We start from the raw sequence: 55,596 nt of genomic DNA, 5'->3' as shown, positions 1-55,596 counted from the left end.
TTCGCGCCGCACCGGATGATCCCCTTCCATTACGAGCGCTACGGCCGCCGGGAACGGGTCGCGCTGTGAATTTTTCCGAGCGGCCGGCGCGCATGGTCGAGGGGCGCGAGGGCCGCGGGATCGGGGCGGAGCCCGTGGCGGCGATCGCGGCGGCCATCGCCTGCGTGGCGGTGGTCGGGATCGGCCTCAGCCTGTCGATCCCGCTGCTGTCGATCGAGATGGAGCGACGCGGGGCGTCGAGCACGCTGATCGGTCTGAACACCGCGATCGCCGGCATCGCCAGCATCTGCACGGTGCCGTTCGTGCCGCGGCTCGCGGCGCGGATCGGCGTCGCGCCGCTGCTCTGCCTCGCGCTGGCCGTCGGCGCGCTGAGCCTCGGGACCTTCCCGCTGCTGCCGGGGATCGCCTTGTGGTTCCCGCTGCGCTTCGTCTTCTCGGCCACGCTGGGCGCCCTGTTCGTCCTCTCCGAGTATTGGATCAACGCCGCAGCCCCGCCGGAGCGCCGCGGCCTCGTGATGGGCATCTACGCCACCGTGCTGGCGGCCGGCTTCGCGGTCGGCCCGATGCTGCTGGCGCTGGTCGGGACGGAGGGGCTGCCCCCCTACCTGACCGGTGCGGCCCTGATGCTGGCCGGCGGCCTGCCGATCGTCCTCGCGCGCGGGCTGTCGCCGTCGATCGAATCGGGCTCCGGGCGCGGCATCGTCGGCTACCTGCGCCTCGCCCCCGGCGCGCTGCTGGCCGCCCTCGCCTACGGGGCGGTTGAGACCGGCATCTTCGCGATCCTGCCGCTCTACGGCCTGCGCATCGGCTACGACGCCCAAGGTGCGGCCGGCCTCGTCAGCCTGATCGCCCTCGGCAACGTGCTGTTCCAGATCCCGTTCGGCTGGCTCGCCGACCGCCTCGACCGGCGCGCGGTGCTGCTCGGCGCGAGCCTCGGGGGGGCGGCAGGCTCGGCCCTGATCCCGCTGGCCTCCGGCTCGCCGCTGGCGTTCGGCCTGCTCCTGCTGGTCTGGGGCGGCCTCGCCGGCACGCTCTACACCGTCGGCCTGGCGACCCTGGGCGACCGGGTCGCCGCCTCCGATCTCGCGGGGGCGAACGCCGCCTTCGTGGTGCTCTACAATGTCGGCCTGATGCTGGGGCCGCCGATCATCGGCGGCGGCCTCGACCTCGTGCCGCCGCAGGGCTTCGCGCTGGCGCTGCTCGGGCTGTTCCTGGCCTTCGCCCTGTGCCTCGCCATGACGGAGCGATCCGGATCCCGACCTTGACCTGACGGGCCCGATCGGGCATTGAGCGGCCCGTATTCGGCCGGGCTCTCCCGGCCATTTGCGTTTCGCTCACGCGGAATGCCGCACCCTGCAGGAGCGCCGCGCCATGGCCAAGGCCGTCACCGTCAAGATCAAGCTCGTCTCCACCGCCGACACGGGCTATTTCTACGTCACCAAGAAGAACTCCCGCACGCAGACCGAGAAGCTGACGATGCGCAAGTACGATCCGGTCGCGCGCAAGCACGTCGACTTCAAGGAAACCAAGATCAAGTAAGACCTCGGGGCCACCACCTGGCTCCATCCGACGAGAAAAGCCGCTCCGGTGACGGGGCGGCTTTTCTCGTCGTGCGCGCAAATTCCCGGACAAACCCATCGCCGCCAGGGCGGCCCCGGCCAATCACCGCAGCCTGCGTGTCGCCGCGTTCCCGGCTCTGCCCGTCTCCCCTCGACGCGCGGCGGGGAGCCGCGTGCGCCGCTCAGGGGCCCGGCTCCGCTCCGGTTGTACCCGACAGGTCCGGGTCGAGGGTCCGCGCCAGGGTCCTGGCGATGGCGACGAGGGCGGTCACCATCGGGGTCGAGGGTTCGCGCCGCGGGGCGACGAGGCCGATCGTGTGCTCCAGGTCCGGCGCGGTGATCGGGATCGCGCGCACGCCCTCCATCGGCCCCAGCGCGTCGACCAGGATCTCCGGCATGATCGAGGCCCAGCGCAGGGTGCGCACATGGGTCAGCAGCACGATCATCGAGTTCGACTCGAGGGTCGCGGCCGGGTCCGCGCCGGATTCCCGGATCTGCTGATCGATGATGCGTCGGTTCTGCATGTTCGGGGTCAGCAGGCAAAGCGGCAGCCTGCCGGTCTCGGCCCAGGTCACGCTGGCGCGGCCGTCGAACGGACCGCCGAGCGCGGTGACCAGGCGGTAGCGCTCCCGGTAGAGCGGCACGGACACGACCCGGCCAAGAGGCTCGTTGTCGAGATAGGTCAGCCCGGCATCCGCCTCCAGATTCTCGATCAGTGAGAAGATGTCGGCCGACGTGGCGGACTCCACGGTGAGTCGGACGTCCGGATGGCGCTCGCGATAGGGCGTCGTCAGGTTCACGATCATCGGCAGTGCGGTGGGGATCGCGGCAATGCGCAGGTGCCCGGTCAGGCCGCGGCGCAGGCCCGTGACCTCCTCGTGCATCGCCCGGGCATCGGCCACGATCCGCCGCGCCCATTCGAGGACGCGCTCACCCTCGGGTGTGAAGCCCTGGAAGCGCGAGCCTCGCAGCACGAGCTGCACGCCGAAGCGGTTCTCCAGCTGCTTCACGCCCGCCGAGAGGGTCTGCTGCGTCACGCCGCAGGCCTCGGCCGCGTGGCCGAAATGCTGCTCGCGGGCGAGGGCCAACAGGAAGTCCAGCTTGTCGATCACGGAGGCATTCCGAGCGGCGCACGCCCCGCGGGGAGGGATGCCGGAACCTAGAGCCGATCCCGATCGCGTAGCAATCAGGAACGGCGCTCGGGTCTCGGTTTGGCGCGCTCAGCGGAACAGGATGAACGCCTTCGACAGGGTGATCCCGATGCCCCAGAGGATCGGGATGCCGACCACGGCCCAGGCCAGGGCGGCCCCGAGGCTGAACCCGCCGCGGCCGATGCCGAACGAGCCCGACGACCGGACCGACGAGGCGCCCACCCGGGCATCGAGCGCTGCGCGCTCGGCTTCGGGCATGAACCAGCTGGCGGCCAGGGGCCGGATCAGCAGGTTGCAAAGGAACCCGACGGCCAGGAAGGTCGCGAGCACATACATCGTCCGCCCGTAGAGGTCTGCGCCCTGCACGCCCGTGGCCGCCTGCGCCTCGCGGATCTTGGTGACCACGAAGGGTCCGACGATGCCGGCCGTCGACCACGCCGTGAGCAGGCGCCCGTGGATGGCGCCCACGAACTGGGTGCCGAACACATCGGCGAGATAGGCGGGGATCGTCGCGAAGCCGCCGCCATACATGGACAGGATCACGCAAAAGATGGCGACGAACAGGGCCTGGGAGCCGATCCCGGCCGCCCAGGGCGCGGCCGCGTAGAGCACGCCGCCGAGCACGAAGAAGGTCGCGTAGGTGAACTTGCGACCGATCCGGTCCGACATCGAAGCCCAGAAGAACCGGCCGAGGATGTTGAACAGCGACAGCAGGCCGACGAAGCCGGCCGCGATGGCGGCGACCTGCGCCTTCTGTCCGGTGTCGAGGGCGGAGAAGCCGGTGCCCGGCAGCCCGATCAGCGAACCACCGAAGATCTCCTGGAGCATGGGCGAGGCCAGGGCCAGCACGCCGATGCCGGCCGAGACGTTGAGGCAGAGCACGAGCCAGATCATCCAGAACTGGAAGGTCTTGTGCGCGTCCCGGAGATGGACGTGGCCAGAGGCGATCATGGCGCTCTTGGAAGCGGAGGGGGCCCACCCGTCCGGGCGCCACCCGGCCGGCGGCACCCGGTAGCCGAAGGCGCCGCCCAGCATGAACACGATGTAGCCGAGGCCCATCACGGCGAGCGTCTGCCAGACGCCGACGGAATCGGCGCTCCGGAAGGACTTGATCAGGCCGTCGGCAAGCGGTGAGCCGATCATCGCCCCGCCGCCGAAGCCCATGATCGCCATGCCGGTCGCCATCCCGCGGCGGTCGGGGAACCATTTGATCAGCGTCGAAACCGGGGAGATGTATCCCAGGCCGAGGCCGATGCCGCCGATCAGCCCCATCCCGAGCCAGACCAGCCAGAGCTGGTGGATGTAGACGCCGAGCGCACCGATCAGGAAGCCGCCGCCCCAGCACAAGGCGGCCGCGATGCCAGCCTTGCGCGGACCGGCCCGCTCCAGCCAGCCCCCGAACAGGGCGGCCGAGAGGCCGAGCACGACGATCCCGATGGAGAAGACGGTGACGAGGTCGCTGACCCGCCAATCGCAGGTGGTGGTGAACAGAGCCGTCATCACGCCCATGTCGGGGCAGGAGGCGGGAGCCGGCTGGCCGACGGAGAGCGCCCGGCTCAGCGGCAGCCAGAACACCGAGAGCCCGTAGGCCATGCCGATGCAGAGGTGGATTGCGAGGGCAGCAGGCGGAACGAGCCAGCGGTTGAAGCCCGGTTTCGCGACGATCCGCTCACGGGACAGCCAATTGTAATCGCTCCCGGGCGCGACCGCGCCCGCCAATTCTGCACGCATACGATGATTCCTCCGAGCATGACTTCATTGTTCGAGTCATACCTCGGTGAAAGCCTAGCCGTTCCGCGTGCCGGTTTCCAGCACACGTTACGATTGAAAACGGACCCTGATCCAAGGATCCGCGGTGGAGAGTGCGGATCAGCCTGCGTCGCTTGCGCCCTCGCCGAGCTTCTGCGGGTCGCGGGTCGCGGGTCGGACTGGGCTCTCGGCCCGCGGCTCCGCGCCGCACATCGCCCGCTGCACCAGGATATCGGCCCGGTCGCCCATCTCCGGCAGGGCAGCTTCGAGCTTCGAGACCATGCGGGGCGTCCAGAACGCCGTGATGTGCTTGTGCACCCCGGCGACCGCCTCGTCCTCCGGGTAGGACCGGAAGAACGAGGCGATCTGGTTTGCCATCCGAAGGAGCTTGTCCTCCTGCGTCAGCGCGCTCATCGGCTCACTCCGCCGCATCCAGGGCTGTGTCCTGGGAATTGGCGATGCGCGTCAGCGAGAAATCCTCCTCGTAGAACTTCGCCTGCCAGTCCGAGGGCCGGTTGGTCCGCCGGACCTGCACCGCCGTGACCTTGTACTCGGGACAATTGGTCGCCCAATCCGAGTAGTCGGTGGTGATCACGTTGGCGCCGGTCTTGGCGTGGTGGAACGTGGTGTAGACCACGCCCGGCTGCATCCGCTCCGAGACCTTGGCCTTGAGCGCGATGTCTCCCGAGCGGCTCTCCAGCGAGACGAGGTCGCCGTCGACGATGCCGCGCAGCTCCGCGTCGAACGGGTGGATCTCCAGCACGTCCTCCTCGTGCCAGCGCGAGTTCTCGGTGCGGCGGGTCTGGGCGCCGACATTGTACTGCGACAGGATCCGGCCCGTGGTGAGGATCAGCGGGAACTTCGCCCCCGTGCGCTCCTCGGTGGCCAGGAACTCGGTGATCATGAACCGGCCCTTGCCGCGGACGAAGCGGTCCACGTGCATCATCGGCGTGCCGAGCGGCGCCTTCTCGTTGCAGGGCCACTGCACCGAGCCCAGCTCGTCGAGCTTGGCGTAGGACACGCCGGTGAAGCTCGGGGTCAGGCTGGCGATCTCGTCCATGATCTCGGACGGGTGGCTGTAGGCCATCGGGTAGCCGAGCGCGTTCGAGAGCAGCACCGTGCCCTCCCAGTCGCCGTAGCCGCCCATCGGGGGCATCACCTTGCGCACGCGGGAGATGCGGCGCTCGGCGTTGGTGAAGGTCCCGTCCTTTTCCAGGAACGAGGCGCCCGGCAGGAAGACGTGGGCGTATTTCGCGGTCTCGTTCAGGAACAGGTCCTGGATGACGATGCACTCCATCGCCCTGAGCCCCGAGGTGACGTGGTGCGTGTCGGGATCAGACTGCGCGATGTCCTCGCCCTGGATGTACATGCCCTTGAAGGTGCCCTCGACAGCCTCGTCGAGCATGTTGGTGATGCGCAGGCCCGGCGTGCCGTCGAGCTTGGCACCCCAAAGGGCCTCGAAGCTCTCGCGGGTGGCGTCGTCCGAGACGTGGCGGTAGCCGGTGAACTCGTGCGGGAACGAGCCCATGTCGCAGGAGCCCTGGACGTTGTTCTGGCCGCGCAGCGGATTCACGCCTGCGCCGAGCTTGCCAATGTTGCCGGTGGCCATGGCGATGTTGGCCATGCCCATCACCATGGTCGAGCCCTGGCTGTGCTCGGTGACGCCGAGGCCGTAATAGATCGCCGCCGCGCCGCCCTTGGCGTAGAGCCGGGCCGCGGCGCGCACGTCCGCCGGGTCGAGGCCGGTGAACTGGGCCTGGTTCTCGGGCGAATGGCGCTCCTCGGCGATGAAGCGGGCCCAGGACTCGAACTCGGCGAGGTCGCAGCGTTCGCGGACATAGGCCTCGTCGATCAGCCCCTCGGTGACGATGACGTGCGCCATCGCGTTGATGAAGGCGACGTTGGAGCCGGGCTTCAGCGGCAGGTGATAGTCGGCCTTGATGTGGGGCGACTTCACGAGGTCGATCCGGCGGGGATCGGCCACGATCAGCTTGGCCCCCTGGCGCAGGCGCTTCTTCATGCGCGAGCCGAAGACAGGGTGGCCGTCCGTCGGGTTCGCGCCGATCACCAGGATCACGTCGGACTGCTCCACCGACTTGAAGTCCTGGGTACCGGCCGAGGTGCCGAGCGTCGACATCAGGCCGTAGCCGGTCGGCGAGTGGCAGACCCGGGCGCAGGTATCGACGTTGTTGTTGCCGAAGGCGGCGCGCACGAGCTTCTGGACGAGGTAGGCCTCCTCGTTGGTGCAGCGCGACGAGGTGATGCCGCCGACCGAATCCTTGCCGTATTGCGCCTGGATCCGCTTGAACTCGGAGGCCGCGTGGTTGATCGCCTCCTCCCAGGACACCTCGCGCCAGGGATCCGTGATCTTCTCCCGGATCATCGGCTTGGTGATGCGGTCCTTGTGGGTGGCGTAGCCGTAGGCGAAGCGGCCCTTGACGCAGCTATGGCCCTCGTTGGCCTTGCCGGCCTTGTAGGGCACCATGCGCACGACCCGCGTGCCCTGCATCTCGGCCTTGAACGAGCACCCCACGCCGCAATACGCGCAGGTCGTCACCTCCGCGTGCTCGGGCTGGCCGAACTCGTGGATCGACTTCTCCTGGAGGGTCGCGGTCGGGCAGGCCTGCACGCAGGCGCCGCAGGACACGCACTCGGATTCGAAGAAGTTCGTCGGGCCAGCGGCCACGCGCGAGTCGAAGCCGCGGCCCGCGATGGTCAGCGCGAAGGTGCCCTGCACCTCCTCGCAGGCGCGGACGCAGCGGTTGCAGACGATGCACTTCGACGGGTCGTAGGTGAAGTACGGGTTGGACTCGTCCTTCGGCAGGTACTTCTCGGCACTCGGCTTGACGTGGTTGTCGCCGTCGTAGCCGTAGCGCACGTCGCGCAGGCCCACGACGCCCGCCTGGGTCTGCAATTCGCAATCGCCGTTGGCTGCGCAGGTCAGGCAGTCGAGGGGGTGATCGGAGATGTAGAGCTCCATCACGCCCTTGCGGAGCTTGGCGAGCTTGTCCGACTGCGTGCGCACCACCATGCCGTTCTCGGCCGGGGTCGTGCAGGAGGCCGGCGTGCCGCGCCGGCCCTCGATCTCCACGAGGCACAGCCGACAGGAACCGAAGGGCTCCAGCGAGTCGGTGGCGCAGAGCTTCGGGATCTGCGTGCCGGCATGCATCGCCGCCGCCATCACCGAGGTGCCGGCCGGCACCGTGATCTCCATCCCGTCGATCGTCAGGGTGACGGTCTGCTCCGCCACGCGGATCGGCGTGCCGTAGTCGATCTCCTTGATCAGGCCCATCGACGCCTCCTCACTCGGCCGCAGCCGGCAGATCGCCGGCGCGCCTGAAATCCTCGGGGAAATGGGTGATCGCGCTCATCACCGGCATGGGCGTCAGCCCGCCCATGGCGCAGAGCGAACCGTCGGTCATGACCTCGCAGAGGTCCTCGACCAGCTTCAGGTTCGCCTCCGGCCGGATGCCGGCGATCACCTTGTCCATGGTCTCGACCCCGCGGGTCGCGCCGATGCGGCAGGGGGTGCACTTGCCGCAGGATTCGGTGGCGCAGAACTCGAAGGCGAAGCGGGCCTGACGGGCCATGTCGACGGTGTCGTCGAACACAACGATGCCACCGTGGCCGACGAGGCCCTTCTTGGCCGCCATCGCCTCGTAGTCGAGCGGCGTGTCGAGCAGATCGACCGGGAAATAGGCCCCCAGCGGGCCGCCGACCTGCACCGCCCGGACCGGGCGCCCGGAGCGGGTGCCGCCGCCATACTCCTGGATCACGTCGCGCAGCGTCACCCCGAAGGCGAGCTCGATCAGGCCGCCGTGCTTGACGTTGCCGGCGAGTTGGATCGGCAGGGTGCCGAGCGACCGGCCCATGCCGTAATCGGCATAGGCCTTGGCGCCGTGCTCCAGGATCCAGGGCACCGCCGTGAAGGTCATCACGTTGTTGACCAGCGTCGGCTGGCCGAGGAAACCCTTCAGCGCCGGGATCGGCGGCTTGGCGCGCACGATGCCGCGCTTGCCCTCCAGGCTCTCCAGGAGGGACGTCTCCTCGCCGCAGATATAGGCGCCGGCCCCGAGCCGGACCTCCAGATGGAAGTCCTTGCCCGAGCCCAGGATATTCTGGCCCAGCACCCCGGCTCCGACGCCGTTGGCGATGGCCTCCTTCAGGGTCGCGAAGGCCTGCGGGTATTCGGAGCGCAGGTAGATGTAGCCTCGGGTCGCGCCGGTGGCGACGGCCGCGATGGTCATGCCCTCGATGAGGTTGAAGGGGTCGCCCTCCATCATCATCCGGTCGGCGAAGGTGCCGGAATCGCCCTCGTCGGCATTGCAGACCACGTATTTCTGGTCCGCCTTCGCGAGCATCACGGTGTTCCACTTGATGCCCGCCGGGAAGCCGGCGCCGCCGCGCCCGCGCAGCCCGGAATCGCGCACCGCTGCGACGATCCCTTCCGCGTCCAGCCTCAGGGCGGCTTCGAGCCCGCGATACCCGCCATGGGCCCGGTAATCCTCCACCGAGACCGGATCGATCACGCCGCAGCGGTGGAAGGTGAGACGCTGCTGCCGGGCCAGGAACGGGATCGTCTCGGGATCACCGAGGCGCAGGGCATGATCGCCGCCTGTGGCCAGGCCGGCATCGAGAAGGGCATCGACATCCGAGACCTTGACCGGCCCGTAGGCGATGCGCCCCTCCGGCGTGGCGACCTCGACCATCGGCTCCAGCCAGAAGAGGCCGCGCGAGCCGGTGCGCACGATGGTCACGTCGAGGCCGCGGCGCTCGGCGCCGGCGAAGAGCGCCCGGGCGACCTTGTTGGCACCGAGGCCCAGCGCCACGGCGTCCCGGGGGACGTAGAGGGTGACGCTCATTGCCGGGTTTCCCGCTTGGTCTCGGCCAGCGCCTCGTCGAGGGCATCCGCGGTCAGGTGTGCGACCGGCTCGCCGTCGATGAGAGCGGCGGGGCCATTGGCGCAGAGGCCGAGGCAGTAGACCGGCTCAACCGTGGCGCTGCCGTCGGCCGTGGTCTCGTGCCAGCCGCAGCCGAGGCGGCCGAGGATCTCCCGGTGGAGCTTCTCCGAGCCCATCGCCTGGCAGGCCTCGGCCCGGCAGAGCTTCACCTCGTGGCGGCCGGCCGGGTGCGACCGAAAATCATGGTAGAAGGTGATGCAGCCATGGATCTCGGCGCGCGACAGGTTCAGCGCGTCGGCGATGAGCGGCACGGCGCCGCCGTCGACGTAACCGAAGGTCTCCTGCAGCGCATGCAGGATCGGCAGTGTCGCACCTTCGAGATGAGTATGCTCTGCGATGATCCCGGAGGCGCGCTCCGCGCTCCAGGGCTCGTGACGCGCCATGGTTTCCAGCCCAGTCTGTTCCTTTTCTAATGCGAAGTGGAACAGAAATGCCGGTTCCCATCAATCGCGCAGTCCGGTCACCCAACAAAGGACGCCTGTCGAACTGTCACTGGCGCGGAGGTCGCAGGGGGTGGACGGTCGCAGTCGCGACTTGCGAGCGGCCTTCCGAACACGCAGACGCGCTCGCGTGCACCGCACCAAGAATTGGTGCCCTGCAATAAAATGCACCGATGAGCGGGCGGCGAAGCCTCAGAACTCCATGTCGAGCTCTTCGATCTCCTCCGGCTCGTTGGCGGCGGCCTCGGTCCATTCGACCATCAGCGGCCAGTGCAGGATCGTATCCCGGTAGGCCGCGGCGCGGGGCGGCAGCGCCACGTCGTAGGTGCGAAAGCGCGTGCAGACCGGCGCGTACATGGCGTCGGCAAGGCACGGCCGCTCTCCGAACAGGTACGGCCCGGTGTAGCGGTCGAGGCAATCGTCGAAGATCGTGACGATCCGCTCGATATCGGCCCGCGCGCCGTTGAACACCCGGAAGCCCGGATGGAAGGCGCGGAGGTTCATCGGGAGGGCGGAACGCAGGTTGACGAAGCCCGAATGCATCTCACCGGCGATCGAACGGCAATGAGCCCGTTCCGCCACGTCGCCGGGCAGGAAGCCAGCTCCCGGGAACGTCTCGTTGAGATACTCGGCGATTGCGAGGGCGTCCCAGACCACGATGTCGCCGTGACGCAGGCGCGGCACCAGGAAGGACGGGGACAGGTGCAGCAGTTCCGCCCGGCTGGTGACATCCGCGCCGGACAAGACCTCGGTGTCGAAGTCGAGACCGGCCATCCGGCAGATCAGCCAGCCCCGCAGGGACCAGGACGAGTAGTTTCGGCTCGAGATGGTGAGCGTAGCGGCCGTCATCGTCCTAACCCCGGGGCGCGTCACCGATCGTGCGGTCTGCACCGCCGGATCCAAGACTCGTGCCGAATGGATCCGGGCGAGTCGCAAGGCCCCGAAGTCTACTCTCGCCGCAGCAGCGCCGCGACCTCCGCCTCCTCGGCGGCGGTCAGCGCCCGGGCCGGCGCGGCCGACCGGCGACGCGCCAGGCGCCAGATCCCGAAACCGCCGAGCAGCACGGCCAGCACCGGGGTCAGCCACAGCAGCAGCGTGTGCAGGGCGAAGACCGGGCGCAGCAGCACGAACTCGCCGTAGCGGTCTACGACGTAGTCCAGGACCGCGCGGTCGCCGTCCCCCTTCACCAAGCGCTCGCGCACGATCAGCCGCAGATCCTTGGCGAGCGGCGCGTCGGAATCGTCGATCGACTGGTTCTGGCAGACGAGGCAGCGCAATTCCGCCGAGATCTCCCGGGCGCGGTGCTCCAGGACCGGGTCCTTCAGCACCTCGTCGGGCTGGACGGCGTGGGCGGGGGCGGCGAGCGCGAGTGTGGCGAGGACCGCAAAGGTCATCCGGACACGCGCCTTGCCTCCCCCCTGTGCGGGGGCGGGAGGGAGAGCGTCGGCAACCGTGGCGCCCGATTCCATGTCCCGGGCCATCACTCGGCCGGCACCGTGGCGGCGGGCAGCGCGCGCCCCCGCGCCTTGGCGGGGACGCCGACGCGCATCCGGCGGTCGGTCAGCGACAGCCCGCCGCCGAGCGCCATCACGACGGCGCCGAGCCAGATCATCAGCACCAGCGGCTTGTAGTACAGGCGCAGGCCGACGCTGCCGTCCTGGCCGATCTCCCCGAGGCTGGCATAGACCTGGCTCGCGCCGATCGTCAGCAGGCCGGATTCCGTCACCGCCATCTTGCGGCTCGGATAGAAGCGCTTGCCGGTCTCGACCTGGCCGACCTCGTCGCCGGACCGGTTCCGAACCGTCAGGTAGGCGGCCGCCTCCTCGTAGTTCGGGCCGGTGCGGGGGGCGACCCGCTCGAGGGTCGCCGTGTAGGGCCCCGTGGTCAGGGTCTGGCCGGGCTTCAGCGTGGCCAGACCCTCGGTGGCCCAGCCCTGGGCGGCGATGCCGATCACCACGACGCCGACACCGGCATGGGCGAGGGAGGTCCCCCAGGCCGAACGCGGCAGGCCGAAGGCGCGGCGGCCGATCTGGCCGAGGGAGCGCGTCCGGCTCGCCCCGTAGCCCCGGGCCCGGGAGACGATCTCCAGCGCGGAGCCGATCAGCAGGTAGGCGCCGAGCCCGATCCCGACCGGCGCCATCATCGGCCCGCCCCAGGTCAGGGCCAGCACGCCGAGACCGATCACCAGGGCGACCGCGAGCGCCGCGAACAGGCGCTGAGCGGCGGCGAGCACGTCGCCGCGCTTCCAGGCGAGGGCCTGGCCGAAGGGGACGATCAGCAGCAGCGGGATCGCCAGTGGCACGAAAGTGGAATTGAAGAAGGGCGGCCCGACGGTGATCTTTTCCCCCGTCAGCATCTCCAGGAGCAGCGGGTACAGGGTGCCCACCAGCACGGTCGCGCAGCCGGCGACCAGGAAGAGATTGTTGAGGACCAGGGAGCCCTCCCGGGAGATCGGCGCGAACAGGCCGCCCTGCCGCAGCAGCGGCGCCCGCCACGCGAATAGCGTGAGCGAGCCGCCGATGAACAGGATCAGGATCGCCAGGATGAAGATGCCGCGGGTCGGGTCGGTGGCGAAGGAATGCACCGAGGTGATCACGCCCGAGCGGACCAGGAAGGTGCCGATCAGCGACAGCGAGAAGGTCAGGATGGCGAGCAGGACCGTCCAGACTTTCAGGGCGTCGCGCTTCTCCATCACCACGGTGGAGTGCAGCAGCGCCGTGCCGGCGATCCAGGGCATCAGGGAGGCGTTCTCCACCGGGTCCCAGAACCACCAGCCGCCCCAGCCGAGCTCGTAATAGGCCCAGTACGAGCCCATCGCGATGCCGAGCGTCAGGAAGCACCACGCGGTGAGCGTCCAGGGGCGCACCGCCCGCGCCCAGACCGCGTCGATCCGCCCGTCGATCAGCGCGGCGACCGCGAAGGCGAAGCTGATCGAGAAGCCGACATAGCCGACGTAGAGGAGCGGCGGGTGGATCGCCAGCCCCGGATCCTGCAGCAGCGGGTTGAGGTCGTTGCCCTCCAGCGGCGCCGGAATCACGCGGCTGAACGGGTTCGAGGTCGTGATGATGAACAGCACGAACACGAAGGTGATCAGCCCCTGCACGCCGAGCGTATTGGCGCGCAGCCGCGGCGGGACCGAGTTCCTGGCCACCGCCACGCAGGCGCCGAACAGCGTCAGGATCAGGACCCAGAGGAGCATCGAGCCCTCGTGGTTCCCCCAGACGCCGGAGAGCTTGTAGATAAGCGGCTTCTGGGTGTGCGAGTTCTCGACGACGTTCTGGACCGAGAAGTCCGAGGTCGCGTGCGCGTAGGTCAGCGCCGCGAAGGCGAAGAGCACGCAGGCGAAGGCGCCGAGCGCGGCCTGCGAGGCGGTCTGGCGCAGGGCCGGATCGCCTGAGCGCGCGGCCCAGACCGGCATCACCGCCTGAACGAGGGAAATCGCCAGCGCGAGCGCGAGGGCGAAATGGCCGGTCTCGACGATCATGCCGGATTCCTTACCGCTCGCTGCGGGGGCCGAGGGTCTTTTCGGCCGAGGCGGTCGCGGGCTTGGGCGACGGGCCACCCTTGGCTCCGCCCTCCTGCCAGCGTCCCTGGGCCTTCAGTGCGTCGGCAACCTCACGGGGCATGTACGACTCGTCGTGCTTGGCGAGCACGGTGTCGGCGCGGAACAGGCCACCGGGCTCCAGGGTGCCCTCGGCGACCACGCCCTGTCCTTCGCGGAACAGGTCCGGCAGCAGCCCCTTGTACTGGACCTCGACTGTGGCGTTGGTGTCGGTCACGGTGAAATCCACCGTCTGGCCGGGCCCGCGCTTGAGCGAGCCGTCCTTTACGAGACCGCCGAGGCGCAGTCGCGTGCCGGGGGCGATGCCCTGCTGGGCGATATCGGAGGGCGAGCGGAAGAAGACGATCGACCCGCTCATCGCGAACAGGATCAGCCCAACGGCGAGCGCGAGCACGCTGCCACAGGCGGCGATCAGGATCAGGCGGCGGCTCTTGCGCGTCACGACTCTTCCACCCCGGGATCCGGCGGGCCCGGGCCCGGCCAGACCTGAACCGTTCTTATTCGACCCTCTGAGGGTGTCGGCTCCGTGAGCGCGCCGGTCAAGGGCGTGCATCGGGACCGATTGTCGTACGAACAGCCGCGCGGGCCCCGCGCGCGCGGTCCTGCGGCGTCAGGGACTGGATTTGGCGGGCAGATCGAGTTCCCGAGCCAGCCCGTCCAGCCGGGCGACCGCCTCGCCGTTGGCGGCGAGCGCCATCCGGGCCCGGTCGAGGGCCTTGATCGCCTTTTCGCGATCACCCAGCGCGCTGTAGGAACGCACCAGGCGCAGCCACTCGTCCGGCGTGCCGCCCCGGGCCGCGAGGCGCCGGTCGAGACCCTCGACCATGCCGCGGATGGCGGCATCGCGCTCCGCCTGCGGCATCGCGCGGACGGCCGCGACCGCCGCCTCGGTCTCCGCCCGGGCGGTGGGGCCGGGCGCCGCGGCGGGTCCGGCTGCCGCCGGTGGGGCTTGGCTCCCGGGATCGAGGCCGAGGATCCGGGCGCCGTCCTCCACCTGGGCGAGCCCCGGCGGGTTGCCGGCCAGCGCCACCCGGGCGCGGGCCAGGGCGGCGACCGCCTGATCCCTTTCGCCGAGCACGGCGCGGGACCGGACGAGCCGCAGCCACTCGTCGGGGGTGCCGCCGCCCGCCTTGAGCCGGGCATCGAGGCCGTCGACCATGCCGCGGATCGCCGCTTGCTGCTCGGCCGGGATCCCTTGGGGGGCCTGAGGGGTGGCGACCGGGGCCGGCTCGCCCTTGAGGCGCGCCAGAGTCTGGCGCACCAGCCCGAGCCAGGGCGCGTCGGCGGGGCCAGCGGCCTCGAGCGCCGTGAGCTGGCGGATCGCCTCGCCGGTGTCGCCGGCCTGCTCGGCGGCGCGGGCGAGATAGAAGCGGGCCTTGGGCACGTTCGCATCCTTGGCCTGCGCCTTCGCGAACAGCGCCTTCGCCTCGGGCGAGACGGTGCCGTCGCCGGCCGCCGTGAGCGCCTCGCCCCAATCGGCCAGGATGTCGGCGGTCTCGCCCTTCAGCCTGGCGATGTTCCCGAAGGCCCGGGCCGCATCGTCGAATCGGCCGGTGCGCATGTAGACGGGGGCGAGCACCGCCCAGCCGCGGGCGTCGTTCGGGTCGCGGGCCAGTCGCGCCTCGATCTGCCCGACGGCCTTCATCAGGTCCTCATTGCCGCCGCGGGCGGCCTGGCGGTCGGCGGCGGTCTGCGCCGGCAGCTCCGGCGAGCCGTAGAGGCCGTAGGCGATCAGCGCGACGAGCGGGATGGTGGACAGCGCGAAGGCCGAGGCGGCCCGGCGCCGGCGCAGCCGCGGCTCCGCGGGGCGCGCGGCCTCGGCCGCACCGGATTCCTCCGCCTCGCGCCGCGCCTCGCGGCTCGCCCGCAGGAGCCGGCGGGCCGCCTCGGCCCGTGCGGTCTCGGCCTCCTCGGGGGCGATCAGGCCGCGTTCCAGGTCGCGCCCGATCTCGGCGATCTGGTCCTCGTAGAAGGCCGTCTCGGTATCGACGCCGGAGCCGCCTCCCTCCCCGACCGGCACGGAGGCGCGGCGCGACATCGGCCAGAGCAGGCCGAGCACGGCCGCGGCGGTCATGCCCGCCAGGATGAACCAAATCGCCGTCATCGAACCTTCGCCAGCGGGCCGGAACGGCCCGCCCCTCCCCACGCCATGTGGAGCCGGCAGCTTGACGCCACGACGCCCTCCGACGGCGGCACGGTGTCACGCAACTGCCGCGCGATGACAAGGGGCCGGCACCCGGCCATGAGGCCGCGTCCCGCCGCGCGGGTATCGGAGACACGCGGTGCCGGATCAGTGGCTGGCGGCCCCGACCGGCGCGTCGCCCGGCACCTCCAGCACCGCCCGCAGGCCGCCGAGCGCCGCCTGCTCCAGGGTGAAGCGCCCCCTGTACAGGGCGGCGAGATCCGCCACGATCGACAGGCCGAGGCCGGAGCCGGGCTTCGATTCGTCGAGCCGCCGCCCCCGGCCGAGCACGGCTTGGCGCGCCTCCGGCGGCAGGCCGGGGCCGTCATCCTCGATGGCGACGACGAGGTGGGGATAGTCGTTCTGGGCCACCGCCTCGGCCCGGATCGCGACCCGGCCGTGGGCCCATTTCGAGGCGTTGTCGACGAGGTTGCCGACCATCTCCTCGAAATCCTGGCGCTCGCCCCGGAAGCGCAGGCCCGGGGGGACATGGACGTCGTAGGCGATGTCCTTGTCCCGGTAGATCTTCCCGAAGGTGCGCACGAGGCCGGCCAGCGCGGGCTCGACCTCCGTGGAGGTGCCGAGCGTGCCCGCCAGAGCGGCGGCCCGGGCCCGGTCGAGGTGGTAGTTCACCTGGTCGCGCATCACCGCCGCCTGCTCGCGGATCTTGCGCGAGAGATCCTCGGGGGCGTCCGACGCGCCGACCTCGTTGACGATGATCGAGAGCGGCGTCTTCAGCGCGTGGGCGAGGTTGCCGACCTGCGTGCGGGCGCGCTCCAGGATTTCGCGGTTGGTCTCGATCAGGAGGTTCACCTCGCCCGTGAGCGGGGCGATGTCGCGCGGGTAGGTGCCGGTGATGCGGTCGGCCTCGCCGCGACGCACGGCGCCCAAGGCGGCGCGCATCTTCTTGAGGGGCGCGAGGCCGAACCGGATCTGCAGCAGCGTGGTGATCGCCAGCGACAGGCCGAGCAGGCCGAACGTGATCGTCAGCGAATTGCGGAACCGGTCGACATCATTGACGATCTCGTCGGCGGGGCCCGCGACCCGCACGGTGTAGCGACCCTCCTCGCCGAGATCGACGTCGCGCTCCATGATGCGTAGCAGGCGCCCGTCCTGGGCCTTGCCGTAGCCCTGGCGGATCTGCCCGACCCCGACCTTGCCCTCCGAATCCGTGGCGGGCGGCAGCGGCACGCCGACCAGCGACCGGGAGGTGCGCAGATCCCGCGGCTTCGCGTCGGGCTTCCCGACCTGCCAGTACCACCCGGACAGCGGCAGGTCGAAGCGCGGGTCGCCGAGCGAGAAGGTCCGGCTCTCGGGATCGTTGGGCGAGACGAGATCCGTGGCGAGGTTGTTGGTGAAGACCAGGAGCCGGCTGTCGAAGGCGCGCTCGGTGTTCTCCCTGTAGAGGGTCGTGAGAATCCAGGCCGCGATCAGAAGGATCGCGGAACTCGACAGGAACGCCGACACGGCGAGCCGCACCGCGATCGAGCGGCGGCGCAGGGAGAAGAGAGCGAGGACCGTGCTCATCGGCTCGACGGCTGGGGGATCGGTGTCATCTTTCATGCGACGCGCGGGTGAGGGAACGCGCCGCGGACCTGGATTCCGGGCTCCGCTGCGCGGCCCCGGAATGACGGGGCGCCGCATTCAGCCCCACCGAGCAACATCCCGTGAATCGATACCCCTGTCACACCCGCGCCGGCGGCTGGTTGGGATCCACGAGGTAGCCGAGGCCGCGCACGGTCTGGATCAGGTCCACGGCGAGCTTCTTGCGCAGGCGCCCGACGAACACCTCGATGGTGTTCGAGTCCCGGTCGAAATCCTGGTCGTAGAGGTGCTCGGTCAGCTCGGCACGGGAGACCACCCGGCCGGTATGGTGCATCAGGTAGGAGAGCAGCCGGTATTCGTGACTGGTGAGCTTCACCTGGGCGCCGTCGACGAAGACCTTGCCGGAGCGCGTGTCGAGGGTGACGGGCCCGCAGGCGATCTGGCTGGAGGCGTGGCCCGCAGCCCGGCGCAGGAGCGCCCGGACCCGCGCCATCAGCTCCTCCATGTGGAACGGCTTGGTGACGTAGTCGTCGGCGCCGGCATCGAAGCCGTCGACCTTGTCGGACCAGCGGTCCCGGGCGGTGAGGATGATCACCGGGGTCTTCACGCCGGCCCGGCGCCACTTCTGGAGGACGGTGACGCCGTCCGCCTTGGGCAGGCCCATGTCGAGGATGATCGCGTCGTAGGGCTCGCTCTCTCCGAGATAGCCGCCCTCCTCGCCGTCATAGGCCTTGTCGGCGACGTAGCCGGCCTCCTCCAGCGCCGCGACCACCTGCCGGTTGATGTCCCGGTCATCCTCCACGACGAGCAGTCGCACGGCTCACTCCATTCCGATGCGGGTATGATGCCCGATCAATATTGTCCCGCGACCTTCCCGGTCCGGGCATCGACGATGACGTGCACGAAATGGCCGTCCCGGCGCAAGGCGGTGAGCATGTAGACGAGGCCGTCCTCGTGACGGCACAGGCTCGCCCGCTGGATCTCGGCGCGGGGGATCACCGTGCGCGCGGCCCGGATCGCCGCCACCGGGGCGATCACCCGCCGCTCTCCGACCTCCTCGCGCATGTCGGCCGGCGACAGGCAGGCGTCGATCCGCAGGGGCGCCGGGTCGGCCTCGGACGCCGCCTGCGGGGCCGGGCCGTCGTCGGCCATGGAGCCGAGGCCGCCCGCGGCGAGGGCCGCGGCGGTCAGGCTGATGGCGACGAGGGCGATGGCGTAGCGCATTGGCGGGAGGTGTGGGCCGAGCGCACTGAATGCGCCGTGAATACGGATCTGCGGGCCCGACGGCGCGAACCCGGCAGACCATCGGCACTGTCGAATCCCGAACTCTTTGATGGCGGACGGCATGGTGCCGGCACGACGGCCCACGGGCCTCCCCGTTCCATCGCGCCCGCAGGCCCGCACAGGCCCATCGGCCGGCCTCGTCACCGGGCCGGGCCGGGATGCGCCGCGGGCCGGTCGCCGGCCGGCTCGGGGCCGTCCCGGCATCCGGTCGGAAGGTCCGCCCGGACCGGGGCCTCCGGCACGGCGGCATGCGCGGCCAGAACCGTCGCCCCGGCTCCGCACGACCAGCGCCGGGCGCCGAGCTGTGCGCCCAGCTGGAGCGTGAGCGCGATCAGACCGGCCCCGGACAGGGCCAGCCAGGCGCGGTCGAGGACACGGTCCCAGCGCAGGCTCATCTCAAGCCCCCCCCACGACGAGGTTCCAGAACGCCCGCAGCGCGGGGATGCGCTCGACGAGCCACGCGATCTGGTCCGCGAACCAGTGCGCGGCCGCCGCCGCGGTGACGAAGGCGAAGAGCGCCGCGTGCTTGAGCCGCCGGAAGTACCGGCGCAGCACCCGCCGCTCGACATGCTCGTCGACGAGTTCGTCGAGGGCGGCCAGGCGCAGCTCGGTCTGGCGCGCGAACCACGCGTGCCAGTAGGGCGGGAAGCGGATCGTCCGCACCCGGCCGCCGAGGGCGGCGTCCGGGCCGGGGGCGCCCCCGAGGGGACTGCGCGGGGGGTGGCGGACGGCGTTCATGGCATACCCCTCCCCCTGCGCGACCGGACCCATCCGTCGGCTCCGGCCGCACGCGTTCGATACGCTGCGCCATTGCCCACCTCCCTGCCCCCCTCCTGGCGGGCCATGATGTTCACCCGTCGGCCCGCGCAGGACAGGACGCGCCCCCTTCCGCTTCAGGAGACGGCGCCCGTGCCCCGTTGGGCACTGTGTGAATCCGGTGGGCCGCCGAGGGGGAGAAGAGCGCGCCGGGCCGGCGTCGCGCGGACAAGCCGAGCCCCGGCGCGCCGTCAGGCTCGGTGCACGGTGCCGGCTCCGTGCCCTTCCCGGCCCTGGAGCTGTGCCAGGGCCGGCGCCAGGACGTTCCCGACGCTCGCCTGCGGGTCGAGCGGCAGAGCCCGGAAGATCCGGGTGGCGATGCCCTCGGCCCCGCCGGCCTTGCGGACGACGTGGGCGGGCGCGGTCGCCAGGACGTGCCGGGCGCCGGCTGCGACCACGGCGGAGCCGAGATCGACGCTCACCGTCCGGCCCCGGGCGGCGCCGGCCACGGCGTTCTGGCCGTACTCGGCCCCGGCCCGGATCGCGGCCTCGATGCGCTCCCGGGTGAGCAGGGAGGCGGCCCAGGGCGCGACCCGGGCGACGCCCGCCGTGACGGCGGCGGCGGCGAGCGGCACGAGCACGGCCGAGACCGGCTGCAGCAGGGCGACCAGCCAGTCGCCCCAGGGTATCGCAACGCCGCCCGTCTGCGCGGTTGCGCCGGCCAGCGCCGGGGATAACAGGGTGACGAACGGGATCGCCGCGCCGGCCAGCGCCAGCCCCGCCCGGATGAGGTGCGTCATGATCGATCTCCTCGGTTGGTCGCGCGGCGGACCCGGCCGGCTCGGGATCTGGGTTTCCGGGATTCGGGACTCGGCCCGGCGGGACCGTCGCGCAGCGCCGTGAGTGCCCGACGGGCCCAGCCCATCCGGCTGGCGAGGGCGAACACGCCCGGTCGCTCAAAGAGCCGGCACACCCTCTCTGTGGCCGCCTCGAGGGTCGGAGCCTTTCGCAGGGCGACGAGCGCCCCGGCCTCGGTGGTGCGCAGTTCCGCGCAGAGGTAGCCGTAGCCCGCCTCCGGGGAGGCCGGATCGAGGGCGCGCGCCCGGCACCACGCCTCCATGGCCAAGCGCCGCGGACCGGTCCATTGCGCCAGGCCCCAGCCGCCACGGGAGCCCGCGACCGCCGGCGCGATTTCCTGGAGCTGGCGGAACCCGCCGCTCTCATGGCCGAGATTGCCCAGAAGGCCCGCGGCCTGAACCTCCGTAAGGTCGAGATCCCGCATCAGGCGGGGTCCGAGGCGCCGGCATTCGGCGCCGAACACGTCGCCCGGCATCCGGGCCGAACCGGTGGCTGCGGACATGGGACCTCTCCGGGCGGTGGCATGCCGGGCGCGGCCGCGCTAAGGAGCCGGCGCGTCGCGGACGGGGGGATCGTGGGAAGCGGACAGGACCGGCCGCTGGTGTTCATCGGCGATTCGATCACCGCGGCCTGGGGCGCCTACCGGGCCGAGACCTTCGCGCGGCACGGCTTCGTGGCCCGGGGCATCCCGGGCCAGACGAGCGGGCAGATCCGCGCCCGGTTCCTGCGAGATGCGGCGGGCGCGCGCGGCATCCATCTGCTCTGCGGCATCAACGACATCGCCGAGATCGACGGCCGGGTCTCCGACATGGTGATCCGGGACAACATCGCCGCCATGGCGCGGCTGGCCTTCGAGGCCGGTCTGCCGCTGTGGATCGGCACCGTGATGCCGAGCGACTTCGGGGGCTGGCGCCCCGAATTGCGGCCGGTCGCGCGCATCCGCGCGCTGAACGCCTGGATCCGCGCGCATTGCGCAGCGAGCGCGGCGGCGCTCATCGACTATCACGCGCCGCTCGCCACCGCCGCCGGTGCACTCCGCCCGGACGTCACCGAAGACGGCATCCACCTAACCGCAGCGGGCTACGCGACGATCGAGCCCGCGCTGCTGGCGGCCCTCGCACCGGCCGATGCCGCGCCGCCGGGCCGGTGAAGCGCGGCAAGCTCCGGCTCAAGCCAGGCTCGATCGTTCAGACGTCGCCCCGCGCCGGACATCACGGGCGCCCCTCCCCGCGAGCGGGAAGGGAAGAGCGCGGCATGTCAAACACGTGCAGCAGAACCTGGAAGCCCGTTCGAACCGGATCCGTCGAGCCCGCTTCAGCACCCGAGCGCCAGCCAGTAGGTCGGGACGTTGCCGGCGCCCGTGACCGTGCCGCCCGTCGCGCAGCGGTTGCGGATCGTGAACGCGGCGGTGCTCACGTCGCTCACCTGCGTCCCGTAGAGCGCCCCGGCGTCCCGGGCGACCGGCTGCGCCCAGACGCCCAGGCAGGCATTCGGAAACGCGGTCGCGAACGTCACCGAGACGTCCGGGTCGGCGCCGGTCGCGAGACCCCATTGCAGGATCAGGCCGTTGGCGAGCCGGACATAGCCGTTCGGCGCCAGGGCCTGCACGCCCAGCGCCAGCGGCGTGCCGTCGGCGCGCTGGTAGTGGCGCACGCGCCAATGGCCCGCGCCGTCGGACGTAGCGATACAGGTATCGTCCGGGGCCGTGACGATGTTGGCCCGGGTCGGCAGCGCGAGCATCTCCTTGTCGTGGACCAGCGTCGCGGCGCCCGCGAAACGCAGGAACCGCTCCCGGTCGGCGCCGCCGCCGAAGCGCGTGATCGTCGCGGTGCCGGTGACGAGGACGCGACGGGTGCCGGTGCCGCCGATGTCGGTGGTCGCCGCGGAGGCCAGCACGGTCTCGGTCGAGGCGAAGTCCACCCCGCCTGTCGCCGCGGAGGCGGTGAGCGCGGTGAAGAAGGCCGCGCCGTCGGGCGACACCTTCAGGGAAAAGTCGTCGCCGCCGAGCGACCCCAGCAGGGCCCGGGCCGAATAGCCGGTCTGGAAGACGAGCGCGGCATCCCGGGCCGGCGCCCTTTTATTGACGGCGATCCGCATGTCGCCGGAGCCCGGCGTGACGTCGTCCCAGGTCAGCAGCGCGGCGTCGGACTTGACCGCGAGGCGGTTGGTGGCGTCCGCCCCGGTGTTGATGCCCAGCCGGGTCACGCTCTGGATCGCCGTCAGCGTCCGGCGGAAGCTCGCCCAGACCGTGCCGTCGAAGACGTAGAGGTCGGCCTCGTCGATCAGGTAGGCAAACCAGCCGGCCCGGGGCACCGCACCGGTCCAGACGCCGTCGCTGTAACGCACCACCTGCCCGGCGAGGCCCGTCCAGGCCCCAACCGGATCGGCCGCGACCACGAGGTAGCGGTCGCCCTCGGCGGGGCTGGGGGGCGGCGCGGCGAGGTCCTTGTCCAGGCAGGCGAGCTGCACCAGCGCGTCGAGGAGGCCGAGCGCCTCGTTGTGGGTCACGTGCTTCTGGGCCTGGCTCGCCGCGATCAGCGGCAGGCCGAGATGGGGCGTGGCGTCGGTCATGGGGCGGGCTCCGGGGTTCAGGCGGATCGGACCGGGATGCGGGCGCGGCAGGCGGGCCCGGGGCCGGCGACGGCCCCGATCTGCGCCACGGACGCGTCGAGGATCGTCTGCGGGCCGCCGAAATCACCCGCTTCGTCGGCGTAGAGGAGCTGCTGCGCCTCGGCCCGGACCTGGCGCAGGGGGACGCCGGAGGCCGAGAAGATCGTGACCGCGTAGGCCTCCGGGTCGTCGAGCGGGATCTCGGCGGGCTCCCAAGCGTCGCCGTCGCGGCGTGCCCGGCGGATCCAGGAGAGCCGCACGCCCTGCGCCTCCCGGCGGGCCCGCAGGTGGACGGGCCGCAGGGGCCGGAGCGCCGCGAGGCCGGCCGTGGCGGCGAACGCCGTGAAGGCCGGATCGCCCGGGTCCCGGGCGGCCGGGCCGACCCGGTAGCGGAAGCCGCGGCCGACCGCGTCGAGCCGCTCCACCAGGGGCACCACCGCGCCATCGTCGAGGCGCACGATCAGGCTGCCCGCCGGGGTGGACCGGCCGGAAGCCGCCTCGCTGCCCGCGAGCCCGCGCAGGAGCCCGGAGAGCCGGTAGGTATCGGGGCCGGTGAGCACCGCCTGCGCCGCGCAGAACAGCTCGACCGTGCCGTCCGGCCCGATCAGCGCGAACAGGTTGCCGCCGGCCAGCATGGCAGCCTCGCCGATCGCGGCGAGCGCCCCGCCCCTGCGCAGGGCGACATCGAGGTGAACGCCCCGCTGGATCCGCCAGAGCGGCCCGGCGGGCAGCACCGAGATGGTCCGGCCCAGGCAGGCCGGGTAGTCGACGATGCCGTGGAGCGCGAACGGCCCCTCGCCTTCGGCCCGCCACACGGCCGCCTCCCCGGGCCAGGGCTCGCCGGCGACCGCGAGGTATTGCAGCACCGTGGGGCTGCCGCGGTCCACCGGCAGGTCGAGGACCAGCGCGAAGGGCGGCCCCGGGAAGGCCGGCGTGGCGCCGGCCGGCAGGGCCGGGCTGCGGGGCAGCCCGCGCCCGGGTCCGGCCCGGGGCGGCACGCCGCTCGCCTCGATCCGTCGGCCGGTGGGCGCGTCGTCGATCCGGTCGATCTTGCGCAGGACCGTCCCGCCGGGCACGTCGGACGGGACCGCCAGGAGATCGCCGGGCTCCAGCTCGACCCGGCGCGGGCTGAGGGTGAAGACCGCGCTGTCCCGGGCGGCGATGATCCGGTCGAGCAGCGCTTCGGCGAGCCCGTCACCGGTCTCCCGGCGGGTGACGATCGCCGCCTCGATCCGGGTCTCGCGCCGGCGCTCGCCCGCCGGCCGCACGGCGGCGGCCATGGCACGGCGGTATTCCGGGCTCTCGGACTCGGTGATGCCGAGTTCGACTGAGCGCGGCAGCGCGCTCTCCTCGGCCCGGACTTGGCGTAGGACCGGCTTCTCCTCGGAGAGCCGGACGAGATCGGCCTCCGCGAGCACCACCGGCCGGTCGCGGCGAGGCCCGCGCAGGCGCAGGGTTCCGGCCACCGCCGAGACGTCGAGGCCGTAGACCTGCGCCAGGGTCTCCAGGGCGGCCCGCGCCGAGAGCGGCCGGTCGACGACGTAGCCGTCGAGATAGGCGGCGGCCTCCACGGAGACCGCTCCGTCGAAGCCGAAATCGGCAAGGATGCGGCGGACGAGCAGGTCGAGGTCGCAGCCCTCGATCCGTCCTGTGATCCAGTGCCCGACCCGCCAGTTGGCGGTGTCGGCCCAGACCGCCTGCACGGCGGGGAAGGCCGGGAACGGCCGGGCGTCCCAGGACCAGACGAAGATCGAGCCCGGATCGACCATCCGGCCGCCATAGACCGGCGAGACCGGGTTGTCGGATTCCGAAAAGCCGGGCGCCGCCGGATCGAACCGCGCGATCACCGCCTCGAGCCCGCGCAGCTGGATCAGCTCGTCGCGCAGGGCCCGGGATTCCGGCGGGTAGGCGCCGTCGGCGGATTTCGGATCGGGGAAGACGTTGGGGCCGTTGGTGCCCTTGTCCACCGCCGGCACACCGACCTCGGTGAGCCAGATCGGCTTTCCCATCGGCACCCAGGCGGTGGCGCGGGTCTCGACGCCGCCGTCGCGCTCGACATGCGGGTTCGACCACCACGCGAGCAAGTCCTTGGGGCGATAGATCCAGGGCTTGCCGTAGGCGCCGTCGGTGATCGGGCGGCGGTCCTGGGCCGCGCGGCCCTGCGCGTCGGCGTAGTACCAGTCGAAGGCCTCCCCGGAGGCGCCGCCGGCCTTGAGGTAGGCGCGGTCGGCGATGTTGCCCGAGGCCGCGAGGTCGGCGTGCTCCGGCGCGTCGCGCCAGTCGGAGAGCGGCGGATACCAGTCGATCCCGACCGCGCCGATGTTGGGATCCGCGAACAGGTCGTCCAGCGGGAAGCGGATCGTGGCGCCGCCGTCGCCGACATGGGCGCCGTACTCGGTCCAGTCCGCGCCGTAGACCAGGGTGACGCCGGCGCCGAGGCGGCCGCGCAGCGCGGCGGCGAGGTTTCGGAACGCCTGGACGGCCGGATAGCCCTTGGCCCCGCGCACCCGGGTGAGGCCGACGAACTCGCTGCCGATCACGAACCCCGCGATCCGCACCCCGGAGGCAGCCCATTGCGCCGCGAGGCCGGCATAGTGCAGCACCTCGGCGCGGTAGCCGCCCGCGAAGAAGCTTTGGACCTGCGCGTCCGCGGCTTCGGTGCCGTCCGGGCTGCCGGAGACGCCCGGTGCCGGATCGCAGGTGATGCGCCCGCGCCAGGGAAAGGGCGGTTGGGTCGCGCCGGGCCGGCGCGGGTCGGGCAGGCCGTTGCCGGCCGGCACGTCCATCATCACGAAGGGGTAGAGCAGCACCTCCAGCCCCCGGCCGACGAGGTCGGCCACCAGCCGGGTCAGCCCGGCATCCGACGGGGTGCCGCCATAGGCGGGCGTGCCGTCCGGCAGGGTCGACACAACCTCGGCGCCGTCGCGGGTGATCCCGGCGACACTCCAGGCCTCCGGCTTCGTGTGCTTGCCGGCGGTTTCGACCTTCGGCACCACCCGGCAGGATCCGGCGCGCAGGTCGGTGCCGAACCACGTCGCCACGACGGCGACCCGGCGCAGGTTCGGGCACAGGGCCTGGAGGGCGTCGAGCGACGCGATCACGTCGGTGGCGCGCTGGAGCTGGTGGCGGTTGGCCGCCTCGGTCCGGCCGAGGCCGAGATCGACGGTGACGCGGTCCGGATCGAGGGCGAACTCACCGGCACCGGGGATCAGGTCGACGGCGCGGACCCGGCCGAACAGTCCGTTGACCGGGCGGATCACCTCGAAGGCGAATTGCGGGACGCGGTTGCCGAAATCGGCGAGCGGCAGGTTCTCGAACACCACGTAGGCGAGACCGCGATAGGCCGGCGCGTTCCCGGGCCCCTCCTTGGCGACGATCAGCGGGTCGGGCTCCTGGTCGGCGCCGCCGGTGTGGACCCGGATCGTCAGGCCGACCTGGTCGATCTCCTTGCCGTCCGCCCAGATCCGGCGGACGAAGGCGATCTCGCCCTCGCTCAGCCCGACTGCGAGGTTGGCGAAGTAGGCGTAGCGGGTCCGCACGGTCTTCTGGCCGCCCATGCCCTTCGCGGGCGCGGCGGCCCGCTCGACCGTGGTGTTGGCGACCTCCCGCGGGCGCGTCGCCCAGATCAGGGTGCCGCCGATCCGGGCCCGGCCGTAGACCCGGGGGATCGGATCCCCCTCCGTGGAGGTGAGCCCGGCCACGTCGGCGAGCCGCGGGCCCTCGACGAAGCGCGTATGCCGCCCGGAGCCGAACAGGGCGTCGCCGAGGGCCGAGCCCGCGACCGAGCCGAGCGCCCGCCCGACCACCGCCCCGACCGGCCCGCCCAGGGCGGTGCCCAGGGCCCCGCCGGCCGTGGACAGGATCAGCGTCGCCATGGCGGGCCCCGGTTTCTAAGGAATGGCTGTGCATATCCGGCCACAACCGACCCGATCGCGCAGAATTGATCGAATTTTCTCAATTCGATCGCAGTCGTGCAGAGCTATGGTTCGCGTCTATCCTACGCATAGTTCGAACTTATGCATTAGATTAATTCCGGAGAAGGCGAATGTTTTCACATCTAACCTTTAAAGTACCACAAAAAATCTTTGCCATCGTGATCATGATCGGAATTATTGTTTCAGCGTGTGTCTGGCGCGCGACCGACCGCATGGACGTGATCGGTGCGCGCTACGCGCATTTCGTCGCCCACGAGGCGCAGGCGGCGCAGCTCGCGCGGACCGTCATTCGCCTGATCTATCAGACGAATTATACGGTCTACCGGACCATCGCCGAGACCGATGACGGCCAGATCCGGCTGGCGAGCGCGGAGGTGGGGACGGCGGTGTCCGCACTCCGGCAGGCGTTCGCCACGCTCGCCGCCGAGATGCCGGAGCTGCGTTCCGAGATCGACCCGGTGCGGGAGCAGGCGGAACGCTTCGTCGCGGACGCCGCAGCGGTGCGCGCCCTCGGCGAGGTCAACAAGAACGACGCGGCCCTGGCTCTGGTCCACACCAGGATCGATCCGACGTTTCCCGTCCTCGTCCGCGACGCCACCGCGTTGTGCGAGAGTGTCAGCGCCCACATGGAGGCGGGCGCGCGGGAGGTCGCCACACGGATCGAGGCGACAAGCTCCGAACTCTGGATCTGCACGGGCCTCGGCCTCCTCACCGGCCTCGCCGCCGCGACCGGCGTCGGCCTGTTCGGCATCAGCCGGCCGCTCAGCCGGCTCGTCGCCGTGCTGCAACGGATGGCCCGGGGCGAGACCGATGCCCAGATCACCGAGGTCCGTCGGAGCGACGAGATCGGCATGGTGGCGCGTGCCGTCGACGAGATCCGCGCTCTGGTCGCCCGGAACGCCGTCGAGCAGGCCGAGATCCGGCGCTCCGCGGAGGCGGCCGCCGCGGCCGAGCGCCGCCGCGCCATGACGGCGCTGGCGGATTCCTTCGAGGCCGCGATCGGCGGCATCGTCCGCACGGTCTCGGCCGCGGCCACGGAACTCCAGGCGACCGCCTCGGCCATGAGCACGGCCGCCAGCGGCACCGCCGAGCAATCCGTCACGGTGGCGAGCGCCGCCGAGGAAACGGCGCAGACCGTGAACGCCGCGGCCGCCGCAGCCGAGGAACTCGGGACCTCGGTCACGGAGATCGGCCGCCAGGCCGGCGATTCCGCGAGTCTCGCCCAGGCCGCCGTGGCCGAGGCCGAGCGGACCGCTCAACACGTTTCGGTCCTGAAGACCGCCGTGACGGAGATCGGCGACGTGGCGAACCTGATCGCGCAGATCGCCGGGCAGACCAATCTGCTCGCTCTGAACGCCACGATCGAGGCTGCCCGGGCCGGGGAATCCGGTCGCGGCTTCGCTGTGGTGGCGAGCGAGGTGAAGGAACTCGCCGCCCAGACAGCGCGGGCGACGGAAACCATCGGCCAGCGGATCGCCCAGGTTCAGACCTCGACCGGTCTCGCGGCGCAGGCGATGCAGACGATCGGCGCGCGCATCCGCGAGATCAGCGACGTCGCCATCGCGATGGCGTCGGCGATCACCCAGCAGGGCATCGCCAGCCGGGAGATCATGCACAACACGTCTCAGGCGGCCTCCGCCACCGGCGACGTCACGCGGACCATCTCGGATGTCGCCGAGGCCGCCGAGGAGACCGGCGCGGCGGCGGGACAGGTGCTCGGCTCGGCGGCGGAACTCTCCCGCCAGTCGGAACAGCTCCGCGGCGAAGTCGCCACCTTCCTTGCCACGGTGCGGGCGGCCTGACCCGACCTACGGGTCTGGAAACCGGAAAGCCCCCGTCCGATGCCGCCGCCACCAAGCGGTGAGCGCCACCTCCGTCACGGCGGCGCCGTCGTGGGCGTGGATCATGGCGCCGTCGCCGGTGGCGATGGCGCAGTGGCGAGCCGGGAGGTGGCGGCGGAAGGCGAAGAGCAGCACGTCGCCCGCCCGGGGCGACGCCTCGGCGAGCAGGCCGGGCACCGGCACGAGGTGGCGGGCTGCCGCCTCGGTGAGCGGGTCGGTGCCGGGGGCGGCGGATTCCGCCCAGGTGGCGGAATAGCCCGGCACCCCCTCGGGCTCGGTCCCGTAGAGCCCGCGCCAGACCCCGCGCAGCAGCCCGAGGCAGTCGCAGCCGACCCCGCGCAGGGAGGCTTGGTGCCGGTAGGGCGTCCCCAGCCACAGGCGGGCCTCCCCGAGCGCCGCCACGCCGACGTCCCGCCGCATCGCGCTCATCGGAACAGGCTCCCGCCGTCGAGGACCGGCTCCGAGGCCGGCACCGCCCGCACCACCGCGTCGTTGCCCGGCATGTGCGGAAAACCCTGGAAGTTGACCGCATTGGCGAAGCGGTCGCGGCAGGTGGAAAGCCGCTTGTCGCAGCCGGCCGTGAGGGTGAAGCCGTCTCCGGGGGCCACAGGCCGAGGCGGCACCGTCCACAGCTCGATCAGCCCGCCGAGCTGGAGCCGCACATCCGCCGCGAGCCCGGCATTGGCGCCCTCCGTCCAGGTGAGCTTGCCGCTGGTGAACAGCCCATCCGCGAAACGGCCCGCCAGGGTCGCAGCGAGCGTCGCGGGCTCCGGGATGCCGTCGACGCGGCCGGCGGTGCGCCAGGGGGCAAGATCGACCCGGCAGCGTGCATCCCCGAGATCGGCGCCGCAGGTGGCGCGGTAGCTGCGGCCGCGCTCGGCATCGAGCCGGTGGGCGATCCCGCGGAGTTCCGCCACGAAGGCGTCGCCCTCCCGGCGCACCTCGCCGATCGTGCCCAGATCGATCAGCAGGCGCGTGTCGGGGTTCGTCCAGTCGACCAGCCAGGTCTCCACCGCGGCGCCGTCGTAGAGGCCGCCGGCGATGTCGGCCTCGGTGAGGCCCAGCGAACTCAGCGCGCCGGCCACGTCGCCGCCCGAGACCGCGAAGCCGGATTCGGCGCTGGCCTCCGCGGCCTCCAGCCCGGTGCGGGCGGCGTGGACGAGGCCCGAGAAGGTCAGGTCGCGGTCGTGGTCGGTGAAGCCGAGGGCGGTGCCGTCCCGCCGCCGCAGCGACCAGCAGCGGCACAGGGTGGTCACGCCGCCCGCGAGATGGGCCGCGAAGGCATCCGGCAAGGTTCGCATGGGGAGGCCTCGTCAGGGCATGATCTCGACCAGCGGCACCTTCGGGATCTCGCCGGCCGTGAAGGCCGCGAGGTCGATGGTGAGGTCGTCGGTGTCGAAGCGGACCGGCACGTCGAAGGCGAAGCCCGCCGTGACACTGGTGCCGGCCGGCGGGACGCGCCCGCCCGCGAAGGTGACGATGCCGGTGGCCGGATCGCACGCGAAGGCATCGGCGCCGATCTCCCGGCCGGCCACCGCGACCCGGACACTGCCGGCCACCGGCTTGGCGATGCGGCGGCGATAGGGCGCGAAACCGGACCCGTAGGTCTTGGCCAGCGGGAACGCCGCGGTGGCGCCGTCGCCGGTGCCGAGCAGCTGGTCGAGGGGCCCGACCGCCCGGCCGGGCGGCCCGGAGCGGCAATCGGCCCGGTCGCGATAGCGGAAGCCGTAGAGGCGTCCGCGCCGCTCCTCGAAGAAGGCCAGAACGGCGTGGAGCGCGTCGAGGCCGCGCAGGCCGAACCCGGCATCGTAGCGGCGCCGGGAATCGGCCCAGCGGCCGTTCCGGTGCTCCCGTCCCGAGGCTAGCGTGACGATCTCGGTCAGCCGCTGCGGTCCGCCGCTGCCGCGCAACGACACGTCGAGGGGAAACAGCACCTCGTGGAAGGCGTCGGACATGGCAGGCTCGTCTGTTGAGGGCTGGCGCAGGCGACACCCGCGATCACGTCGCCCGCTGCCCCCGCGCCACGGCGCGGGCGAGGCTCGCGGTCACCTGTGCTTCGGAGCGGCGGAAGGCCCCCGGGTCGGGGGTTGCGATGTTCACCGTCACGGAGACCGGCCGCGCCGACGCCCCGCCGGACGCGACGCCGAGGCGGCCGTCTGGGCCCCGGGCGAGCGGCAGGATCGCCTCGGGGCCGGCCTCGCCCATGAGGCCGGTGCCGCCGGCCATCGGGAAGTAGGTCGGCGCCGCCACCACCCCGCCGGACGCGAACGGCCGCACCCGGCCGCCCAGGAACACGCCGCCCCGGGCGAAGCCGGTCTCGCTGCCCGAGCCCGCCCCCAGCACGGCATTGACCAGGCCGGTGATGCCGGAGCGGATCGGCCCGGCGGCGGCCCGGGCGGCCGCGCCCGCGAGCTTGGTGCCGATGGTGCCGAGCACGCCGTCGAGGCTGCGCCCCGAGGCGGTGCCGCGGGTCAGCGCCGAATCGAGGCTCCGGCCGAAATTCTGCGCGAGCCGGTCAAGGGTCTCCAGTTGCTTGATGCGCGCGGCGTCCTGCGGGTCGGGATCGGCGTCGGTCATCGGGCGGGCCTCGTCAGGTCGGGTCGGGATAGGCGGCGAGCAGCCCCTCGAAGGCGGCGCGGGTCAGCGGCTCCGGCCTGCGGCGGCGGCCAAGAGCGGCGGCGAATTCGCGCGGCGTCGCCGCCCAGAAGGCGCGCGGGCTCCAGCCCAGCGCCCCGAGGCCGAGCGCCAGGGCGTCGTCCCAGGGAAAGGCCGGGGCTTCGTGGGGAAGGGTTCGAGCCGGTGCCGGTCGCGGGGCGTCGGGCAGCGGCTCTACCGAGGGTTTTCCGGCCCCGGCGCCTCCCCGAACGCGGCGGCGAGCACCTCGGCCAAAGCCGCCGAGACGGCCTCGAGACCGCCCGCGAGCGGCAACCGCGCCACGGCGGCATCGTCGAGGGCGTGGCCGCCGCCGCGCAGGGCCGCGCCCAGAAGGGCGATCAGGTCGCGCGCCGAGACCCGGCCAGCGTCGAAGCGCTCGGCCAGGCCGACGAGGTCGCCCGCCCGGAGCGCCCCCTCCAGCTCGGCGAGCGCGCCCAGGGTGAGGCAGAGGGTGTAGCGCTGTCCGGCGAGGTCGAGCGGCACCTCGCCGCGGATCCGGTTGGCCACCGCGTCAGGCCGCCGTGAACGCGAGCAGGCCCGCCGAGTCGAGGCTGATGTCAAACGTCACCTCGCCGGCATGGTCGCCCCGGTATTCGAGGCTCGCGATCTGGAACGGGCCCTCAAGGGTCCCGAAGGCCGGCACGACGATCTGGAAGGTCTCGATCGCGCCCTCGAAGAAGATCAGCCGCAGACGCGCGTCCGAGGCCTGGTCGCGGAACACGCCCGAGCCGGAGATCGCCGCCCGGCGCACGCCGGCGCCGGCCAGCAATTCGCGCCAGCGCCCGGCGGAATCGGCGTTGGTGACGTCCACGGTCTCGGCGTTGAGCGTGATCTGCCGGCTGCGCAGGCCCGCCACCGCCACGAAGCCGCCCGCGCCGTCGCCGGCCCGGAGCAGCAGGTCCTTGCCCTTCTGTGCGCCCATCGGCCCCCTCCTCTCACGTGGTCTCGGTGACGGCCTCGACCGTCAGGGTCGCGCGCGCCTCGCCGGTCCGGGCGTCGCGGCTGGACTTGATGGCGCCGACCCGCAGGGTGACGAGGCGGCAACCCTGGAGCGGCATCGCAGCGTCGCCGAGAAGCGCGGCCATGCGCTCGGCCGCGTCGAGGGCGGTGCGGACCGAGCCGGGCTTGGCGATCACCGCGATGACGTGGCTGTGGCGATGGCGCTCGGTGTAGCCTCCCACAAAAGTGTATCTTTGGAGACTCGCTAAGTCCTTGATTCAATGTGTTCGGCGGACAGAAAATTATCGGCCTCGTCCCATGAAGATTTGTTTCTCGCCGCGATTTTCCCGCAAAAGCTTGATTTTGGAGGAATTTGGCGTTTTCGCGCTCGACGGCTGCGCCTCATGCGACGCCAGCGATCGACGAGCCGAGACCTTGTTGAGCGGTTTTCATCTCGGCTAAGCCGGGCTGGAAAAGGCGCCGCGCCCGACCCGCTTCAGAGCCCAGCTAAGGCGGTTGTGCTGACCTATATGAACAAATGCGGCTCGGCGTCGGGCCCTTCGGTCGACCAAAGGTCTTCCATCGCACCACATGAGCGCCCCAGTCCGACGGGGTTGCTCTTCTGCAACGCCTCGCCCTCGGCCAACCTAGACAGCCGCAATCGCACTCTCGACGGATTGAAGGAGGCTATCGATCTCGTGGGGGGAGCGCGGCGGGCTGAACAGGATGCCCTGCATTTCGAGAGTGCCTTCCGCAGCGATCGCAATCCTCTGGGCATCGGTCTCCACATCTTCGACGAGGGTCGTCATGTTGACGCTCACGCCCAATCCTACGATCGCGCGGATGATTGCAGCCGCTTCCGTCCACACTACGCAACGCAGGGTCGTCAGCGCGCTCGGAACCGGACGTTCGGGTTGGCGCCCAACTCAGCCATTCAGCGGCGTCTGCTGACATCTTCGAAGCGGACATTGGCGCGGGGCGGGCCGCAAGTCCCAGTTGCATCGTTTCCGAACCTTCATCCCGAGCAAGCGAATGCTCGCTCGGGACCTGACGGTTGTAGCAGATGCGAGAGGCAACCGGGCTTGTAGCATCCTCGATTCGTGGGTCAGGCATGAGCGACACGCCGCTTGTCCCGTTCGATGCCCGATCTCAGTTACAACCTCATGGCCACTCAGTTCGACGTCATCATCATAGGCGGAGGTGCCGCCGGCATTGGCGCCGCGCGACGGCTCGCGGCCCACGGCGCCTCGGCCTTGCTGCTGGAAGCCTCCTCGCGTCTTGGAGGCCGCGCGTTCACGCAGGACCTCGGAGGCAATCCGCTCGACCTCGGCTGCGAGTGGCTTCACTCGGGCGACCGCAACGCATGGGTCGGCATCGCCGAGGCTGCGGGCTTCCCGGTCGACCGCAGCGACCCGCCGTGGGCGAAGGCGCATCCGTCCTTGGACGAGGACAAGAACGACAACGAGGCGGCGTGGAGGGCCTATGGCAGCTGGGAGGAGCGGCTCCGCGCCGTCACCTCGGGCAGCGACCGGGCGAGCGACGCCCTGGAGCCCGGCGGTCCCTGGAACGGCTATGTGCGGGCCATCGCCGGCTTCATGAGCGGCGCAGCGCTCGAGCAGATCTCCACGACCGATTACCTAGCCTACGACGATGCCTCGACGGGCAAGAACTGGAACCTGCCGCTCGGCTACGGCACGCTGGTCGCCGCCAGCCTTCCGACCTCGACGGCGCTGCGGTTGGCTACCCCGGCCGAGCGGATCGACGTGACGGCGGACGGCGTCGCCGTCACCACCCGCGCCGGCACCGTCCGTGCCGGGGCCGCCATCCTCACGGTCTCGACCGCGGTCCTGGCTGGCGACGCGATCCGCCTTCCTTCCGGGGTCGATCCCTGGCGCGAGGCGGCCGCCGCCCTTCCGCTGGGTCGCAACGAGAAGATCTTTCTGGAGATCGGGCGCGATGCCGCGTTCGAGCCGGACACGCATGCCTACGGCAACCTGCACGACTTGAGGTCTGCCTCCTACTCCATCCGGCCCAAGGGATGGTCGGTGATCGAGGCGTTCCTCGGGGGCGACGGTGCCCGCATCTTGGAGGAGGAGGGCCCAGCCGCCGGCTTCGCGTACGTGTCTGCTCAGTTGGTCGAGCTGTTCGGGAGCGAGGTGGCCACGGCCATCCGTCCGCTCGCCGCGACGTCATGGAGCCGGATGGCGTCCATCGGCGGCGCGTATAGCTGCGCCCTTCCGGGCAGATCTCAAGCGCGGGCTCGGCTGGCCCAGCCATTCGAGGACCGGCTGTTCTTCGCGGGCGAGGCCACTCATCCCCTCGACTTCACCACCGCGCATGGTGCCCACGACAGTGGGCAGCGGGCCGCCGACGAGGCCCTGGCCGCGCTTCGGGACAGGCACCGCCTTGGGGAACGAGACCCGCTTGCCGCCGCGTGAGAGCGAGCAAGCCGGTAATCGCGACATGCATTCCTCCTGGAAACTCGAAAGCGATAGACCGGCTAGAGGTCGGTTGCGGTGCCTCCCATGCGGCCTGCATCCCGTGACCGCCGCGTCGCTTATGCGCGCTCCAGGGAAGCTGCCCTGAGGCGTTCCTCTCGCAGCACCTCGACGGTTGGCTGCCACCAGCCACGCGCAATCTCGGCCGGATTCGGTGCCGCCCTCGTAGGCCAAGCCTGGATTAGTTCGTCGTGCGTTGGCCTGCGCCGGGCGGCCCAGACCAAGGCGCACCGCAGCAAGGTCAGCCGCTTGCTCAAGGTCTGGATCGAAACCGGCATGTTCGCCGTGGTCGAGGGCAAGGACGACAAGGGCCGGGCACGAGACTTCGTGGAGGTCGGCCAGCATGCCTGAGATGCCGACGAATGAGCCTTTCTCCACCCTGCAAGGTGGAGTGGAGAACGGTGGTGAACGTGGAGGCAAAACCTTCTCCACCACCACCTCCGTAGGGGTGGGTGGGGGTGGTGGAGGTGGTTCGCTACGAGGTGGAGGTGGAGAGCCGCGCCATCGGCCAGCCGAGGTACTGCCGCACCGCTCAGATACCGACGCTGGCCGCGCCTACTGCGGCAGCCTGCGGGACGGTAGCTCCCTTGCGAAGCGCCGTAGCTATCGCCGTCGACATGGTATCGATTGCGGCAGCGCGATCCTGGCCATGATCGTAGGTTCCGCTCCCGTCGGTTCCCAATCTTGCGCGATAATTGTCAGGAAAGCGCTTGTCCATGCGAGCCTTGAGTATGCCCGTCGCATCCCGATAGTTTTCATCAAAGCTTCTAGCTTCAACGAACCTATTTTCGCCAGTAGATTCCTCTCTCCGCTCTATATCATCGGACGTACGACTTGCATTTTCTCCTCCGCCCGCAAAGAACTGGACGAATCTGGAGATCAGAAACATGAGAGTATTCATCGTGGTTCCCTGACTGGGCAGCGGTGCAAGTGCCCTCTGAGGGTAACGCGTCCCGATCTACTTCGGGCACACAGTTGCTGCGATGCCCCCCGCCGAGCAGAGGCCAAGCAGCTCGACGTCCTTGAGAAGCTGGAGAGCATGCGGGTCGCGCTCGACGAGGCGATCAGTGCCCAGCGCCGGATGCTCGCCGAGACGGCCGTGACGATGCCGCCGCTGACAGAGCCTGAGCCGTGGGTTTCGACTTGGCCGGGCGGTGCAGATCCTCGGTGTCGATAAGGGGGCAGTGACTCAGCGCTGTCGCCGTGCTGTGAAGCGAGGGATCGTTGGGGTCGCCGAGAAACGCGGCGGTCAGTGGGCCGTGCGGCTCGACCAGATGGCTAAATCCGCGCCGCCCACCGCCTCACCACACGTCTTCGCTGATCAGCGCACCGCCCTGGTCGAAGGTGCCCGACCAGCCCCTGTCGGGCAGTCGGACGGTCACGCGCGAGAGGCCGGTATCCTGACCATCGCCAGTCGCGAGCTTGGCGTCGACCTGCCCGCGCCGCTTCATCCGCTTCAGATCTGCAACGCGCACATCGAGCCGCGAAGCCAGTTCGCGAGGGCCGACGACCCAATCGCCTTGGTGACCGAGCATGAGCTTCATGGAGTAGCCATCCAACAGCTCGGCAGCAGATGCGGGGCTGAGAGAGACAGTAGCACAGGGCGCCGACCGATCGGGAAGAAAGTCTCGGGATCTCACCCGGTCCAGGCAAGCGAGATCCTGTGTCCCGATGGGGCGACGGAGATCCCGAAGGAGGACCCCAGCCCCCCAGGGGGTCGAATGGGTCCTTGGGACCACCCCCGGCCGAAGCGGGTACATAGCAGCGAAGGTCGCGCGCTTACCCAGCTCAATCGGGCGACTAATCCGATTGCGGCTGCCGCTGGAGCTTCGATGTACGAGCGTGCCGAAGGCTACAATCCTCGGACACGCGTCGATAAATTCACAGCAACAACTGCGACTGCGATGCGCGGCCTTCGCATCGGTAATGGAGCGACGGTTGAGCGAGCCGACGGCGGCAGTTCCGACTTCCTTTCGAACGGAGCGCCCCGTGTCCTCAGGCCGAACAGCATGAACGGAGCGCCGGGCCTCACGATGGATCAGGCCAACGACATGCGCGCCGGCAAGGCTGACGGCGCCGGCTGGGCGGCGCGAGAGCCGGGCGCCAAGGAAGACCTGAGCGACTGGACCTGAGGGAGGGCCGCTGGCGATACAAATCAGAAGCATTCCACAAAGTTGGTCGATATCCGCCGCATCCCCTCAGGAAACCGCAAATGTCTCTTGACTAACGCTCACGCTGGCATCGTTCGTTGCAGCAGCATATCGAGGAGCTGCAAATGGACGAGAGCGCAACAATCCCTGCGGTGGAGCAGACCAGCTTCATCGAACTCACCACCGACATCGTTGCGGCTTACGTGTCGAAGAACTCGGTTCGGCCAGCCGACCTTCCGGCTCTTCTGGCCGAGGTTCATGCGGCTCTGTCCGGACTCAGCGGCACCTCTGCTTCGGCCGTGCCTACGGTGGAGAAAGCGACCCCGTCTCAGATCCGGAAGTCCATCACGCCGGACGCACTGATCAGCTTCATCGACGGCAAGCCGTACAAGACTCTGAAGCGGCACCTGAGCGGCAACGGGCTGACGATCGAGGAATACCGCGAGCGCTTCGGCCTCCCACGTGACTACCCGTCCACGGCGGCCAACTACTCGGCCCAGCGCTCCGCGCTCGCCAAGAGCCTGGGCCTGGGCAACCAGCGGCGGAACGCGGCCCCGAAGGCTGCTGCTGCCGACGAGACGGTTGTGGAGGCGCCCAAGGCCCGCGGTCGGAAGAAGGTTGCCGAGCCTGCGGCTGCACCGGCTGAAAAGCCGGCCCGGACCAGCAAGCCGAAGAAGGCGGCTGCCGCGGCTGAGTGAGCTGTCCGCCTCGTAAGGGTTCAAACAGCCCCGCCGGCATTGACGCGCGGGGCTTCTTCGTGCGCGATTGCAACAACGCGTCATTCACCATCCGACGGGTGGCGATGGACCAAACGGGTGCTGCGTCCGTTCTGGGCCCATGAGTGCACCCGGCCATTCCCAGAAGGGCCTCGTGACGTCGGGCGCGGATACGATTGCCGATCTGCCCGACGCCGTCTTCGTCGAACGCTGGCGCCTCATCACGGGCGAGCCGCCCGCCATCCTGCTGAGTTCCCGTACCGAGATGCTAGCGCTGCTTGTCGGCAGCACGCCTGCGGCGTTGCTTGAGCCGCCGGTCCCGACTTGGGACGGCTGAGCGGCCGTCATCCGCACCACCCAGTAAGTGCCGCTGTCCATCCTACTCCTCCGAGCCGCGTTGCGTATCGGCTCGGCTTATTACCCGTGGGGATGGCGTTTCACCGGGCCAATAATGCCAGCGATGCAGCTATCGCAGCAAGGCTGCGCGCCTTGATTGCTGCCTCCTCGGCCACATGAGCTTCTGTGGAAGCTATCTTGTGTCGCGTCACATCTATGGAAGTTCGTGACGCCTCCACCAGTCCGCGGGCCTCATAAAGTGCGTCGTCGGCACGGATGGGGGTGTCGGTCATCGTCTGACTGTACCCGCTTCCCGCGCCAAAGTTCCTGCAGCAGGCTGGCCCGACAGCCAAATCGGATCAGCTTCGCGCAGCTCGCCAGCCCGCCGCCTTCGCCTCGACCTCGCTGCAGAACATGCGCTCGCCGGAACCTTGGTCGATCACGGTCCGGTCGTAGTCCCGGGTCCCGGGCAGGTGGTAGATCTTGGCGCCCTTGCGCGAGATGTTGCCCTTGATCGCGCAGGCGGCTTGAGGGGGCGCCGGAGCGGCGGCAGGCGGCTTCTCCATCTCCGGCCGAGTCTCGACGCCGCCAGCCCGCTTGGCGCGCCTCCAGTCCGACGGCGGATCGAAGGTGCCGGCCCACAGACCACGCTTCAGCGCACTAGCAGCGATCTCGACCCCGACATAGTTGCGGGAGTAGCGCTGGTAGGCCGTGGCGTAGCCCTGACTCACCATCCAGGCGTTCAGGTCCTCGTCGCCCTTCCGGCAGACCGCGACGGTCCGGCCGTACCGGTCGGTGTCGCGCGGCTCGCACGAGATGTTGGCCTCACCGATCCGGTCCGCCAAGGCGAGCGCCGCCACCTGCCCGCAGCGGTAGGACTTGCCAGCAGCGTCCTGGCAGAGCTGCGCGCTCTCGGGTGCATCGATGCCGTGCAGGCGGATGCGGGTCCCACGGATCACCACCGTGTCGCCGTCGGTGACAGAGGCGCGGCCCACGATCGGCTCCGCGGCCAGAGCTGGGCCGGTGAGCAGCAGGACGGCGGCGAGAGCGTGGCGCATCCCGCCAGGATAGAGGTGCTGACGGCGCCGGCAACCAGAGGCTTCACCGCCGCGTCGGTGCGCTCATATCGATCTCGGGCGTATGGACGATGGTCACGCCGTCCTCGAAGCCCGAGCCGGTCGGCGTGAACTTCACGTCTAAGGTGCAGATCAACCGGGACAAGGCGGCCACGCCCTTGCAGGGGCCGATCAGCTTCTCCGCGATCGCCTGCGCCATGTCGGCTCCGAGAGCAGATGCGTCCAGGCGCAGACGCCGTACACCCGCTTCAGCCTCGCAGATGAAGCCCGCGACACAAGGATCAACGCACCGGGTCCCACGGACCACTACCGTCTCGCCGCGGTGCGCCTTCGGCTCGGCGAGCAGCTGGTTCACTGACAGAGCTGCCTTACCTGCAGCGACCGGTTCGTGATCGCCTGCTCGATCGCGGCCTGCTGGACCGCTCGATCCTCCGGATGGATGGAGCTGCGGAGGTCTTCGAGGCTCATCGGTTCGCCTGGCCGACGTCCGCAAATGGCCTTGCAGCTGTCGGATGCGGTCAAATGCCCGGTGTCGAGGTTGATGCTCCAGCTCCCGAGCTGTCCGGCCTCAAGAGCGAAGCGCAGCCGCTCCTCGCTCGCCTGCAACGCGGCATTGCGCTGGGCGACTTCCGCCTCCAGATCATTCCGATCTTGTTGGAGGCGAACGAGGCGCTCACGCTCCAGGGTGACGTCGAACTGCGAAGCGAAGAAATAGGTCAGCTCACCGTCGTCGCCGAACACGGGTGAGACGAGGAGGCGGTTCCAAAAACTGGAGCCATCCTTTTTGTAGTTCAGCAGGTCGAGTTCGATCGGCGTCCGGCTCTCGATCGCGCCTCTCAAGCGCGCGACGTCCGCCCGGTCGGTCGCAGGTCCCTGCAGGAAGCGGCAGTTCCGCCCGATGATCTCGCCCCGGTCGTAGCCCGTGAGCCGAGCGAACGCCGCGTTGGCGAAGACGATCGGGTTGTCGGTCTGTCGCGGGTCCGTGATCAGCATGGGCATGCGCGTGGCGCGGACAGCCGAAGAGAACGGGTCCGGCCCGGAGCCTGCCCGTGTCAGCTCGCGAATGATGCGAGCTTCCTCCTCGAAGTTCGGCACCTGTATCCGTCCTGCCCAACTCGTCTCAAGCGCTGCCGTATACCGCTCGGTCGCCGGCTCATGAAGGGGGCGAGAGAGCGCAGTCTCAGTTGAGGCGCAGGGCCAGGACCGCCTGCCGTAGCACCCGCTCGGCGCATGGCTTGACGATGAAAGAAATCTTCTCTGGGAGCAGCGCCGCCTCCTCGCGTGTACAGCCTGAGCAGACGATGATCCGAGTCGCCGGCCAGCGGGCGCGGACGGTATGCGCAAGGTCGCAGCCGTCCATCGGCCCCGGCATGTTGACATCAGTGTAGAGGAGTGCGGCACCTTCGCGGGCCTCCAGGTGCTGCAGCGCGCCCTCGGCATTTTCGGCCTGAAGCACTTCGAAGCCGAGATCGAACAGCATGTCGGCCGCCGCCGCACGGACGATCGCTTCATCTTCGGCGAGGACAGCGACGGGGCGGGATCCTGACATGGATCCATTAATGCGAGCCGTCGCCGCGTGTTTCAGCTCAGCCATAGATATTTACGAGCGGTCGGCAGCGCACGCCCACGGATGACGGCTTCCGAGCTGCGCCGACGGTTCTCAGCGCGCCCGCAATGGGTCGGTAGGGGGCCGTCTGCTTTTTCGGTGACCCGTCATCGAAGCGGACGAGCCGCTTCCGGCCAGCATCTGCCGGCGTCCAACGCCCGGACGAACGTCTCAGATGGGTGGATTTCTGCCTGTCCGCTTGCGGGGGGCAGATGCATCGAAGCGGACCTAGCCACGGGGACCACTCACAAGCCATGACGGCCATTCGGCGTTAAAGCTTGTTGGAGTGAACCTTATCAGTGATCCACTGACACGCTGGCATTGCGCTCGGCCCAGGACCGAAACCGGCCGAACCCCCGCGTCGAAATGGCATTGATGCCCTCGGCTTGGTCTGAACTGAAGTGATCCGTGATCCGCTTCTGCTCGTTCGCGGAGGCATCTGACATAGCCTTGAGATCAACCGCGTATTGGATGTTCACCCCGTTTGCCTCATGTTCGCTGCGCGAGATGAGGCCATTCCAGCCACCCGGGCTGATGGACAGTCGATCAGTCCCAATCCATCGCACGAGGCGCTCATCGTCCTCTTGTCTGAATATAATGACCTCATCATTTGTATGTCGATCATTCCCGCGTAGGACTACACGATAGCTGTTCGATGCTCCACCTGGAGGTCCACAGAAGGAATGATAGATGCGGGCCAAGTGCCGCCTGTCCGGCGACGCTATATCCGAAGCGATGGCTCCTGGATCGCACCACTTATCATCACAAACAATCAATGAGCAGGCAGCGTGCAGTATGACATAGAGGAATGCGGCGAAGAACAGCGCTCCTGCGAGAGTTGCGAACGCCAGGGTCCTGATAGCTGATTTCAGCACCCTCAAATCCCTAGTGTGTGGCCTTCGCCTCCCGTTCCCGGCCGACTTTGCCGGACGGCTAATTAACGGCGGCTTTCGGGATGCGCCAGTCGCTCTCCGCGCGGCCGACAAGGGTCGTAGACGGAACGTCCGCTTCCGGATGCACCGCCGCGGTCGGATTGCGATCCTCAGAAGGATCGTTCGCATAACGCGCGCTTATGGGACGGGTCGGGCGACTGATGATTTTTGGGCCTGTCGCAAGCCGTGCCGTAGGCCGCAGGACGGGCTGGTCCGACTCGGTTTCAGGCTTCGTTAACCTTTTGAAGTCCGAAGCAGACCCCGAGCAGCCGGTTCTGCTTGCGCACGGCCCACACGCCGGCAAAGCCGAAGCCCTTGCGCAGCCACAGCATCGCCTTGAAGCCGCAGATCGTGCGCCGCGCCGTGTTGAACGACCGGAAGCCACCAACCCGGGGCATAGGTCGTTTCACCCGGAAGTGGTCGCTCTCGATCCCTTGCTGCAGATGCTTGGTCACGTATTGGACCGGCGTGTGGGGTAGTAGGCCCGCCTTCCGGCTCTCGGCGATGGCCGGCGGATAGGTTCCGGCGCCATCCGTGCCGATGCGGTCGGGCGCGAGAAGCGGCTGATCCGCCAGCATTTTGCGGAAAAACCGCTTGGCCGCCTCGAGGTCGCGCCGGGCGGTGAGCAGGAAGTCCACCGACGTGCCGTGCTTGTCGATAGCCCGATAGAGGTAGCGCACTCGCCCCGCACCTTGATATATGTCTCGTCGATCCGGATCGACCCGCAGTGAGGCCGACGAAACTGGCGGAGCCGCTTCTCGATCAACGGCGCGTAGGCCAGAACCCAGCGGTTCAGGGTGCTGTGATCGACCTCCCAGCCGCGTTCCAGGAACAGCTCCTCGATGTCGCGATAGCTGAGCGGGTAACGCAGGTACCAGGAGACTGCCTGGATGATGAGGGCCGCCTCGTAGTGCCGGCCCTTGAAGTCGGCCTTGGCGCGCTGCTTGAGCTTGGCGGCGATGGCGGACGGGATCATGGGCCGGCTCCAAGGCGGAGGCGGCAAGCTGGGCGGGTATGGCTAACGACCCGTGAACGCGGGCCCGTCCGCGTTTGCGACAAGCCCGCCTGTAGGGCTTCAGGTTAGCGCCTGAGGGTGTGGCGATGGCGTGCCGGTGTACGTCTCGGGTTTGAGCGGGCAACCGGTGTGTGTCCGGCGGTGCTGCAGCTTCAAACGGCCCGCGCCGATATAGCTCCCCGCGAGGATGACTTGGCCATGGCAGGCCGGGCACCGCTTCTGCGCCATCGTGTACAGGCCGCGCGCCTCCGCGAGGGTGGTAGGGTGCCACGCCCCATCCACCTTCACTTCGCAGGCCTGCTGACTGGCCGTTAGCATGGCCGTTCAGTGTGCCGTTGCGGTGTCGATCCGCGACCGCGCGAACAGGCTGGCGCCGATCGTGGCGCCAGCGGCTCGAACGAGGCTCGCCTCTGCGCAGGTGGACGCTACCCGAAGGCCGAGGAACTGCAGCCGCTCCGTCTCGGCGCAGTAGGCAGCAACCCGCGCTCGTCCATGTTCGGGGAGGGTGGACAGCAAGCGGTCGCGCTCGACATCGTCTGCACGGTAGAGGGCTGAATTTAGTCCGATCGGCACCGGGTACCGCGCCAGGAATGCCGCCGTCGGACGGGGTGAAGCTGCCATAGGGTCCTCGCCGCTTCGCTGTTGCAGCAAGGGTGAGTCAGTATGGTTAACGGCACGTTGCTCGGCGGTGCATCCATGCGCGGCGCAGGCTGACCGCGTTGGACACGGCAGAGCCGGGGCTGCTTTGGGGACCGCGCACCTGCTCGGCCTCCTGACGAAACTGCCGAGCCAGAGCGTCGGCAAGCTGCACCGGCATGGGCGGGGCCGGCTCAGAAGCAACGTCGGCTCGGCAGGAACAGCCTCGACGGGGACGCTCGGCGCCGGCTCAGCCGGCTTGGCGCTGCCCCTCAGTTTCATCGGGTAGACGGTGCCGCCGCGTTCTACGAGGCGGGTGCTATCTTGCAACGTTGCAAGATGCTCGCTTCGCACCTTGGTCACAAACGGTTGGCTAACAGCACACGCCCTGGCAATCTTGCTGTCGTTCCACTTGCCCCACACCGCGTCCCGCAGAAGCATCAGGACCGCGCGCCGCTTGTCATCCTTCGTGCGGCGCAGGCCGTGGGCCGCGTTAGCGCCGGCGCTGTGCAGGATGGCGTCGCGCAGGCCGCCCTGGCGCACGCCTGACGTCACGAAAAATCCGGCATCCGCGTTGGAACTCGGCCTCGTCTTTGGCGTTACGCGCGTGTGCGAGGCCCATTCGGGCTCGCATTTGGGCGCCGGACACGGTGTCCGGTGGCCTTCGTCATCACGTTGCTCGCAGGAGGATGTGGTTATGAGGACCTTCGACTTCGCCCCGCTCTACCGCTCCAGTGTCGGCTTCGATCGCCTGTTCGACATGATGGATCAGGCGACCCGTGCCGAGCCCTCGGCGGCGTGGCCGCCCTACAACATCGAGAAGGTCGCCGACGACGCCTACCGTATCACCCTGGCAGTGGCGGGCTTTGCGCCCGACGAGATCGATCTGACCCAGAACGGCAACCGCCTCTTGGTCAACGGCCAGAAGAAGGATGCTGATGGCGAGCATCAGTTCCTGCACCGCGGGATCGCCGCGCGCCAGTTCCGGCAGACTTTCGACTTGGCCGACCACGTGAAGGTCACCGGCGCGAGCCTGGAGAACGGCTTGCTGACGGTCGACCTCGTCCGCGAGGTGCCAGAGGCCTTCAAGCCGCGGCGCATCCCGATCGGCGGCGCCTCAGCGGCTGTCGGCCAGGACAACGCGCAGCCGCAGGTCGTGGACCACGCCAAGGCCGCCTGAGCCCTGCCGAACTGCTTCTGAACAGATGCCCTCGCGAACTCGATAGTCCGCGAGGGCCACACCTTTCTGCACCCTGCAGCGCACTTTCAGGGAGAACGACCTATGTCGATGATGGAGACCCGCCTTTCGCATTCTGGCCCTATGAACCCGACTGCCACCCAGCCGGCTTCCTTCGAGGCGTGGCAGGCGCTTGTCGCGCCCGGCGACGTGTTTCGCCACCCGCGGGAGGTGCTGACCCACCCGCTGCTGTCCCGATCAGAAAAGCGCACAATCCTGGCGTCCTGGGCATCGGATGCGTGCGCCCTTGTGAATGCGCCCGGCCTGCGCTGCCTGACAGGCTGCAAGGCCGAGCCGGTATCCGTCGATGCTGTGCTGGCCGCCCTAACCGAGCTTGATCGCCGTCCTTCTCCAGGGATGAACATGTCCGCGCTTACTCAGGCACCAGCCCGGCGCCGCCTGAGCCGGCTTGCAAACCTGCGTCGGTACATCCGACCTGGACGCCGGGACGATGACGACGATCCACCGTCCTGTCCGGCAGCGACGATGCTGAGACCGCGGGTACCACCGAGCCTCGCCGCGGTCGCCATGTGCAGCTGACCGTCACAAACTCTGCTTTGAGGGCGCGCAGCTTGGTCCACTCGGTTCGTCGCAGGCGCCTTTGGCGGGTTCCTGGCCCTGTGCCAGCCGGGCATCGAGGGTGCGGCGGATCACGCCCGGGTCGGCCGCCTCCGCGTCGCGCAACTGCCGTGCCTCGTGGATCGCCTTGCGGGTCAGGCCGAGATCGGTGACGGCAGCCCTCATGTTCCCATCAGGAACATGAGCGGCGTGCTGCCCCTGCACGGCCACCTCGCCCCGCTGCTGCGCGGCGTCGTACTCATCCGCCAGCCGGCGCTTGGCCTGGGACTCGATCTCCAAGGCGTCGGCTTGGGCGCGGTGGGCAGCTGCGCTGAGCTATGGTGTGGAAGCGCACCTGAGGGGAAGAACAGCGCCACTTATGCGCTTACCTGCGCTCGGTAGGCGGTTGTCCGCCACGCGCAGGGTGCCCATGTCGGCCACGTTGGGCCGCGATGGCGTCGCGGTTCAGCAGCCCTTCTCCAAGGGCGTTTCCTCCCAAGACTTCGGGCCGCTCCTTCAGGGCGGCCTTTTTTCTGTCTACACACCTGATATAGTAGCGCTTCCCTTTGCTGATGCGCCCGAGGTGTTCGCGACCCACACGGTGCTGTTGCGGGTGGACACGCGGCAACAGGCGGGTGCGGGCCAGTTCCCTTTACCTTGCCCGTGGCGCCTAGGCCGGGCAGCTGCGTGAGGGTCGGCGTATGCGGGGGAATTGGACACCGCGAGGCGCCGGCCCACGGCCTGTTGTTGCAGGCAGTGCCTAGCGGCTACGGCGCGGATCAACGCCGCAGCGCGTCGATCCAGGCTTTGACCGGATCCACCACGTACACCACGTAGGCCGCCCATGTCCGCGCCCAGGCGGCCGGGTGCTCATCGGTGCCTGCGGGCCCTGCCGCCATCACGGCGGCAACGTAGGCGTCCTCCTGCGCCCTGCACTGGTCCAAGGCGTTGCGCTCGTCTCCTGCCTGGCTCTGGCCGGTGGGTTGGTGAGCATAGGCCTCGCGCAGGCAGCGGTGCCACGCCTGCTCCAGCGCACGCGGATCGGCCGGCTCGGCCGTCAGGGCCGAGGCCGGCCCGGCGCCCGCAAGGGCCACGAGGAAGGCTATGGCCTGGATGGGCGGCACCCGCCTATTAATCTGAGGCGTCGGCCGGCTCCGCGATCACCGTGGCGGATGCTATGGTCGTGTTGCCAGTAGCCTGCTGCAGCTCATGACGGGCAACGCCGTCCGCCAGCGCCACGAGGGCGGCGAGCAGCAGCCCGATGAAGGCGCTACGGGTGAGGATCGAGCGGTTGAGCATGGGGGCGCCTTAGAGACGCCCACACCGTAGCCAGGCCGTTTGGCGCTGGCTGCCGCGCCGCCGCCACAGCGGGTACGAAAAGCGAACGGCCTTCCGTGCTGCTCAAGGCCGGAACCGCCCCTTCTCGCACCAAAACCGCGTGCGTGTGCCCGGCTGGCCACCGAACAGGGGCCTGTCGCAAGCCGTGCCGTAGGCCGCAGGACGGGCTGGTCCGACTCGGTTTCAGGCTTCGTTAACCTTTTGAAGTCCGAAGCAGACCCCGAGCAGCCGGTTCTGCTTGCGCACGGCCCACACGCCGGCAAAGCCGAAGCCCTTGCGCAGCCACAGCATCGCCTCGAAGCTGTAGCGCCCTCGGTTTATGAGACACCGGGAAGGAGCCTACGCGGCGCGAGCCGCGGGTGAAAGTCGTGCCTGGCGGGCAGCGGCGGGCGATTGGAAGCCGAGCCGCTCGATGAGCCAGGTGGTGTTGTAGGTCTCCCGGAAGGCCAGGAGTGCGTGGCGCAAGGCTTCCAGGGTGTCGAAGCTCTGCACCCAGAGCAGGTTCTCCTTCAGCGTCCGGATGAAGCGCTCAGCGCAGCCGTTGCCCTCGGGCGCTCGCACGAAGGCGGGCGAACTCTCCGCCCCCAAGAAGGCGAGCTCGGCCTGGAAATCATGGGCCATGTAGCAGCTGCCGTGATCGTGCCGGATGCTCAGCCCGCGCGCCACGTCCTTGGCGACGGCTCCAAAATGGCGGCGGACGCCCTGGCGCAGCGGCTCCAGCGCCTCGAAGCGGGTGCCGCGCCGGGCGGCATGGACGCCGATACACTCGGCGTTGTGATGATCGATGGCGATGAACACCGCGACCTGTCCCTCGCCCGTCCAGGTCGTGGTCATGTCGGTGCCCCACATCGTGTTCAGTGCCTCGGGGATGATGGTGCCGTCGTGGTTGCGCGGGCCCCGGGGGGATCCGACGCGGGCGGGGGCGAGCAGATCGTGCTCGCCCATCAGCCGCAGCACGCGCTGTTTGGAGGTGCGCACGCCAGCCACGCGCAGCCGCGCCCAGACCTTGCGGTGGCCTTCACCGTGGAACGGGCTGGCGGCCAGGACGCCGCGGATCCGCGCCACCAGGGCCGCGTCCGGCATCGGGCCGGTCGGTCCAGGCCGCTGGGCCTGCGGCCGTGCGGGATGACGCTGCCGATAGACGCTGGCACGCGCGGTCCGCCAGACCCGGCAGACCCGGGCCAGACCATAGGGCCTGCCGCGGCTCGGCGAGGAGGTCCGGCTCATGGCCTCCACCTCCGCCGCGCTAAAGGGCGGCCGCCCTCCAGGACCGCGATATTGGCCTCCAGAAGCTCGCGCTCCAACAGCATCTCGCCGAGCTTGGCCTTCAGACGGGCGCTCTCCAGCGCCTCGCCATCGGTCGCGCGGGTCGCCAGGTGGGCCTCGCCGCCGGACAGAAAGGCATCGCGCCAGTCGCTCAAGGTCGCCGCCGTGACGCCCAGCTCGCGAGAGACCATCTCCAGGTCCTCACCGCGTATCAGCCGCAGCACCGCATCGCGCTTGCGCTGCCGGGACATCCGCCCGCCCCGCCCCGGACCTGCCGCCACGGCCGTCGTTGTCTCTGTCGTCATCATCCACCTCTGCTGCGGACAGCGTCCGCTAACGAGGTGTCTCACTCAACCCTAGGGCGCAGGAAGATGTACGGGGGCTCGATGTAGTCGGCGGTCAACGTCGAAGCATCCATAGGAAGATGGCCCCTCGACCTCAGTGCAGTCGCGTCCAGGGTAGACGGCTGTGGATCAGCGGCGAAGGTGCTCATGCTGCACTCCGAAGGCGTACCTTGGGTGATCGCGCAGAGTGATCGCCATCCGGCCTATGCTTAGCATAGTCTGGACGGCCAAACCTCGGCGGTAGAACTCGTGGCGCGCTCGTGACGAATGCACTAATCGAGCCTGTCAGTGGGCTCTCACCTGCGAAGGAGATGTACCGTCGCTCACGGCAAAGCCCGTCGTGTTCGGGACAGGTGCTGCGGTTGCAACGGTCCCGCCCAGCGTGCCGATTGCCGGATCCGAGAGGGCAGCTTGCAGCCGGCTTTCCTGTTCCGGCGAGAGCGACGAGCGGATCACCCGACCGCGGAATTGTGAGATGTCGCTCAACACCTTCTCGGGTTGAGCCTTGCGCACAAGAACGAACAACGCCGACGTGTCGGGCTGCAACGTCTGCGCGATCGAGCGGATGAAGTCATCATTGATGCCGTAATCGATGAGGCTCCCCGACATGGCTCCTGCGCCGGCGCCCAGTGCCGCACCGGCCGCGAGACCGATGAGTGGGTTTAGGAACAGCAGCCCGACAAGCGAGCCCCACATAGCCCCGCGTAAGCCTCCGAGGGCGGCGCTGGTTCCTACGAGATCGAAGCTTTGCTTCAGGTGTATCTTACCGCCTGGATCGCGGGTCACGACCACGGCGTCCTCCAGGTCGAGCAGGTATTCCTTCTGCAGGCGCATCAGCTCGTTGAGCGCACGATCTGCCTCATGGAGATCCTCGAAACCTATGACAACAAGCTCAGCCATTTGATGTCTCCTGCCTAGGTTTCTCGTCAACCCGGTCGACGCGATCGATGCTTTCAGCTTCTTCAATAAAGCCGGTATATATTCCTCGTCCGAATCTCACTTCCTCCGGATCTTCCAGCTTCGCTCAGCCGCCGCGCCATGTGCCGTGCCGGTGATTTGGGCTGACGGCCCCTCGCTAAGCGGGCGGTAGAAGTACCCGCCCAGACCTGCGCCGAGCAGCGCACTCTCGCTGAACCGGGGGACATCGCCGATCACGCGCCACTCTGAGGCTACTGATTCTGGCGAGGCCAATAGCGTGATCATTGTCTGTGCGTGCCTAGGGGGCAGCGCTGGTGTGAGGCATCGTGGAAGCAGAGTTGCCCCAGCCTGCCGAACCCGAAGCCTCCGATGTCGAGCCGCGGGGCGGCCGGATCTGGCGCGTTGTCCACCTCTCCGACTTGCACGTAGTCGGAGAACGATACGGGTGCCGCATCGAGTCCGGGTGCAAACGAATTGTAAGTGAACGGTGCTGTGAAATCCTTTCGTCCTACATGTGTCGATGGCGGCGCGTTGGCTGCTTGTGGCGCCGAGCGTGGTGTGAATATTTGTGTCCGACCGAGATCACGTTCCAAGGTACACTTACACCAGAAGGCCTTCCGGGCAGAGCAGAAACGGAAGTTGCAGGGCCTACAACTCCGAGCGTGGTGAGCATGGCGGTCGTGACAACGGCAATTATCTTGTTCATCTCATTTTCTCGCTGGTTGAGCCTTGGCTCGCCACTTGCGGTCGACTTAGTTCAAAATTAGTGTCGAGCTGCAATTTTCTTATGCTCGATCGTTACAGATCTTAAGCCCGTCACACCCTAAAATCACGAGCGCATTCGCGAAATTTTGCCGATAAACCCGAGCCCGAATGAGGCGTAGCTTTCATTCTCTGTCTACAGAATTCTGGTACGGCGGGACGTATGCACGCAGCCGCTATTTCGACTTGCGGGCGGCGCTCGACACTCTGCCAGCATTGCAAGCCGTTCAAGCTAGGAGCCATTCTACTTGGCGCGTTGTGCCCCCAGACCGGCCCGAATCGGTGTCGCGGCCCGCGAATTTCGGGCCAGCCCCACCCAGCACCAAGACAGGCCGGCGACAATCAGATCGCATGAGACGAACAGCCCCATCGCCCAAAGGCCGGAATAGGGCCACTGCCGGATGATGGCCGCCCCGAGCAGCACCGAAATCAAAGCAAATAGGATAACCGCGGAGCGGGAGGTCTTCACCTCGTGGACGACGGCCCACACAGCTCTGGCAATACCCGATGCGATCAGCACGAAACGGAGGCCTGCAAGCGCTGTAAGACCGCAAACAGGCCGCCAATGAAGTATAGCGCGCCGGCCAAGCCCCAAGCCGCGCGAGAGTGCTACGGCTCGCTCCCGCGCGATTGTGCAACGGCCTCTATGATCTCCGCTGGCCCGGCAATTAAAAGTAGGACGCTGTACCCAAAGGTGCTGACGACGGTGAGGGTAACCGTCATGTAGAGGCCCGTTGCCTCGAGGACGAGGAGAACAACACCGGCGGCGACGAGCCACCATTGGCTCGCTCGGGTGCCGAGGCTCGGCTCGTTGAAGGCTACTCCGCCGCTCATGAGCCGTCTCCCGAAACTCACGGCAATCTACATCGAAAGCGAACGCATGCTTGATCCGATGGGACAACGGTGCCAGTCAGATCCCTCCTGAGGATAAATATTTTGGCGCACAGCATCGAGTCTATGGCTTTCACGATATCCTCGGATACAATGTTATTGGGCTCCCGCAATCAGATCCCTAGTGTTTACAGAGCTGACAATTCTGGCCGATTGAGGCAAAGTACGAGTAGTTCGCTTGATGTCTGAAGAGGCCGGATATGGGTGTAGATATTGCTTCCGAACGCCGACTCCTCTCGGAGGACGAACTCGAGCGCGTCAAGCTCAGCCATTACCCCGATCTCGGTAAGCTTGAGCCGGATGAATCCCTCGCGCTGGCTAGGTGGCTGCGCGAACGACGCAACCGAATTCGTGACATCGTCGCAGCGCGCCGGCGCGCTCGGCGAGGCAAGGCCTCCTCATCTGGCCTCGAAGCACCCGAAATCAGCGAGCGTGGACTTTCCGAGAAAAAGCAGGTCTTCGCACGCGCCGTTCGGCGGGTGAACGCGCGTCTCGAGCGGGACCGGGCCGATCGGCGACGCGAGCGGATACGCATGAATATCGACGAGGCCCTGAGGCGCAAGCGCTCCTCGGTGCGGCACCATCCGGCCGCCGGGGAGATGCCAAACAATGGTATGCGGTCGATTGGGAGCGGCCGACGGACAGGCGCGACGGAGCGAGCCGAGATCGGTCGCGTCTCGCAAGCGGTCAAGGACGCCCAAGCCAAGCGCGACAGCTGACAAAACTGGCACCAGCGGTCGGAGTCGCTGCGCCGGCGATCCGCATCCCGGCCCCGGATCGGAGGTACGAATGCCGCGCAACCCCGATAAGGAGAGTTCCATCCGCTTCTAATCGACCTCGCGGTGCAGGGCGGTGGCGCCCACGGCGCCTTCACCTGGGGCGTTCTCGATCGCCTGCTCGAGGAACGCCAGCTCGAGATCGAAGCAATATCCGGTACGTCGGCCGGCGCCATGAACGCCGCAGTACTGGCCCATGGCTACGGCCAGAACGGGCCAGCTGGCGCGAAGGCTGCGCCCGAAGGATTCTGGCGGCAGGTGTCCGATGCCGCAAGGTTCAGCCCGTTCCGCCGCGGCCCGTTGGACATCCTGCTCGGGCGCTGGAGCCTCGACCATTCGCCCCTCTTCGTCGCCTTGGACATGATGGCGCGTGTCGTCTCGCCGTATGATCTCAATCTGAGCCGGCGCCAATCCGCTGCGCGCGATCCTCGAGGATGCAATCGATTTCGACCGCCTGACGCGCAGCCCGATCAAGCTGTTCGTCACGGCTACGAACGTCCAGAGCGGCAGAGGACGCGTGTTCCGCAACGAGGAATTGAGCCCCGATGTGCTGCTCGCCTCGGCCTGCCTCCCGACGCTGTTCCAGGCCGTCGTGATCGAGGGGAATCCCCTTTTGGGATGGAGGATATGCCGGCAATCCGACGATGACGCCCCTCATCCGCGATTGCGACTCCCAGGATACCCTTCCGGTTCAGATCAACCCGATCGAGCGGCCGGGATCGCCGAACTCGGCCCGGGAGATCTCAAATCGGCTCAATGAGGTGTCGTTCAACGCCGTCCTGATGAAGGAGCTCAGGATGATGGCACTGCTCAAGCGCGTTGCCAGTCTGAGCGACCAGGAAGGGGCACGATGGGCGAGCATGAGGATCCACCGGATCTCCAGCGAGATGATGCTGGATCTTGGTTATTCATCCAAGCTCAATGCCGAATGGCCGTTTCTCACCCTGATTCGGGGCGAGGGTAGGCGTGCGGCTTCCAAGTTTCTCGATCTACACCGAGCCGATCTCGGCCAACGCTCGTCTCTCGACCTCGATCCTTTCCTTCAAGGGGTATAACCGCTGGGGGCTACTCGGCCTATCGATTGTTCTCAGGCCTTTGATCGGCCTGGCCTATCGCTGGAGAGCATCTGGCCGCCCACACGAGCGGCGTCGCCCGTCGCGGCACTGTTCGCGAGAGAGCCGCTGCTCGTGCACTGGACGCCTCCTCATGGGAGCCGCCCACCTCATCAGGCGATACTCTCACCTTTTTTCTCTCGGAGCGCTGTTCGGAAAACTGACGGAGGATAGTTCATCCTCGTCACGTCGACATCCGGGCCGCGGTCATCAGAGCCGGAACCCTCGACAGCCTGCTGCACAACAGCGCCGTGACCAGCTTGCCGTCCGTCTGTGGCCCGGGCTATCGCGACAACTTTGACGATATTGTCTCGCCGGCGTCGCAAGTCCAATTGCTTGTGATGCCTCAAAGTATACGCTCGATTCCGGCGAGCGACAGCCCTTTTTGTCAGCGCCACTCGCACACTCGGCGTCCACGACGCCACCAACAAACGCGGCGGCGACGGCGACGCGGATTTACGACGACGACCCGCGCGTTTTCGATAAGATTGTTGCGGCTTGCTTGATCGGAGGCGCCGTGGTCGCGAGCGCCTTGACCGGAGATGCCAGGCGAGAACACTAGGGCCTCGGCAGCTCTCGGCATGAGAGCCAAGCTTACGGACGCGACGAAGACTCCGGACGATGCTCCCACGAGCATCGCGCGGCGATTGAGGGCTGTCATAAAAGCCTCCTTCGCTTCAGATCGGAACCAACTTGGCCGTCGCGCCAGTTCTCGAAAGCGCAGGCTTCGGAACTATTGACTTCACCCACGATCCAGAAGTGCCGAGCCTTTTGTTGGCTGAATCAGACGCGTTAAATTAGCTTATTTTCGATTCCGGTTCCAAAACTACGGGCGTTTCGTCGGGACGTCAACGGAACCCGACGCGGACGAATGCAGTATGCCGATCTTCACCAGGGCGGAGTGACACGGCCGGCAGCATATGTAATCATAAGGAATCTTGGTCGAGTGCTGTCGGCGATGAGAATTCGCCCGCGGTATCGAGTGCCGTCAGCGTCGACGTTGCGCTGCTCACGAAGCCGAAGCATCAAGGGAGACCGGGATGAAAGCTCTTGTCGGGACGCTTGCTATCCTCGTCGCCCTCAGCTCCGCTACTGCCGACGCGAAGACGTCGAAGTCTGTGAGAGGCGTAGACTCCGCCATGCGCGTCGACTGCCTCAAGCAGGCTAGGCTCCGACGGTTCGACAGACGTTTTGCTGCGCGCAATCGCTTCATGAAGGAGTGCATGGCACGATCGTAAGATCGGACGTATCGGTTTGACGGGCTCCCGAGTCGGCGGGCTGGCGTCGGAGGCGCCCACATGTTCAAGCCTGCAAAGCCAACAGAAATCCTGAACGCCATCTGCGCCTTGATCCTGATAGGTGGCGCGCTCACTCTCGCCCGCTCGGTGTTCGCGCCCCTGGCCTTCGCCCTCTTCGTGATCGCCATCGTATGGCCTTTTCAGAGGCGGCTTCAGGCGGCTCTTCCCAGAGTCCTGGCGGTTTTGATCAGCGTCACACTGACAGCCGCTGCTATCCTAGCGTTCGGCTCCTTGGTTATTTGGGGATTTAGCAGGGTCGTCCGGTCCGTCATCAGCGACGCCATGCGCCTGCAAGACCTCTACGCTCAGACGGCAGACTGGCTGGAAAAACACGGGATCCTCCTCGCCGGGCTCTGGGCCGAGCACTTCAACGTTCAATGGCTGCTGCGCCAGCTGCCCGAGTTGACGAGTCGGTTCAACAGCACGGCGACCTTCCTGTTCGTCGTCCTGATCTACGTCATTCTGGGCCTGCTCGAAGCCGACGATGTGGTGCGAAAGCTGACCGCCGCCGGCGCGCGCGAGTTCGGACGTGCTCTTCTCGCTGGGTGCGCACGAACAGGCGTGAAGCTTCGCAGGTTCATGCTCGTCCGCACGCTGATGAGCCTTATGACAGGCGCGCTCGTATCGGCTTTCGTGGCCATCACCGGGCTCGAGCTCGCCCTCGAGTGGGGAGTGATTGCTTTCGTCCTGAACTACATCCCGGTGATCGGACCCTTCGTTGCAACTGTCTTACCGACTCTGTTTTCCATAGCCCAGTTCGCATCGTGGCAGACGGCTCTCACGATCTTTGTCTGCCTGAATCTGATTCAGTTCGTTGTCGGGAGCTACCTGGAGCCGCGGGTCGCCGGAAACGCGCTGGCGATGTCGCCGTTCATTGTTCTGTTTGCGGTATTCTTCTGGACCTATCTATGGGGGGTCGCCGGCGCCTTCATCGGCGTACCGATCGTGATTGCGATCCTGACGGTCTGCGAACAGTATCCATCGAGCCGCTGGATCACAGATTTATTGGGATCTCCGAGCAATCGGATGGACGAAGTGCGTGCGCCACTGCGGCACCCCCGGAGCTAGTTCAAAAACGCATTCAAAACGCACAGGCCGGATCAAATATTGTGCTGCAACGGCAGGGCCTTAGCGAAATCGCCCTGTATCATCCCTCCGCGTCTGTGCACTAGGATGGATTGCTGGGCTTTATTCAGATGCGTCGAGACAACCTGGGTCGATCGACGCTGCATGCGGCCTCCGTGGTGGATCAACCCGTCGTCAGCAGCATTTCATGCCGGCGAGGTTTCAAACATCGATGCGCTCAGGTTCGAGCAAGCGGAGACGACCATTCTCGTCAGCAGCGAGGGTGTGAACGTATGACCTGACCGGTATTTTGGACCGAGCCGATTGAGAGGCTACTGCATGGTGGCGGCCATGGGTAGCCGGAAGGCCAGATCCGGGAAGCTGACAGGCGCAGGTGGCCGATAGCCAAGCGACGAATGCGGTCGGACGCGGTTGTAGGTAGATTGCCATAGACCAATCACGATCTGCGCCTCCTTCAGCGAGTAGAAGATTTCTTGGTGTAGGCACTCGTCGCGCAGCTTGCCGTTGAAGCTCTCACAATACCCGTTCTCCCACGGCGAGCCGGGTGCGATGTACTGGATCTGCGGCCCCGTCTTGGCGACCCACTTACGCAGCGCCTTCGAGATCATCTCGGGGCCATTGTCGCAGCGGATGTGCTCCGGGATACCGTGCAGGCACATGGCGTCGGCCAGCGCCTCGATCACACCTACGCTGTTGATGCGTCGGGCCACCTTCAGCGCCAGGCAGGTCCGGCTGTGCTCGTCGATCAGCGTCAGGATGCGCAGGCTCCGCCCGTCGTGCGTCTGCGCCTGCACGAAGTCGAAGCTCCACACATGGTTGCGGCGGAGCGGCCGTAGCCGCACGCAGGAGCCGTCGTTGAGCCAGAGACGGCTGCGCGGCCGGTGCTTCTGGGGGACCTTCAGCCCCTCGCGACGCCAGATGCGCTGAACCCGATCCTTGCCCACCTGCCAGCCGTCTGCCTGCAGCAGCGCGGTGACACGGCGGTAGCCGTAGCGCCCGTACTCGGACGCCAGGGCGA

General features: G+C 68.7%; 56 protein-coding genes and 4 pseudogenes (1 of these 60 only partly in view). 14 read left to right on the top strand and 46 right to left on the bottom strand.

Annotation, left to right across the window (positions count from 1 at the left end):
* The 3 genes from Q8W67_RS12020 to rpmG form a co-directional block, all read left to right on the top strand.
* Positions 1–69, top strand: partial view of an NUDIX hydrolase gene (locus Q8W67_RS12020; RefSeq protein WP_370693864.1) — the final stretch only. 681 nt of this gene lie to the left of the window's left edge; only the last 69 of its 750 coding nucleotides appear in the window; the start codon falls outside the window, past its left edge; the stop codon is at positions 67–69.
* A gap of 23 nt (positions 70–92) precedes the next feature.
* A complete protein-coding gene (locus tag Q8W67_RS12015; protein ID WP_305545808.1) occupies positions 93–1,265 on the top strand; it encodes an MFS transporter in 1,173 nt (390 codons plus the stop codon).
* A 106-nt stretch (positions 1,266–1,371) separates the two neighbouring features.
* Entirely contained in the window at positions 1,372–1,539 is a 168-nt protein-coding gene (gene rpmG / locus Q8W67_RS12010) for a 50S ribosomal protein L33 (protein ID WP_020092568.1), read from the top strand.
* 202 nt (positions 1,540–1,741) lie between these two features.
* Here rpmG and Q8W67_RS12005 read toward each other — a convergent pair whose 3' ends face one another.
* From Q8W67_RS12005 to Q8W67_RS11920, 18 genes are all read right to left on the bottom strand, one after another.
* Positions 1,742–2,671 carry a LysR family transcriptional regulator gene (locus Q8W67_RS12005; protein WP_305545642.1) on the bottom strand — a complete coding sequence of 310 codons (930 nt, stop codon included), beginning with the start codon at positions 2,669–2,671 and terminating at the stop codon, positions 1,742–1,744.
* Between the two features lie 108 nt (positions 2,672–2,779).
* Entirely contained in the window at positions 2,780–4,441 is a 1,662-nt protein-coding gene (locus tag Q8W67_RS12000) for an OFA family MFS transporter (protein ID WP_305545640.1), read from the bottom strand.
* 138 nt (positions 4,442–4,579) lie between these two features.
* Positions 4,580–4,873, bottom strand: coding sequence for a formate dehydrogenase subunit delta (locus tag Q8W67_RS11995; protein ID WP_305545638.1), 294 nt, complete (start codon positions 4,871–4,873; stop codon positions 4,580–4,582).
* Positions 4,874–4,877: 4 nt separating this feature from the next.
* Positions 4,878–7,751 (bottom strand): formate dehydrogenase subunit alpha, encoded by a 2,874-nt coding sequence (gene fdhF / locus Q8W67_RS11990; protein WP_305545636.1) that lies wholly within the window; start codon positions 7,749–7,751, stop codon positions 4,878–4,880.
* Between the two features lie 10 nt (positions 7,752–7,761).
* Positions 7,762–9,321, bottom strand: coding sequence for an NADH-quinone oxidoreductase subunit NuoF (locus Q8W67_RS11985; RefSeq protein ID WP_305545635.1), 1,560 nt, complete (start codon positions 9,319–9,321; stop codon positions 7,762–7,764).
* The gene (locus Q8W67_RS11980) at positions 9,318–9,803 is read right to left on the bottom strand and encodes a formate dehydrogenase subunit gamma (RefSeq protein WP_305545634.1); all 486 of its coding nucleotides are present in this window, start codon (positions 9,801–9,803) and stop codon (positions 9,318–9,320) included. Before Q8W67_RS11980 ends, Q8W67_RS11985 begins: the two co-directional genes overlap by 4 nt.
* Before the next feature lie 249 nt (positions 9,804–10,052).
* A complete protein-coding gene (locus Q8W67_RS11975) occupies positions 10,053–10,709 on the bottom strand; it encodes a glutathione S-transferase family protein (RefSeq protein ID WP_305545632.1) in 657 nt (218 codons plus the stop codon).
* A 98-nt stretch (positions 10,710–10,807) separates the two neighbouring features.
* On the bottom strand, positions 10,808–11,254 hold the full coding sequence (locus Q8W67_RS11970) for a cytochrome c-type biogenesis protein (protein ID WP_305545630.1): 447 nt from the start codon (positions 11,252–11,254) through the stop codon (positions 10,808–10,810).
* An 86-nt stretch (positions 11,255–11,340) separates the two neighbouring features.
* Positions 11,341–13,344, bottom strand: coding sequence for a heme lyase CcmF/NrfE family subunit (locus Q8W67_RS11965; RefSeq protein WP_305545628.1), 2,004 nt, complete (start codon positions 13,342–13,344; stop codon positions 11,341–11,343).
* 10 nt (positions 13,345–13,354) lie between these two features.
* The gene (ccmE, locus tag Q8W67_RS11960) at positions 13,355–13,864 is read right to left on the bottom strand and encodes a cytochrome c maturation protein CcmE (RefSeq protein ID WP_305545626.1); all 510 of its coding nucleotides are present in this window, start codon (positions 13,862–13,864) and stop codon (positions 13,355–13,357) included.
* Between the two features lie 168 nt (positions 13,865–14,032).
* On the bottom strand, positions 14,033–15,526 hold the full coding sequence (gene ccmI, locus Q8W67_RS11955; protein WP_305545624.1) for a c-type cytochrome biogenesis protein CcmI: 1,494 nt from the start codon (positions 15,524–15,526) through the stop codon (positions 14,033–14,035).
* 186 nt (positions 15,527–15,712) lie between these two features.
* Positions 15,713–17,131 carry a sensor histidine kinase gene (locus Q8W67_RS11950; RefSeq protein ID WP_305545622.1) on the bottom strand — a complete coding sequence of 473 codons (1,419 nt, stop codon included), beginning with the start codon at positions 17,129–17,131 and terminating at the stop codon, positions 15,713–15,715.
* A 157-nt stretch (positions 17,132–17,288) separates the two neighbouring features.
* A complete protein-coding gene (locus Q8W67_RS11945) occupies positions 17,289–17,966 on the bottom strand; it encodes a response regulator transcription factor (protein ID WP_305545620.1) in 678 nt (225 codons plus the stop codon).
* Between the two features lie 35 nt (positions 17,967–18,001).
* Complete coding sequence (locus tag Q8W67_RS11940; protein ID WP_305545618.1) at positions 18,002–18,373, bottom strand: PepSY domain-containing protein; 372 nt, start codon at positions 18,371–18,373, stop codon at positions 18,002–18,004.
* A gap of 200 nt (positions 18,374–18,573) precedes the next feature.
* The gene (locus Q8W67_RS11935; RefSeq protein ID WP_305545617.1) at positions 18,574–18,828 is read right to left on the bottom strand and encodes a hypothetical protein; all 255 of its coding nucleotides are present in this window, start codon (positions 18,826–18,828) and stop codon (positions 18,574–18,576) included.
* A 1-nt stretch (position 18,829) separates the two neighbouring features.
* Complete coding sequence (locus Q8W67_RS11930) at positions 18,830–19,171, bottom strand: hypothetical protein (RefSeq protein WP_305545615.1); 342 nt, start codon at positions 19,169–19,171, stop codon at positions 18,830–18,832.
* Positions 19,172–19,440: 269 nt separating this feature from the next.
* Positions 19,441–19,989: a hypothetical protein gene (locus Q8W67_RS11925; RefSeq protein ID WP_305545613.1), complete on the bottom strand. Its 549-nt coding sequence runs from the start codon at positions 19,987–19,989 to the stop codon at positions 19,441–19,443.
* On the bottom strand, positions 19,986–20,549 hold the full coding sequence (locus Q8W67_RS11920) for a phage tail tip lysozyme (RefSeq protein WP_305545611.1): 564 nt from the start codon (positions 20,547–20,549) through the stop codon (positions 19,986–19,988). The genes Q8W67_RS11925 and Q8W67_RS11920 overlap by 4 nt, the downstream gene beginning before the upstream one ends.
* Before the next feature lie 72 nt (positions 20,550–20,621).
* Here Q8W67_RS11920 and Q8W67_RS11915 point away from each other — a divergent pair, with 72 nt between their 5' ends.
* On the top strand, positions 20,622–21,197 hold the full coding sequence (locus Q8W67_RS11915; RefSeq protein WP_305545609.1) for a GDSL-type esterase/lipase family protein: 576 nt from the start codon (positions 20,622–20,624) through the stop codon (positions 21,195–21,197).
* Positions 21,198–21,361: 164 nt separating this feature from the next.
* Here the strand turns inward: Q8W67_RS11915 and Q8W67_RS11910 are convergent, their stop codons facing one another.
* Complete coding sequence (locus Q8W67_RS11910; protein WP_305545607.1) at positions 21,362–22,618, bottom strand: DUF2793 domain-containing protein; 1,257 nt, start codon at positions 22,616–22,618, stop codon at positions 21,362–21,364.
* A gap of 17 nt (positions 22,619–22,635) precedes the next feature.
* Complete coding sequence (locus Q8W67_RS11905; protein WP_305545605.1) at positions 22,636–26,532, bottom strand: glycoside hydrolase/phage tail family protein; 3,897 nt, start codon at positions 26,530–26,532, stop codon at positions 22,636–22,638.
* A gap of 272 nt (positions 26,533–26,804) precedes the next feature.
* Here Q8W67_RS11905 and Q8W67_RS11900 point away from each other — a divergent pair, with 272 nt between their 5' ends.
* Positions 26,805–28,394 (top strand): methyl-accepting chemotaxis protein, encoded by a 1,590-nt coding sequence (locus tag Q8W67_RS11900; RefSeq protein WP_305545603.1) that lies wholly within the window; start codon positions 26,805–26,807, stop codon positions 28,392–28,394.
* Positions 28,395–28,400: 6 nt separating this feature from the next.
* Here Q8W67_RS11900 and Q8W67_RS11895 read toward each other — a convergent pair whose 3' ends face one another.
* The 9 genes from Q8W67_RS11895 to Q8W67_RS11855 form a co-directional block, all read right to left on the bottom strand.
* Positions 28,401–28,862, bottom strand: coding sequence for an NlpC/P60 family protein (locus Q8W67_RS11895; protein WP_305545601.1), 462 nt, complete (start codon positions 28,860–28,862; stop codon positions 28,401–28,403).
* Entirely contained in the window at positions 28,859–29,734 is an 876-nt protein-coding gene (locus Q8W67_RS11890) for a DUF2163 domain-containing protein (RefSeq protein WP_305545599.1), read from the bottom strand. Before Q8W67_RS11890 ends, Q8W67_RS11895 begins: the two co-directional genes overlap by 4 nt.
* Positions 29,735–29,746: 12 nt before the next feature.
* On the bottom strand, positions 29,747–30,388 hold the full coding sequence (locus Q8W67_RS11885) for a DUF2460 domain-containing protein (protein WP_305545597.1): 642 nt from the start codon (positions 30,386–30,388) through the stop codon (positions 29,747–29,749).
* Positions 30,389–30,431: 43 nt separating this feature from the next.
* Entirely contained in the window at positions 30,432–31,010 is a 579-nt protein-coding gene (locus Q8W67_RS11880; RefSeq protein ID WP_305545595.1) for a phage tail tape measure protein, read from the bottom strand.
* Between the two features lie 13 nt (positions 31,011–31,023).
* A complete protein-coding gene (locus Q8W67_RS26820) occupies positions 31,024–31,161 on the bottom strand; it encodes a phage tail assembly chaperone (protein ID WP_370693868.1) in 138 nt (45 codons plus the stop codon).
* A gap of 101 nt (positions 31,162–31,262) precedes the next feature.
* On the bottom strand, positions 31,263–31,595 hold the full coding sequence (locus Q8W67_RS11870) for a gene transfer agent family protein (RefSeq protein WP_305545594.1): 333 nt from the start codon (positions 31,593–31,595) through the stop codon (positions 31,263–31,265).
* 4 nt (positions 31,596–31,599) lie between these two features.
* The gene (locus tag Q8W67_RS11865; protein WP_305545592.1) at positions 31,600–32,010 is read right to left on the bottom strand and encodes a phage major tail protein, TP901-1 family; all 411 of its coding nucleotides are present in this window, start codon (positions 32,008–32,010) and stop codon (positions 31,600–31,602) included.
* A 13-nt stretch (positions 32,011–32,023) separates the two neighbouring features.
* Positions 32,024–32,269 (bottom strand): hypothetical protein, encoded by a 246-nt coding sequence (locus Q8W67_RS11860; RefSeq protein ID WP_305545590.1) that lies wholly within the window; start codon positions 32,267–32,269, stop codon positions 32,024–32,026.
* A 405-nt stretch (positions 32,270–32,674) separates the two neighbouring features.
* The gene (locus Q8W67_RS11855; protein ID WP_305545588.1) at positions 32,675–32,848 is read right to left on the bottom strand and encodes a hypothetical protein; all 174 of its coding nucleotides are present in this window, start codon (positions 32,846–32,848) and stop codon (positions 32,675–32,677) included.
* 342 nt (positions 32,849–33,190) lie between these two features.
* On the opposite strand from Q8W67_RS11855, the gene Q8W67_RS11850 reads away from it, so the two are divergent.
* Positions 33,191–34,465 carry an FAD-dependent oxidoreductase gene (locus tag Q8W67_RS11850; protein ID WP_305545804.1) on the top strand — a complete coding sequence of 425 codons (1,275 nt, stop codon included), beginning with the start codon at positions 33,191–33,193 and terminating at the stop codon, positions 34,463–34,465.
* A 592-nt stretch (positions 34,466–35,057) separates the two neighbouring features.
* Here Q8W67_RS11850 and Q8W67_RS11845 read toward each other — a convergent pair.
* Together Q8W67_RS11845 and Q8W67_RS11840 are read right to left on the bottom strand one after the other, a co-directional pair.
* Positions 35,058–35,414 (bottom strand): hypothetical protein, encoded by a 357-nt coding sequence (locus Q8W67_RS11845; protein WP_305545586.1) that lies wholly within the window; start codon positions 35,412–35,414, stop codon positions 35,058–35,060.
* Between the two features lie 412 nt (positions 35,415–35,826).
* On the bottom strand, positions 35,827–36,069 hold the full coding sequence (locus tag Q8W67_RS11840) for a DUF6522 family protein (protein WP_305545584.1): 243 nt from the start codon (positions 36,067–36,069) through the stop codon (positions 35,827–35,829).
* A gap of 288 nt (positions 36,070–36,357) precedes the next feature.
* Here Q8W67_RS11840 and Q8W67_RS11835 point away from each other — a divergent pair, with 288 nt between their 5' ends.
* The 3 genes from Q8W67_RS11835 (at position 36,358) to Q8W67_RS11825 (ending at position 37,728) form a co-directional block, all read left to right on the top strand.
* Positions 36,358–36,657 (top strand): hypothetical protein, encoded by a 300-nt coding sequence (locus tag Q8W67_RS11835; RefSeq protein WP_305545582.1) that lies wholly within the window; start codon positions 36,358–36,360, stop codon positions 36,655–36,657.
* Positions 36,658–36,800: 143 nt separating this feature from the next.
* Positions 36,801–37,373 (top strand): MucR family transcriptional regulator, encoded by a 573-nt coding sequence (locus Q8W67_RS11830; RefSeq protein WP_305545580.1) that lies wholly within the window; start codon positions 36,801–36,803, stop codon positions 37,371–37,373.
* A gap of 139 nt (positions 37,374–37,512) precedes the next feature.
* Entirely contained in the window at positions 37,513–37,728 is a 216-nt protein-coding gene (locus Q8W67_RS11825; protein WP_305545578.1) for a hypothetical protein, read from the top strand.
* Positions 37,729–37,828: 100 nt separating this feature from the next.
* Here the strand turns inward: Q8W67_RS11825 and Q8W67_RS11820 are convergent, their stop codons facing one another.
* The 7 genes and pseudogenes from Q8W67_RS11820 to Q8W67_RS11790 all read right to left on the bottom strand — a co-directional run bounded on the left by Q8W67_RS11820 (position 37,829) and on the right by Q8W67_RS11790 (position 42,317).
* Entirely contained in the window at positions 37,829–38,020 is a 192-nt protein-coding gene (locus Q8W67_RS11820; RefSeq protein WP_305545576.1) for a hypothetical protein, read from the bottom strand.
* Positions 38,021–38,086: 66 nt separating this feature from the next.
* Positions 38,087–38,785 (bottom strand): thermonuclease family protein, encoded by a 699-nt coding sequence (locus Q8W67_RS11815; RefSeq protein WP_305545574.1) that lies wholly within the window; start codon positions 38,783–38,785, stop codon positions 38,087–38,089.
* 43 nt (positions 38,786–38,828) lie between these two features.
* Positions 38,829–39,002: a hypothetical protein gene (locus Q8W67_RS11810; protein WP_305545572.1), complete on the bottom strand. Its 174-nt coding sequence runs from the start codon at positions 39,000–39,002 to the stop codon at positions 38,829–38,831.
* A 152-nt stretch (positions 39,003–39,154) separates the two neighbouring features.
* Positions 39,155–39,898: a PAS domain-containing protein gene (locus Q8W67_RS11805; protein ID WP_370693863.1), complete on the bottom strand. Its 744-nt coding sequence runs from the start codon at positions 39,896–39,898 to the stop codon at positions 39,155–39,157.
* Between the two features lie 85 nt (positions 39,899–39,983).
* Positions 39,984–40,397 carry a response regulator gene (locus Q8W67_RS11800; RefSeq protein WP_305545570.1) on the bottom strand — a complete coding sequence of 138 codons (414 nt, stop codon included), beginning with the start codon at positions 40,395–40,397 and terminating at the stop codon, positions 39,984–39,986.
* A gap of 308 nt (positions 40,398–40,705) precedes the next feature.
* A complete protein-coding gene (locus Q8W67_RS11795) occupies positions 40,706–41,284 on the bottom strand; it encodes a hypothetical protein (RefSeq protein WP_305545568.1) in 579 nt (192 codons plus the stop codon).
* A 281-nt stretch (positions 41,285–41,565) separates the two neighbouring features.
* Positions 41,566–42,317 (bottom strand): annotated as a pseudogene (locus Q8W67_RS11790) (IS6 family transposase).
* 1,372 nt (positions 42,318–43,689) lie between these two features.
* Between Q8W67_RS11790 and Q8W67_RS11785 the strand changes: the two are divergent.
* A complete protein-coding gene (locus Q8W67_RS11785; protein ID WP_305545566.1) occupies positions 43,690–44,172 on the top strand; it encodes an Hsp20 family protein in 483 nt (160 codons plus the stop codon).
* 102 nt (positions 44,173–44,274) lie between these two features.
* Positions 44,275–44,769, top strand: coding sequence for a hypothetical protein (locus Q8W67_RS11780; protein ID WP_305545564.1), 495 nt, complete (start codon positions 44,275–44,277; stop codon positions 44,767–44,769).
* Between the two features lie 3 nt (positions 44,770–44,772).
* On the opposite strand, the gene Q8W67_RS11775 is transcribed toward Q8W67_RS11780, so the two are convergent.
* From Q8W67_RS11775 to Q8W67_RS11745, 7 genes and pseudogenes are all read right to left on the bottom strand, one after another.
* Positions 44,773–45,087, bottom strand: a complete 315-nt coding sequence (locus Q8W67_RS11775) for a hypothetical protein (RefSeq protein WP_305545562.1) — start codon at positions 45,085–45,087, stop codon at positions 44,773–44,775.
* Between the two features lie 479 nt (positions 45,088–45,566).
* Positions 45,567–45,911, bottom strand: coding sequence for a hypothetical protein (locus Q8W67_RS11770; protein ID WP_305545560.1), 345 nt, complete (start codon positions 45,909–45,911; stop codon positions 45,567–45,569).
* Positions 45,912–45,918: 7 nt separating this feature from the next.
* Positions 45,919–46,086, bottom strand: a complete 168-nt coding sequence (locus Q8W67_RS11765; protein ID WP_305545557.1) for a hypothetical protein — start codon at positions 46,084–46,086, stop codon at positions 45,919–45,921.
* 222 nt (positions 46,087–46,308) lie between these two features.
* Positions 46,309–46,425: pseudogene (locus Q8W67_RS11760) on the bottom strand (IS6 family transposase); the annotation flags it as partial.
* 39 nt (positions 46,426–46,464) lie between these two features.
* A pseudogene (locus tag Q8W67_RS11755) lies at positions 46,465–47,696 on the bottom strand (IS3 family transposase).
* Positions 47,697–48,020: 324 nt separating this feature from the next.
* On the bottom strand, positions 48,021–48,635 hold the full coding sequence (locus Q8W67_RS11750) for a DUF1269 domain-containing protein (RefSeq protein WP_305545555.1): 615 nt from the start codon (positions 48,633–48,635) through the stop codon (positions 48,021–48,023).
* A gap of 1,024 nt (positions 48,636–49,659) precedes the next feature.
* Complete coding sequence (locus Q8W67_RS11745; protein ID WP_305545552.1) at positions 49,660–49,935, bottom strand: hypothetical protein; 276 nt, start codon at positions 49,933–49,935, stop codon at positions 49,660–49,662.
* A 571-nt stretch (positions 49,936–50,506) separates the two neighbouring features.
* Between Q8W67_RS11745 and Q8W67_RS11740 the strand changes: the two genes are divergently transcribed.
* From Q8W67_RS11740 to Q8W67_RS11730, 3 genes and pseudogenes are all read left to right on the top strand, one after another.
* Entirely contained in the window at positions 50,507–51,025 is a 519-nt protein-coding gene (locus tag Q8W67_RS11740) for a hypothetical protein (protein WP_305545549.1), read from the top strand.
* Positions 51,026–51,136: 111 nt separating this feature from the next.
* Positions 51,137–52,137, top strand: a pseudogene (locus Q8W67_RS11735) (patatin-like phospholipase family protein).
* 1,355 nt (positions 52,138–53,492) lie between these two features.
* Positions 53,493–54,560, top strand: a complete 1,068-nt coding sequence (locus Q8W67_RS11730; protein ID WP_305545546.1) for an AI-2E family transporter — start codon at positions 53,493–53,495, stop codon at positions 54,558–54,560.
* 329 nt (positions 54,561–54,889) lie between these two features.
* Here Q8W67_RS11730 and Q8W67_RS11725 read toward each other — a convergent pair.
* Positions 54,890–55,596 (bottom strand): IS3 family transposase (locus Q8W67_RS11725; protein ID WP_305545543.1); only part of this gene is annotated, 707 nt, incomplete at its 5' end.

The sequence above is a fragment of the Methylobacterium sp. NEAU K genome (assembly GCF_030700285.1).
Taxonomy (GTDB): Bacteria; Pseudomonadota; Alphaproteobacteria; order Rhizobiales; family Beijerinckiaceae; genus Methylobacterium.
Note: the sequence above shows the minus strand (reverse complement) of the source record. Positions and strands in the feature narration are given on the sequence as shown.

Bases quoted from the DNA above. Each gene is read 5' to 3' on its own strand.
- ccmI (WP_305545624.1), bottom strand. From the start codon at position 15,526: ATGACGGCGATTTGGTTCATCCTGGCGGGCATGACCGCCGCGGCCGTG.
- Q8W67_RS11995 (WP_305545638.1), bottom strand. From the start codon at position 4,873: ATGAGCGCGCTGACGCAGGAGGACAAGCTCCTTCGGATGGCAAACCAG.
- Q8W67_RS11980 (WP_305545634.1), bottom strand. From the start codon at position 9,803: ATGGCGCGTCACGAGCCCTGGAGCGCGGAGCGCGCCTCCGGGATCATC.
- Q8W67_RS11940 (WP_305545618.1), bottom strand. From the start codon at position 18,373: ATGCGCTACGCCATCGCCCTCGTCGCCATCAGCCTGACCGCCGCGGCC.
- Q8W67_RS11820 (WP_305545576.1), bottom strand. From the start codon at position 38,020: ATGACCGACACCCCCATCCGTGCCGACGACGCACTTTATGAGGCCCGC.
- Q8W67_RS11935 (WP_305545617.1), bottom strand. From the start codon at position 18,828: ATGAGCCTGCGCTGGGACCGTGTCCTCGACCGCGCCTGGCTGGCCCTG.
- Q8W67_RS11825 (WP_305545578.1), top strand. From the start codon at position 37,513: ATGAGTGCACCCGGCCATTCCCAGAAGGGCCTCGTGACGTCGGGCGCG.
- rpmG (WP_020092568.1), top strand. From the start codon at position 1,372: ATGGCCAAGGCCGTCACCGTCAAGATCAAGCTCGTCTCCACCGCCGAC.
- Q8W67_RS11865 (WP_305545592.1), bottom strand. From the start codon at position 32,010: ATGGGCGCACAGAAGGGCAAGGACCTGCTGCTCCGGGCCGGCGACGGC.
- Q8W67_RS11905 (WP_305545605.1), bottom strand. From the start codon at position 26,532: ATGGCGACGCTGATCCTGTCCACGGCCGGCGGGGCCCTGGGCACCGCC.
- Q8W67_RS11925 (WP_305545613.1), bottom strand. From the start codon at position 19,989: ATGACGCACCTCATCCGGGCGGGGCTGGCGCTGGCCGGCGCGGCGATC.
- Q8W67_RS11900 (WP_305545603.1), top strand. From the start codon at position 26,805: ATGGACGTGATCGGTGCGCGCTACGCGCATTTCGTCGCCCACGAGGCG.
- Q8W67_RS12000 (WP_305545640.1), bottom strand. From the start codon at position 4,441: ATGCGTGCAGAATTGGCGGGCGCGGTCGCGCCCGGGAGCGATTACAAT.
- Q8W67_RS11740 (WP_305545549.1), top strand. From the start codon at position 50,507: ATGGGTGTAGATATTGCTTCCGAACGCCGACTCCTCTCGGAGGACGAA.
- Q8W67_RS11750 (WP_305545555.1), bottom strand. From the start codon at position 48,635: ATGGCTGAGCTTGTTGTCATAGGTTTCGAGGATCTCCATGAGGCAGAT.
- Q8W67_RS11780 (WP_305545564.1), top strand. From the start codon at position 44,275: ATGTCGATGATGGAGACCCGCCTTTCGCATTCTGGCCCTATGAACCCG.
- Q8W67_RS11930 (WP_305545615.1), bottom strand. From the start codon at position 19,171: ATGAACGCCGTCCGCCACCCCCCGCGCAGTCCCCTCGGGGGCGCCCCC.
- Q8W67_RS12015 (WP_305545808.1), top strand. From the start codon at position 93: ATGGTCGAGGGGCGCGAGGGCCGCGGGATCGGGGCGGAGCCCGTGGCG.
- Q8W67_RS11840 (WP_305545584.1), bottom strand. From the start codon at position 36,069: ATGAAGCTCATGCTCGGTCACCAAGGCGATTGGGTCGTCGGCCCTCGC.
- Q8W67_RS11815 (WP_305545574.1), bottom strand. From the start codon at position 38,785: ATGCGCCACGCTCTCGCCGCCGTCCTGCTGCTCACCGGCCCAGCTCTG.
- Q8W67_RS11910 (WP_305545607.1), bottom strand. From the start codon at position 22,618: ATGACCGACGCCACGCCCCATCTCGGCCTGCCGCTGATCGCGGCGAGC.
- Q8W67_RS11885 (WP_305545597.1), bottom strand. From the start codon at position 30,388: ATGTCCGACGCCTTCCACGAGGTGCTGTTTCCCCTCGACGTGTCGTTG.
- fdhF (WP_305545636.1), bottom strand. From the start codon at position 7,751: ATGGGCCTGATCAAGGAGATCGACTACGGCACGCCGATCCGCGTGGCG.
- Q8W67_RS11800 (WP_305545570.1), bottom strand. From the start codon at position 40,397: ATGGCTGAGCTGAAACACGCGGCGACGGCTCGCATTAATGGATCCATG.
- Q8W67_RS11810 (WP_305545572.1), bottom strand. From the start codon at position 39,002: ATGGCGCAGGCGATCGCGGAGAAGCTGATCGGCCCCTGCAAGGGCGTG.
- Q8W67_RS11890 (WP_305545599.1), bottom strand. From the start codon at position 29,734: ATGCGAACCTTGCCGGATGCCTTCGCGGCCCATCTCGCGGGCGGCGTG.
- Q8W67_RS11880 (WP_305545595.1), bottom strand. From the start codon at position 31,010: ATGACCGACGCCGATCCCGACCCGCAGGACGCCGCGCGCATCAAGCAA.
- Q8W67_RS11835 (WP_305545582.1), top strand. From the start codon at position 36,358: ATGTACGAGCGTGCCGAAGGCTACAATCCTCGGACACGCGTCGATAAA.
- Q8W67_RS11765 (WP_305545557.1), bottom strand. From the start codon at position 46,086: ATGCTCAACCGCTCGATCCTCACCCGTAGCGCCTTCATCGGGCTGCTG.
- Q8W67_RS11845 (WP_305545586.1), bottom strand. From the start codon at position 35,414: ATGTTTCTGATCTCCAGATTCGTCCAGTTCTTTGCGGGCGGAGGAGAA.
- Q8W67_RS11920 (WP_305545611.1), bottom strand. From the start codon at position 20,549: ATGTCCGCAGCCACCGGTTCGGCCCGGATGCCGGGCGACGTGTTCGGC.
- Q8W67_RS11830 (WP_305545580.1), top strand. From the start codon at position 36,801: ATGGACGAGAGCGCAACAATCCCTGCGGTGGAGCAGACCAGCTTCATC.
- Q8W67_RS11965 (WP_305545628.1), bottom strand. From the start codon at position 13,344: ATGATCGTCGAGACCGGCCATTTCGCCCTCGCGCTCGCGCTGGCGATT.
- Q8W67_RS11975 (WP_305545632.1), bottom strand. From the start codon at position 10,709: ATGACGGCCGCTACGCTCACCATCTCGAGCCGAAACTACTCGTCCTGG.
- Q8W67_RS11730 (WP_305545546.1), top strand. From the start codon at position 53,493: ATGTTCAAGCCTGCAAAGCCAACAGAAATCCTGAACGCCATCTGCGCC.
- Q8W67_RS11785 (WP_305545566.1), top strand. From the start codon at position 43,690: ATGAGGACCTTCGACTTCGCCCCGCTCTACCGCTCCAGTGTCGGCTTC.
- Q8W67_RS11985 (WP_305545635.1), bottom strand. From the start codon at position 9,321: ATGAGCGTCACCCTCTACGTCCCCCGGGACGCCGTGGCGCTGGGCCTC.
- Q8W67_RS11850 (WP_305545804.1), top strand. From the start codon at position 33,191: ATGGCCACTCAGTTCGACGTCATCATCATAGGCGGAGGTGCCGCCGGC.
- Q8W67_RS11895 (WP_305545601.1), bottom strand. From the start codon at position 28,862: ATGAGCGCGATGCGGCGGGACGTCGGCGTGGCGGCGCTCGGGGAGGCC.
- Q8W67_RS11970 (WP_305545630.1), bottom strand. From the start codon at position 11,254: ATGACCTTTGCGGTCCTCGCCACACTCGCGCTCGCCGCCCCCGCCCAC.
- Q8W67_RS11950 (WP_305545622.1), bottom strand. From the start codon at position 17,131: ATGAGCACGGTCCTCGCTCTCTTCTCCCTGCGCCGCCGCTCGATCGCG.